Raw genomic sequence first — 56,120 nt, 5'->3', positions numbered from 1 at the left:
ATGCGGACTTCGGCCCGCTCGTGGGGACCGCGGATTTCGGAGCGGAACCGGGAGGGCCTGTTCTCCGGTGCGCGGCACCGACAAGCTGCTGCGATGACCTGTGACCCCGCGCAGGTTCAGGCGCGCTGGTAGGGCCAGCTCCAGTCCGCGACCTCAGGGATGTCCTCACCGTGTTCTCTGGTCCAAGCGCGTGCCGTCCAGCGCGCGTCGACCATCTCCTGCCGCAGCCCCGCGGCACGCTCCCGCAGGCTCGGCACGCGATCGATCACGTCCATCACCAGGTGGTAGCGGTCCAGATCGTTGAGCATCACCATGTCGAACGGCGTGGTCGTCGTGCCGCGTTCCTTGTAACCGCGCACATGGAGCCCGTCGTGGTTGGCGCGCCGATAGGTCAGCCGGTGGACCAGCCACGGGTAGCCGTGGAAGGCGAAGATCACCGGTCGGTCGCGGGTGAACAGCGTGTCGAACTCGCTGTCGGTCAGCCCGTGCGGATGCTCGCCCTGCGGCTGCAACCGCATCAGGTCGACCACGTTGACCACCCGGACGCGCAGGTCGGGCAGTCGTTCGCGCAGGATCGCGGCGGCGGCGAGCGTCTCCAGCGTCGGTACGTCGCCCGCGCAGGCGAGTACCACATCCGGTGTGGTGCCGACTTCGTCCCGGTGCCCGGCCCACGGCCAGATGCCGATTCCGCGGGCGCAGTGCTCGGCGGCCTCGGTCACCGGCAGCCAGTCGGCCTGGGGCTGCTTGCCCGCGACCACCACGTTCACGTAGTGCCGGGAGCGCAGGCAGTGGTCGTAGGTGGACAGCAGCGTGTTGGCGTCCGGCGGCAGATACACCCGCACGATGGAAGCCTTCTTGTTCAACACCACGTCGAGGAAGCCAGGGTCCTGGTGGGTGAAGCCGTTGTGGTCCTGCCGCCAGACATGCGAGGACAGCAGGTAGTTCAGGCTGGGAATCGGACGCCGCCACGGCACCGCGGCACTGGCGTCGAGCCATTTGGCGTGCTGGTTGAACATGGCGTCCACGATGTGGATGAACGCCTCGTAGCAGGTGAACACGCCGTGCCTGCCGGTCAGCAGGTACCCCTCCAGCAGCCCCTGGCACATGTGTTCGGACAGCACCTCGACCACCCGGCCCGTCCGGTCGAGCTTCTCGTCGCGGGCATCGATCTCGGCCTGCCAGTCCCGGCCGGTGACCTCGAGGATGTCCTGCAGCCGGTTGCTGGCCAGTTCGTCCGGCGCGAAGGTGAGGAAATTGTCCGGATTGTTCCTGGTGACCTCCCGCAGCCAGGCGCCGAGCACCCTGGTGGCCGAGTGCTGGGTCGCGCCGGGCGCGGACACCTCGACACCGAAGTCACGCCAGTCCGGCAGGCGCAGGTCGCGCAGCAGCGCGCCGCCGTTGGCGACCGGATTGGCGCTCATCCGCCGATCGCCGCCGGGTACCTGATCGGTCAGTGCCTGCACCGGTGCGCCGCTGTCGTCGAACAGGTCCTCCGGGCGGTAGGAGCGCAGCCACTGCTCCAGGACCGCGCGGTGTTCGGCGTCGGTGCGGGCGCCGGGCAACGGGACCTGGTGCGCGCGGAAGGTGCCCTCGACCTGGTCGCCGTCCACCACCGGCGGACAAGTCCAGCCCTTGGGGGTGCGCAGCACGATCATCGGCCATGCGGGCCGCGCCCCATCGCCGCCGCCGCCTCGTGCGGCGCGCTGGACCCGATCGATGCGTTCCATGCTCGTGTCCACCGCCGCGGCCATCGCCTGATGGACCGCCGCGGGGTCGTCGCCCGCGACGACGATCGGCTCGTAACCGTATCCGCGCAGCAGGGTGAGCAGTTCCGGTTCGGGGATGCGGGCCAGGATGGTCGGATTGGCGATCTTGTACTCGTTCAGCGCCAGAATCGGCAGCACGGCGCCGTCGCGTGCCGGGTTGAGGAACTTGTTCGCATGCCAGCTCGTGGCCAGCGGCCCCGTCTCCGCCTCGCCGTCGCCGACCACGCAGAACACGGTGAGATCGGGGTTGTCCAGGGCGGCGCCGAAGGCGTGCAGCAGCGAGTACCCGAGTTCGCCGCCCTCGTGGAAGGAGCCGGGTGTCTCCGGTGCGCAGTGACTCGGCACCCCGCCGGGAAAGGAGAACTGGCGGAACAGCGCGCCCATACCGGTGGCGTCCCGGGGGATGTGGCTGTAGAACTCGGAGTACGTGCCCTCCAGCCAGGCGCACGCGTTCGGGCCGGGACCGCCGTGCCCGGGACCCGCGACGAAGACGGCGTTCAGGCCGCGGGCGCGGATCGCGCGATTGGCATGCGCCCAGACCAGATTCAGGCCCGGCACCGTGCCGAAGTGCCCGAGCAGCCGGGGCTTGATGTGCTCGGATCGCAGGGGCGCACGCAGCAGCGGGTTGGCCATCAGATAGATCTGGCCCACCGCGAGATAGTTGGCGGCCCGCCACCACGCATCGATCGACGTCAGCTCGTCGCGTTCCAACGGGCCCGGTACGTCCGCGAGCCGGTAGGGACGCGGGGCGACGGTTCGCCCGCCGGTGCTGCCGACGTTGTCGGCCGAGGTATCGCCACCTGCACTTGCCATGTGTGTCATGCGCCGACTCTCCTCACGCTCGGGGCATCGGGGGGACAGTGGCGCCGCAAGGGACCACCGCTCCGGGTCGTGCACTGTTGCCGACCGGAATCGGCAACGCCGGATGGAGAATTCACCGCCAGCCTAGCCGGGCGCGATGCCCCGCGGCGGCCGGAGCGTGTCGCGGGAAGCCTGTCCCACCCCGCGGCCGCTCGTGGTCTAGGGTCCGCGGCATGCACATTCTCGGAAGGATCATCGGGATCGGCGCCCTCGCCGCGACGACCATCGCGCTGGCGGCTTGCGGCTCGGACGACGAGCCGTCCGCCACGACCGTCTCCGCGCCGAACACCACGGCGGCGGGGCCTTCCGTCGCGCAGCGCCCGGCCACGCAGAGCAAAGGCCGGGAGTGCACCGCCGAGGACATCCGCGTCACCGGCGACTTCGGTGCGGCGCCGGACATCGCCATTCCGGACGACTGCGACCCGCCGCGGCAGTTGATCGTCAAGGATCTGATCGAGGGCAGCGGGCCCGGCGCCGAACCGGGGCAGCCGCTGACCATGAACTACGCGCTGGTGACCTGGTCGGACAAGAAGACGCTGGACAGCTCCTTCAACCGCGGCAAGCCGTTCCAGCTCTCCCTCGGCGCCGGCGATGTCATCGACGGCTGGGACCAGGGACTCGTCGGCGTCCGGGAGGGCTCGCGCCGACTGTTGATCGTGCCGCCGGAGCTGGGCTACGGCGCGGGCGGGCGTGGCATCGCGCCGTACGAGACGCTGGTCTTCGTCACCGACGCGGTGTCGGTGGGGAAGTAGCCAGGCCGCTCATGGCCCGCGGCAGGCACCGCCGGGTGCAGGCCCGCTCGGCCGGTCAACTAACCTGGTCGGGATGCGTGGCGTACGCCGCACCCCTCGTCGTCCCGGCCGAGGCCGGGACTCCGGATCGCCGACCAGCGCCGGTGGGGGAGTGCGGCTGCCAGCGTAGGGCCGCCTCGCCTGCCGTTCCGGCTTTCGGAGGGCGGGCTCTGGCACCGCAAACCGAACGTCAACCAGTACGAACAACGAACAAGGAGCATGTCCGTGAAGAGCACCGTCGAGCAGCTGAGCCCGACCCGGGTCCGGATCAATGTCGAGGTGCCCTTCGAGGAGTTGAAGCCGGATTTCGACCGCGCGTACAAGGCGCTGGCCAAGCAGGTCCGTATCCCCGGCTTCCGTCCCGGCAAGGCGCCCGCGAAGCTGCTCGAGGCTCGCCTCGGCCGTGGCGCGATCCTGGAGCAGGTCGTCAACGACGCGCTGCCGGGCCGCTACAGCGAGGCCGTCACCACCTCCGAGGTGAAGGTCATCGGCCAGCCCGACATCGAGATCACCAAGATCGAGGACGGCCAGGAACTCGCCTTCACCGCCGAGGTCGACGTGCGGCCGGAGATCACGCTGCCGGACTACGAGAGCATCGCGGTCACCGTCGACGCGTTCACCGTCGGCGACGAGGACATCGAGGAGCAGCTGCAGTCGCTGCGCCAGCGCTTCGGCACCCTGACGGGCGTCGAGCGTCCCGTGCGCGACGGCGACTTCGTCTCCATCGATCTCTCCGCGACCGTGGACGGCGAGGAGGTGGCCGAGGCCGCCACCACCGGCCTGTCCCACGAGGTCGGCTCCGGTCAGCTCATCGAGGGCCTGGACGAGGCGCTGGCCGGGTTGTCCGCCGGTGAGTCGAAGGAGTTCACCTCCAAGCTGGTCGCGGGCGAGCACGCGGGCAAGGACGCGGTCATCACCGTGACGGTGCAGTCGGTCAAGGAGCGTGAGCTGCCCGAGGCCGACGACGAGTTCGCCCAGTTGGCCAGCGAATTCGACACGCTGGAGGAGCTGAAGGCCGATCTGCGCAGCCGCGTCGAGCGGGTCAAGAAGGTGCAGCAGGCCGGGGAGATCCGGGACAAGGTGCTGGAGACCCTGCTCGAGCAGGTCGAGGTGCCGCTGCCCGAGGCCGTGGTGAAGGCCGAGATCGACGCCGTCACCCACGACGCGGTGCACGGCTTCGACCACGACGAGGCCAAGTTCGCCGAGGCGCTCGCGGCGCAGGGCAGCACCCGCGAGGAGTTCGACGCCGACACCAAGGAGGCCGCTGAGAAGTCGGTGAAGACCCAGCTGCTGCTGGACGCCATCGCCGAGGCGGAGGGCACCCAGGTCGGTCAGGAGGAGCTCACCGAGCGGATCCTGTTCCAGGCGCAGCGCTACGGCATGGCGCCGGAGCAGTTCATCCAGCAGGTGCAGCAGGCGGGCCAGCTCGGCGCGGTGTTCGCCGACGTGCGCCGCGGCAAGGCGCTGGCGGGCGTGGTCGGCAAGGTGACCGTCACCGATTCCGCGGGCAACCCGGTGGACACCACCGAAATGTTCGGCACTCCCGCCGATTCCGCGGACGAGGACAAGGCCGAGGAGACGGCTGCGGCGGACGCCGAATAATTTCATGGAATGTCGGTGCGGTCGACGCCCGAGAGGTGCGCTGATTGCGCTGTGAGCGAAGAAAGGGCGGTACCGGGAGTTCGGTGCCGCCCTGCTTCGTTAATGTTTGTGACGGCAAGTTGGATACGCCCTGTCCGATCGGGCGCGGCGGGTCCAACCAGTGATGGCTATGGGGCAACCCACAACGAGCCGGCGAGAGAAGGCAGGTATCCGTGACAATCAACCAGGCAGGGGTCATGACAACCGCGACTGCTGGTCTCAACCTCAGTGATTCGGTGTACGAGCGCCTGCTGCGTGAGCGCATCATCTTCCTCGGCACGCAGGTCGACGACGACATCGCCAACAAGCTGTGCGCGCAGATCCTGTTGCTGTCGGCGGAGGACCCCACCAGGGACATCTCGCTCTACATCAACTCGCCGGGCGGCTCGGTGACCGCGGGCATGGCCATCTACGACACGATGCAGTTCGCCGAGTGCGACATCGCCACCTACGGAATGGGCCTGGCCGCGTCCATGGGGCAGTTCCTGCTCACCGCGGGCACCAAGGGCAAGCGCTACGCGCTGCCGCACGCGCGCATCATGATGCACCAGCCGTCCGCGGGCATCGGCGGCTCGGCGGCCGACATCGCGATCATGGCCGAGCAGTTCGCGCACACCAAGCGCGAGCTGAACGAGCTGCAGGCGATGCACACCGGCAAGTCGGTCGAGCAGGTCACCGCCGACGCCGACCGCGACCGCTGGTTCACCGCGACCGAAGCCCTGGAATACGGCTTCATCGACCACGTGATCAGCCACGCGAATCAGGCCAACGGCGCCAAGAAGTAACGCACCGGATCACCCACAGGCCCCCGGACACCTCGAACGTCCGGCCGCCGCACCGACTTTGGAGACTCAGATGGCCAATTCGATCGACCCGCGCGCCGGCCTGTCCGGCATCGCACCGCAGAGCCCGCAGGCGCGCTATATCCTGCCGTCGTTCATCGAGCACTCGAGCTTCGGCGTCAAGGAGTCCAACCCCTACAACAAGCTGTTCGAGGAGCGCATCATCTTCCTCGGCGTGCAGGTGGACGACGCCTCGGCGAACGACATCATGGCGCAGCTGCTGGTGCTGGAGTCGCTGGACCCCGACCGCGACATCACCATGTACATCAACTCGCCGGGCGGCTCGTTCACCTCGTTGATGGCCATCTACGACACCATGCAGTACGTGCGCGCCGACGTCGCCACGGTCTGCCTGGGCCAGGCCGCCTCGGCCGCCGCCGTGCTGCTGGCCGCGGGCACCCCGGGCAAGCGCGCCTGCCTGCCCAACGCCCGCGTGCTGATCCACCAGCCCTCGCTGGAGGGTGGCATCCAGGGGCAGGTGTCGGACCTGGAGATCCAGGCCGCCGAGATCGAGCGCATGCGCCGCCTGATGGAGACCACGCTCGCGCGGCACACCGGCAAGGACGCCGATACCATCCGCAAGGACACCGACCGTGACAAGATCCTGACGGCCGAGGAGGCCAGGGAGTACGGGATCATCGACACGGTGTTCGACTACCGCAAGCTGAGCGCGCAGAAGTAATCAGGCGCCGATCGTCGCTTCCGGCGGAGCCGGGACGACGGGGGTGAATCGCCGATCCCGGTGGCGGTTCGCTCGGAAATCGCTCTACAAAAGGGAATTTCCGGCCGGGAAGTATGCCAATCGGCGTGCCGCCCGGCCGGGACCGCATACGCGCCGCCGCGGATGAGAATCTGTTCGAATCCCGGCGCGGCGCGATAGGTGGCCGGAGGTCTCGGTTGCCGATCCGACGGGCGGATCGCCTGTCGGTGTCGTGACAACTCGCACAACCCGCGCGAGAAACATGCGCGAGTTGTCGACCTCCATCCCGAACACCGGGTACGGTCAACCTAGGGACCTTTGCTCCCGGTTGACAGCACTGCCCCACCGGCCACGGATCAGCCGATGCGTTTGCGGCTGCGAAAGTGGTGGACAGCTGGCAACCTGGACGGACGGTTGCACGCGGACAAGGAAGTAGGGACCCACGAGATGGCGCGCATCGGAGATGGCGGCGATCTGCTGAAGTGCTCTTTCTGCGGAAAGAGCCAGAAGCAGGTCAAGAAGCTCATTGCGGGACCAGGGGTGTACATCTGCGACGAGTGCATCGATCTCTGCAACGAGATCATCGAGGAGGAACTCGCCGAGTCCAGCGAGGTCAAGCTCGATGAGCTGCCGAAGCCGGCCGAGATCCGCGACTTCCTGGAGAACTACGTCATCGGACAGGACACCGCCAAGCGCACTCTCGCGGTGGCCGTCTACAACCATTACAAGCGCATCCAGGCCGGTGACAAGGGCCGGGACAGCCGCGGCGAGACCGTCGAGCTGGCCAAGTCCAACATCCTGATGCTGGGTCCCACCGGCTGCGGCAAGACGTATCTGGCCCAGACGTTGGCGAAGATGCTGAACGTGCCGTTCGCCATCGCCGACGCTACCGCGCTCACCGAGGCCGGATATGTCGGCGAGGACGTCGAGAACATCCTGCTGAAGCTGATCCAGGCCGCGGACTACGACGTCAAGCGCGCCGAGACCGGCATCATCTACATCGATGAGGTCGACAAGATCGCTCGCAAGAGCGAGAACCCCTCGATCACCCGCGACGTGTCCGGTGAGGGCGTGCAGCAGGCGCTGCTGAAGATCCTGGAGGGCACCCAGGCGAGCGTGCCGCCGCAGGGCGGGCGCAAGCACCCGCACCAGGAGTTCATCCAGATCGACACCACCAACGTGCTGTTCATCGTGGCGGGCGCCTTCGCCGGCCTGGAAAAGATCATCTCCGACCGCACCGGCCATCGCGGCATCGGTTTCGGCGCCGAGGTGCGTTCCAAGGCCGAGATCGACACCACCGACCACTTCGCGGACGTCATGCCGGAGGATCTGATCAAGTTCGGCTTGATCCCCGAGTTCATCGGTCGTCTGCCCGTGGTCGCCTCGGTGACCAACCTGGACAAGGAATCGCTGGTCAAGATCCTGTCCGAGCCGAAGAACGCGCTGGTCAAGCAGTACGTCCGGTTGTTCGAGATGGACGGGGTCGACCTCGAGTTCACCGACGACGCGCTGGAGGCCGTCGCCGACCAGGCGATCCTGCGCGGCACCGGCGCGCGTGGCCTGCGGGCGATCATGGAGGAAGTCCTCCAGCCCGCGATGTACGACATCCCCAGCCGCGACGACGTCGCGAAGGTGGTCGTCAACGCGGACACCGTCAACGACAACGTGCTGCCCACCATCGTGCCGCGCAAGCCGCAGCGGCCGGAGCGCCGGGAGAAGTCGGCGTAATCCGGGTGTGGCGGCTTACCCGCGGGGGTACACCTTCGTGAGGGTTGAGCAAACAGCCTAGTTCCGGCGGCTGCGTCTTCTGGAGCGCTACATCACCCGCGAGCACTCCCTCTCGCGAGAACGCTGCGGGCGCGACTGGACCGAGGTCCTCATGTCGGCAGGCTTGGCCAACCCCACGTACGTCCTCAACGCTGCTCGCAATGCCGATCACCCCGCCGAGCGGCTCAAGATTTCCGTCACCGCCCCGAGCGAGCTGGTCACCCTCTGCGCGCTCGCGGGCGAGGTCGACCATTACACCGTCGAAGTTTTCCGCCGCAGGCTGATCGGCTCGCTGGGCACAGCGGCGCCCCTGGTGGTCGTCGATCTGTCCAAAGTCAGGTTCTTCGGCGTCGCCGGACTACAAGTCCTGATCGACGCGCGGTCCATGCTGGAGGAGACCGGCCGCAGGTTGCGTCTGGTCACCGGCCAGCCGTGCGTGGACCGGCTGCTGCAGCTGGCTGGTGACCGTGCGCGGTTCGAGGTCATGGCGAGTCTGGCCGACGCCGTGCTCGTCGCCGCCTGAAGCGGGTGTCCGTCGTTACGATCGGTTCATGTTTGCCAACCGGCGCCTGGAGCGCAAGGTCGACGCGTTGCACGTCAAGCTCGATCTGATCATGGCCCATCTGGGCATCGAGGCGCCGGTCGCGCCGCGGCCTGCGGTGCGGTCGGTCCCGCGGGGCGAGGGCATGGCGGAGATCGACGCATTACTGGCGCAGGGCAAGAAGATTCACGCGATCAAGCGGTACCGCGAGCTCACCGGCTGCGGGTTGAAAGAGGCCAAAGACGCGGTCGAACGGCGGTACCCGTACTGAGGACGCCGGAGTGGCAGGCCAGGGGCGGGGTTCGGCTCGCTGACCGCATCCGCGCCGGTTCGGGCAGGGGGTCGGCGTACGGCTCCGTGCTGACTTCCGTTGCGCCGCCGCGCAGTAGGACTAGCCGTGCGCGCTGTGCACCAGCGGGGCGTGCAGACCCGTCCGGGGGTCGGCGTCCGTGCCGCTCATGTCCGCAAGGGCACGTTCCGGCAAGGGCTCGTGCCCGATCGGGTCGGGCAGGTTACGCACCTGTTCGGTGGCGTAGCTGATCGCGCGACCGTAGCGCGCGCTCGCGGCGTCGTGGATGAGCAGCGCGACGCCGATCATCACCGGAGCAACCCCGTGCACGGCGGCGTCGAACCACCGCCCCTCGCTCACGTACGGGTAGGTGTTCAAGGCGACAGTGAGGGCCAGCAAGGCGATCTCGGCCGCGGCCACCTGGCTGCGGTTGTCCAGCACGCCCCACTCGGTGACCTTGTTCGTGCCGATCATGATGATGATCAGCGACACGCTGATCATCGCCTCGAGCAGGTAGCTGAACCAGTACAGCGGGTCGGTCGGCCCGCCCGGCGCGATGTTGTGCTGGACGTTGACCGCCGACCACAGCATCCCCGCCGCGACGACGCCCGCCAGCGCGCCGAGCGACCAGGAACGGTGCCGGTACAGCGACGCCAGCCGGGCGTGCGGGCTGGAGGCTCGGCGCTGCGCCGCAATGGCTTTGCGCGCCAGCAACAGGTCCCTGATCTCGGCTTTCTCGATGGCCTCCGAGGTGTGCCGCGCCCGGTCGGATGCCGCGGAGGACGCTTCGGCATGCTTCCAGCGCTGGTCGCGGTTCTGGGTCCGGATCCGTTCGGCCAGTTCGCGTTCGGCGAGCAGTTCCTCTTCCGACAGTGCGCCGGTCAGCGCCGGGTCGAACTGGTAGGCGAGACGGCCGCGGGCCTTCTCGACCCGCCTCGCCAGCCGTTCGATGTCGTCGTCCGGGGTCTGTTCGTCGAGCATGCGGCTCCAAAACGGTCGGGCGGAGGGGAACTCGAGAAATCGAAGACGCCGGCACGGCTACCGTGCGGGGAAATTCGCAGCGGTAGCTCGCTGACCGGGGCACGGCCAGGCGACGTCGACACCCCTTATTCTTAGTGCATTCCAGGCCGCAGCGACAGTCCGGAGTGGATGCGGCGCCGAAGTGCCAGGTCGGCGGAGACCTTTTCCCAGCGCCGCAGCCCCTTTCACGCCCAGGGCACACGGCAGGAATCGGTGCTGAAACCCTGTGCGGTGATCCCGAGCGCGGAATTGAACCGGGCGCGCGAGTTTTCCAGCGCGATGTGATAGCCGAGCTCCACCACACCGGCCCGGCCGAAGCGCCGCTCGAGGTCGGCGACCTGCTCGTCGGTGACCGCGGTTGGCGTGGCGGTCATCGCGTCGGCGTAGGCGATGGCGGCGCGCTCGTCGTCGGAGTACAGCGGCGAGGTCGCGTAGTCGGCGATGTGTTCGAGCCGGGCGATGTCCAGCTCGCCCAGGCGCATGAGCATGGCGCCGAAGTCGACGCACCACGAACAGCCGATCGTCCACGCCGTGCGATAGACGGCGATCTCGCGGATAACGGCGGGCAGGACGGTGCTGGCCCGGTCCACCATGGTCTCGTGCACCGCGTTGGCGGTAAGCAGCTTCGGATGGTTGGCGGTGACGGCGAAGGGCTCCGGCACTTCGCGGAAGCGGCGCTTGGCCAGCCGGTACAGCAGTTTGGTCACCGGCCCCGCCTGCTGCGGGGTGACGGCGGCGATCCGAGTGGCGCCCATGTCGATCTCCTTCGATCAGCGGATGTGGTTCCTACTTCTCGGACGAGAGACCGGGCCGGAATGTGATGGGGCGACGGTGTGAGCCGGCACACGGCCGCCGGGCGGGTCACTCGGGGTCGACCCGCATGTCCTCCTGGCTCCAGTAGGCGCGCATTCCGGTGATCCGGCCTTCCTCGTCGAACTCCATCACGTCGATCGGCGACAGGACGAAGCGCTGCCCACCGACCTTGGTGACGATGGTGAACGCGAACGCGGCCTGGTTGCCCGCGACCCTGACATCCTCGGGCCGCAGCTCGGTCTCCCGGTCCAGGGCGGCGATCACCTCGTAGAACTCGCGGATGGCGTCGTGGCCGCGCTTGGGCGGGGTGCCGACCGGGTCCTCCACGACCGCGTCGGGCGTGTACAGATCGACGATGTCCTCGGTCGGGCCCGAGCCGACCAGCTTGACGTACTGCTCGACCACATCGCGGATCTGCTTGGCCATCGAGTCTCCTCTTGCAGTGAAACGTGTTCTAGTTTTGTAGCCTAGCAAGTTCGCGAGTCCGATTCGATCCCTTGCGCCGCGTCCAGCACGACAATCCGCACGCCGGTGGCCAACAGCGCGGTGGCCGACAACCCGAACAGTGTGCGGAAGGCGTCGCTGAAATGGGACGGACTGGCGAATCCTGCCTCGGCCGACGCGACCGTGAGATTCGCGCCTTCGGCGATCGCGCGGCCGACGCCGAGCATCCTGGCCCAGAGCCGATACCGCCGGAACGAGGTTCCTGCCTGCGCCGCGAACAAGCGCAGGAAGCGTGACTCGGACAGGTGCGCCGCCGCGGCGAACCGCCCTGCGGTGAATTCGCGCGCGGGATTGGCGAGCAGCGCCGCCATCGCCTCCGTCACGCGACCGTCCAACACCGGGACCGGCGCGGCGCCGACGAGGTCGGCCAGTTCGTGCGGATCGGGACACGGGCCGCTCGCGGCGGTCGTCAGCGCGCTCTCCGCTCGGTGACCGAGTCCGAAACCGCTGTCCCATAGGAGCATTCGGTCGTGACATGCCCGGGCGCTGCGCGAGCCCGGATCCAGATAGCAGAACATCATGTGATCGCCGCCCGCGACCACGCGATGTACCCGGCGTGGCGGGATCAGCGCGCTGCGTGCGGTACGCGCTATGCCGTCGGCCTCCAGCGTGAGCGTGGCGTCCACCCCGACGGCAAGGCAGTCGACCGCGGTGGAATGCGCCGCCAAGTGCAGCGACGGTCCGCGATAGATCGCCTGCCCGGGCCACAGCCACAATGCTGCGGGCGAGGGCGTCCCCGGCGGAATGCTCGGCCCCATGCCGTCATGCTGTCACGGGCCACGCTGCCACGGGCCGTGGATCCGACTGTGTGATGTTGTGGTCGGCGCGGTGACGGCGCCGCTCGGTGTGGGCCGATCGCGCCGGATGTGGGGGATCGTCGTTGATCCCCCTGGTTCGCCGTTGAACCATGAACCGCGCTGAGTGTTCGCTGAATTTGTCGGGAACGGGGCACCCCGTGTTACTGCGCAGCGATGGCCTCCTCGGAATAATCGCCGTAACGCGGCGCACCGGCGTTGCGGTAGGTGCCGATGACGATGCCGCTGCCGGTCACCCGCGATTCCGTGAGCTCGAGCCCGGTCGGCTGCACATCGGTGCTGAACAGGCGCTTACCGGTGCCGAGAAGTACCGGGAAGGTGAGCAGGTGAAGGGTGTCGATCAGGCCGTGGGCCAACAAGGTGCGGGCCAGGTTGCCGCTGCCGTGCGTCTGGAGTTCGCGGCCGGGCCGCTGCTTCAGCGCGGTCACTTCGGCGACGAGTTCGCCACGCAGTAGCTCGGTGCCCGGCCATGCGGCGCGCTCCAGGGTTCGGCTGGCGACGTGCTTGGGCAGGGCGTTGAGCTTGGTGGCCACCGGGTTGTCCGGATCGGTGATCTTCGGCCAGTAACCGGCGAAGATCTCGTAGGTACGCCGTCCGAGCAAGAACGCGTCCGCGCGATCGAAAACCGCGTCGATGAACGCGCCGAAATCCGCGTCGCCGAACGGCACCGACCAGCCTCCATGGGTGAATCCGCCGCTGGTGTCCTCCTGCGGGCCGCCGGGTGCTTGGCACACGCCGTCCAGGGTGACGAACTGGGTGAGGGACAGCTCCATGACGTGGTGTTCCTTTCGTCCTTTTCGCCCGTCGGGCGTCGGCCGTTCACCGATTCCGACGGCGTGGACCGGGGAAATTCATCGCTATTTCCGCTGCTCGTGCCCCGGTGTGTCGAGCTTGCGCTGCCGGTGCCGTGCTGTTTACTCGGTCCGGTCAACCAGAGGTTCGAGTGACGAGTGGAAAGCGGAGGAGACATGGCACTGCCTACCATGACCGCAGAGCAGCGCACCGAGGCATTGGCCAAGGCGGCTGCGGTCCGCAAGGCACGCTCCGAACTGATCGGCAAGGTGAAGGAAGGCAAGGTCTCGGTCGCGGACCTGCTGAAGAAGGCCGACTCCGACGAGCTGGTCAAGAAGACCAAGGTGGCCGCGGTGATCAAGGCCCTGCCCGGTGTCGGCCCGGTGAAGGCCGCGAAGCTGATGGACCAGGCGGAGATCCCCGAGGACCGCCGCATCGGCGGTCTCGGCGCACGTCAGCGCGCGGCGCTGCTCGAAGCGCTGAAGGACTGACCCGGGGAACTCGGCGTTATCCGCGGACGCACCGGATCACGCCCGTGGTGATCGCCCACGGGCGTCCCGGACTCGCCGACCGGGCCTCGATCATCGAGACGTGCGTGGACGGCGGCGCGGGAAACGCAGCGTGATCGGCTGCGGTTCCGACAGGGGCAGCTCGCCACGCGGCGGAACGAAGACACAGACGACTCCGCCGACCACGAGCAGGAACGCCGCGACGAGGCTGGCCGTGAAACTGGCCGCGCCCAGCTCGGCGGGCTTGTGGGAGACGTGGTACAGGAAATGGGGGATACCGAAGGTCAGCCAGCCGATGCCCGCGATCCGGGCCGCCGTGGTGCCGTCGACGACCAGCGCGGCGATCGTCACCGCGGTCAGCGCGAGGAAGAAGGACCCGACGTCGGCCGCGAGATGGTGGTTGTACGGGCCGTCGGCCGCCACCCAGCGTGCGCCGAATCCCGGGAAGCTGGTGTACCAGGAGTGCGGCGCCAGCGTGGCCCACAGACCGACGACGGCGCCTTGCACCGCCAAAACGGCCAGTACGATCCGGGTGAGCAGCAGGCGGCGGTACTGCTCGAACCGCATCCGCACCCGCAGGCCCCCGGAGTTTCCCTCCACCGAGATCCGCATCGGCCGCTCCGTTCTCACCGAATCCGTTTCGGCTCTGTGCAGCCACGGTAAGACGGGTGTCCGGCCGGAGCAATAGTGAGTCAGGCCAACAACGAGTCCGTGCCCGGATCGGTGCCGATCCGCTCGGGGGCGCTGTAGACGTTCATGGTGTCGCCGCGGAGGAAGCCGACCAGGCTGAGTCCGGCCTCGGCGGCGAGGTCGACCGCGAGGGAGCTGGGCGCGGAGACCGCGCCGAGCATCGGGATGCCGGCCATGACGGCTTTCTGCACCAGTTCGAACGAGGCGCGCCCACTGACGATGAGCACCAGATCGTGAGCGGGGACCCGGGTTTCGCGCAGCGCCCAGCCGATCACCTTGTCCACCGCGTTGTGCCTGCCGATGTCCTCGCGCACCGCCAGCGCTGAGCCTTCGGCGGTGAACAACCCCGCGGCATGCAAGCCGCCGGTGGCGTCGAACACCGATTGGCGGTCGCGCAGCATGCCGGGCATGGCGGCCAGCACACGGGAATCCACCACGAGGCCGCCGGCGGGCAGGGGGAATCGCGTGCGGGTGCGTACCTCCTCGAGGGCACTCTTGCCGCACAGGCCGCAGGCGCCGGTGGTGAGGAAATTCCGCTTCGTCACCGGGACGGGTGCGCGCAGGGTGACGTCGAGGACGTTGTAGGTGTTGCGACCCTGGTCGTCGGTGCCCGCGCAGTAGCGGGCCGCCACGATGTCCTCGGCGGAGCCGATCATGCCTTCGCTCAACAGGAATCCGTGCACGAGGTCGACGTCGTTGCCGGGGGTGCGCATGGTGACCGTCAGAGATTGCCCGCCGATGCGGATTTCCAGCGGTTCCTCGACGGCGAGGGTGTCCGGACGACGGATCTCCCCGGTGGGCGAGATCCGCAGCATCCGGCGGCGGGCGGTGACGCGACTCATGCTGTCTCCTTGTCTGCATGAGCGGGGCCCTGACTCCCGCCCTGACCGCTCACGCCGGTGCTCGCTTCGAATCGGATGGTGACCGCTTTGGAGACGGGTGTGTTGGACCGTTTCGCGACGTGGTCCAGTGGTACCAGAGGATTCGTTTCGGGGTAGTAGGCGGCGGCGTTGCCGCGTGGGGTGGGATAGGAGACCAGGCGGAAGCCTTCGACGCGGCGTTCGGTGCCGTCGGTCCACTCGGAGACGATGTCGACCAGGTCGCCGTCGGTGAAGCCGAACGCGGTGATGTCGTCGGGGTGGACCAGGACGACTTTGCGGCCGTGGTGGATGCCGCGGTAGCGGTCGTCGAGGCCGTAGATGGTGGTGTTGTACTGGTCGTGGCTGCGCAGCGTTTGCAGGATCAGCCTGCCCTCGGGGACCGGCAGCCAGGTCAGTTCGTTGACCGCGAAGTTGGCCTTGCCGGTGGCGGTACGGAATTCGCGGGCGTCGCGCGGCGGGTGGGGTAACTGGAAGCCGTTGCGCTGCCGAACTTTACGGTTGTAGTCGGTGCAGCCGGGTACGACGCGGGAGATGGCGTCGCGGATGGCGTCGTAGTCGCGGGCGAAACGCGCCCACCCCACCGCGTGATCGGCGCCGAAGAGTTCCGCGGCGAGTTCGCAGACGATGGCGACTTCGCTGCGCAGGTGTTCGCTGACGGGCTTCAGCCGACCGGTGGACAGGTGCACCATCGACATCGAGTCCTCCACCGAGACTTGATGTTTGGTGCCGTCCGGGGCGAGGTCGATGTCGGTGCGCCCGAGGGTGGGCAGGATGAGCGCGGTGCGGCCGTGCACGACGTGGCTGCGGTTGAGTTTGGTGGAGACCTGCACGGTGAGCGCGCAGCCGCGCAGCGCTGCCTCGGTCACGGCGGTGTCGGGGGTGGCGGAGACGAAGTTGCCGCCCATGCCGAAGAAGACTTTCGCGTGCCCGTCACGCATGGCGCGGATGGCCGCGACGGTGTCGAGGCCGTGCTCGCGCGGGCTGGTGATGCCGAACTCGCGATCGAGAGCGCCGAGGAAGGTCTCGGGCATCTTCTCCCAGATGCCCATGGTGCGGTCACCCTGGACGTTGGAGTGGCCCCGCACCGGGCACACACCCGCGCCCGGTTTCCCGATCATGCCGCGCAACAGCAGCAGGTTGGTGGCCTCCTCGATGGTGGCCACGGCATGGGCCTGCTGGGTCAGGCCCATCGCCCAGCACAGGATGATGTTGCGCGAGCGTGCGAACAGCTCGGCGGTGTGCTCGAGTTCGGCCGCGCTCAGGCCGGTCGCTTCTTCCACAGTGGCGAGATCGACGGCACGCGCGTGCTTTTCGTAGTCGGCATAGCCCGCGCAGTGGGCGTCGACGAACGCGCGGTCGACCACCGTGCCGGGCGCGCGGTCCTCGGCTTCCAGTAGCAGGCGGCCCAGCGCCTGGAACAGGGCCAGGTCACCGCCGAGGCGGATCTGCAGGAAGTCGTCGGCGATCGGCACACCGGTGGTGATCCCTTTCACCGTCTGCGGATCGCGGAAGCCGAGCAGCCCGGTCTCCGGCAGCGGGTTCACCGCGACGATCCGGGCGCCCTTCGCTTTGGCTGCGGCGAGCGCGCTGAGCATCCGCGGATGGTTGGTGCCCGGGTTCTGTCCCGCGACGACGATCAAGTCGGCCTTTTCGAAGTCATCGATGGAGATCGAGCCCTTGCCTATCCCGATCGAGCTCGACAGCGCCGTACCAGAGGACTCGTGACACATGTTGGAGCAGTCCGGCAGATTGTTGGTGCCGTAACTGCGTACCAGCAGCTGATAGAGAAACGCGGTCTCGTTGCTGGTGCGGCCTGAGGTGTAGAACACCGCCTCGTCGGGCGAGTCCAAGCCGCGCAGTGTATGTGCGATCAACCGGTAGGCCTCCTCCCAGGTGATGGGGGAGTAATGGGTGTCGCCGGGCCGCAGCACCATCGGGTGAGTCAGCCTGCCCTGCTGCCCGAGCCAGTAGCCGGACTTCTCGCTCAGCTCGGCGATCGAGTGCGCGGCGAAGAACTCCGGCGTGACCGTGCGCAGCGTGGCTTCCTCGGCGACGGCCTTCGCGCCGTTCTCGCAGAACTCCGCGGGCCTGCGATGACCGGTCGGCTCCGGCCAGGCGCAGCCGGGGCAGTCGAAGCCGTGCACCTGATTGACCCGCGCCAGGGTGCGGGCGGTGCGCACGACACCCATCTCCTCGACCGAGCGTTTCAGCGCCACCGCCACGGCGGTGACACCCGCGGCCTGCTCCTTCGGCGGGGTCACACTCAGCTCGGACTCATCGATGTCGCGGCTCGGTCCGTTTCGGTGCATGCCGCCATTGTCCCCTTCCCGTCGTCCGGACCGGGCGCGGACCGGCAGGCTCACGCCGCTGTTCAGGAACGGCGGCGAGCGCCCGCGGTGTCGGCCGCGCCGCCGGTGCGCTGATCCTGGCCGCGGTAGGTGAGGACGCGCTCGCTGACGCGGACGCGCCAGCCCGGAAGGAGTTCGGTCGGGGACGTGTTGATCCGGGTCCACTGGTCGGCGCCGGGAGCCGCGATGAAGGTGCCGGACGTGGCGGCGGCGTCCCGGACGTACACCTTGCCGCCGTCGACCGACACGTAGGCGTGAACGCGGGAGACGTGGCGATCGCGCTGGATGACGAGCGGTGCGGCGGTGGCGGCGCGCACCGATTCGTCCACCTGGGGACCGCGACCGATGACGTAGGCGCGATTCAACGGGTAAGCCGCGCCGTCTTCGGTCACCAGTGCGCCGATGCTGTCTCCTGCGGGGGCCGCCGGGCGAGGAACACCTGTTCCGCTGGTCTCGGGCGTTTTCCGCAGGGCTACCGCTTCATGCGCGGGATGCACTTGGGACCAAGCGAGCGGACGATCCGCGACTGGCCGTGGCGGACGCGGTTTGGCAAGGGGACGCACCGATTCGGTCGGCTGCGGGGCGGGCGCGACGGCTTCGGACGCGCCGGTCGGTTCGGGCATCGCGGTGAAACCCGCCGCGGCCGTCGGCTCGGGCTCGGGCCGCGAAGCGGGCTCGGCGGTGCGCGGCTCGACCGTTTTCCCGGCGCGCCGCACCGCCGCGTGCAAGACGAAGCCGCCACCGGGCACCACGCCCGCGCGCAGGTCCGTGCGTGGCAGCGCGGTCGGCGGCGCACCGGTGCCCGCCCCGATCGTGATGCGGCGCACCGGTTCGCGCACGATTTCGTCCACCCAGGTGAACGCACGTCCGCCGTCGAGGCGGCGGGTGCCCTCCGCGCCTTGGATCTCCGCGGTCACCGGTCCGCGCAACAGGATCAGCATGCCGTCGTCGGTCGGCGCGACCACGCCGAACGGCGGCGGTTGGACCGTGCTGCCGAAGATCACCGCGGCCAAGCGCTGAGCGAGCGCGGCGCCGGGGTGGTCCCCTTCGGCGACGGCTTCGATGGTGCCGAGTACGCGGTCGGTGGAGGCGGTTTCGGCACCGAGGTAGGCGACGACCGCCCCGAAGCGGGCGACCAGTCCGTCGCCCGGTGCGACACCCACGGTGGACGGTTTTCTGCGCACCCGCGCCCTCCTTCCCGGCGCACTACCGGCATACCGAAGCCAGCATAGAGCGTCGGCGGGACCGAACCGGGGTGTCGAGACATCGCGAGTGAAATGCGCCGAACGCTCCGTTGTGCCCCTCGGCCGCCGAATCTCGCGCTGCGGCGCGGGTTCTCGCGAGCGTGCCCGCCTGTCTTCGCAATGGCTGTGAGCTGCGCGTTGTGGCCTTTTCCGCAGCAGACGGTGGCCATGTGTGAAATTTATGTCTGTGCTGTGGATCACATGAAGTGTCGACGTGACCCGTGTGGCGGATGCGCGACCGCGACAGGCCGTTGCGCCCGTCCTCCCGCCGCATGCCGGGTCCGATGCCCCTCCTGAGCTCATCGCCGAGTGTGCGGACGAAGTCCGCGGGCGCGGACCTGCGCCGTTCGTCCGAACAGCGTTCGTACCTGGTTATGCTCGGCGCATGAGCGCAGCAGCCGTCAGCCGCCGGTCCCGCCCCGCCAAAGTTCCGCTGAGTCGTGAGGTGATCGTCGAGACCGGCCTGCGCGTGTTGGACCGGGATGGAGCGGCGGCGCTGACCATGCGCCGCGTGGCGCAGGAGTTGGATACCGGCGCCGCTTCGCTTTACGTGTACGTCGCCAATCGCGACGATCTGATGGCCGCCATGCTCGATCATGTCCTCGGCGCTGTCCCCGCGCCCGCCGGGGCGGATTGGCGCGAGCGGCTGACCGCGCTCGTCGATGGCATGGTCACGGCGATGAGCAGGCACGAAGGACTGGCGCTCGTCGCGCTGGGGGTGATCCCGAGCAGCCCGAACGCGCTGCGGCTGGTGGAACTGATGCTCGGATCGCTCACCGAGGCGGGGCTGGACGCCCGGACCGCGTCGTGGGCGGTGGACCTGCTCTTCCTGCACATCACCGCATCGGCGGCCGAACAGAGCGTGCACGATACCGGTGGCGGGACCGAGCAGGAGTACCTCGCCGCGATCGAGCGGCGCTTCGCCGAGTTGCCCGCCGACCGCTATCCGACCGTCGTGGCCATGCGGGACGCTCTGCTGGCAGGCGACGGCGACGCGCGCGCGGCCTGGGCTGTTCAGGTACTGCTGAACGGCATTCTCGCCACGCGGGCGAAGTGATATTCACTGGCTCACGCCACCCACGCCGATTCACAATGGGCGGGTGATCCGCCCCGCGACGACGCACGACCTACCCGCGCTCCAAGATATCGAACGCGCGGCGGGCAAGCCGTTCGCGGAGATCGGGATGACGGCGGTGGCCGACGACGAACCTCCTTCGGTGGCCACTCTGCGAGAGTTCCAGCAGGCCGGGCGCGCCTGGGTATGGATTGACGACGACGTGCCGATCGGCTACCTGATCGTGGGGATCGTCGACGGGAACGCCCATATCGAGCAGGTCTCCGTGCACCCCGACTACGCCGGACGCCGGATCGGCAAGCGCTTGCTCGACCGAGGCGCGCGCTGGGCCGCTGCCGCGGGGTTGCCCGCGATGACATTGACCACCTTCACCGAGGTCGCCTGGAACGGTCCGTACTACGAGCGGCTCGGCTTCCGGTACCTGTCGGCGGAGGAGCAGACGCCGGGACTGACCGCGCTGCGTGCGGCCGAACACGCGCACGGCCTCGACCGCTGGCCGCGCGCGTGCATGCGCGCCGAGCTGTCCGAATGGTCGATGGACTCCAGCCGCGAAAGGCGGTGCGCCGCTAGGTGAGGGCCAGTTCGGCGGCCGCAGACGCGGCGGCCCGGTCTTCGGCGACCAGGCCGATGCGCGTGCGCCGGTCCAGTAGATCATCGGCGTCGAGCGCGCACTCGTGGGACACCGCGAACACGAATTCCGCCCGCGACACGTCGATTCCGGGCGCCACCGGTTCGGCGAGCGCCGGATCGCGGCGCGCCGCGGCCAGCACCGTCGCCGCTTCGCTGCCGTAACGCTCGATCAGCACGGGCGGGGCGTCGATGCGGTCGCGCGCCGCGCCGGAGACCGCACCCACCAAGGGGAGCCGCCGGGTCCGGCACGGTCCCGCCCCGAGACCGCCCTGCGCGACCGCGGCGTCGATCACGTCCTCGGCCATCCGCCGGTAGGTGGTGAGCTTGCCTCCTACGATCGTGATGATCCCGTTCGGTGAACGCAGCACCGCGTGCTTGCGGGAGATGTCGGCCGTGCTGTCGTCGGCGGTCTGCAGCAGCGGGCGCAGTCCGGCGTAGGAGCCACGGACATCGTCGCGGGTCAACGGCTCACGCAGAGCTGGGTTGAGGGTGTCGAGCAGGAAGTCGATCTCGCCGTCGGTGGGCTTCGGCTCGTCGGGAACCGGGCCCGGCGCGTCTTCGTCGGTCAATCCCAGGTACACCCGGCCGTGTGCGGCGGGGAAGGCGAAGACGAAGCGACCGATGCTGCCGGGCACCGGCACGGTCAGTGCGGCGGTGAGGCCGCCGAAGGACGCCGCGGAGAACACCAGGTGGGTGCCGCGGCTCGGGCGCAGCTGGATACTCGGATCCAGCTGGTCGGCCCAGACGCCGGTGGCGTTCACCACGGTGCGCGGCCGCACCGTGAGTGTCTCGCCGGTGCGCGTGTCGCGCAGGATCGCCGAATTCCCGCTCGCCTCGAGTGCTTCGACGCGGGTCAGCACCCGAGCACCGTGGGCCGCCGCGGTGCGCGCCAGCGCGACGACCAGGCGCGCGTCGTCGACCAGCTGTCCGTCCCATGCCTGCAGGCCGCCGCGCAGGTCCGCGCGCCGCACGGTCGGTGCGAGGCGCACGGCTTCCGCGGCGGCGACGTGCCGGGACCGGGGCAGGATCGCCGCCGGTGTGCCCGCGCCGCGCCGCAGCAGGTCACCGGCCAGGAAACCGGCGCGCACGAGCGCCGCTCGGGTTGTGCCTATTCCGGGCAGCAGCGGCACCAGCTGGGGCAGCGGGCGCACCAGATGCGGCGCGGTGGTGCGCATCAGGATGCCGCGTTCCACCGCGCTCTCATGCGCGATGCCGATCCGTCCGCCGGCCAGATAGCGCAGGCCGCCGTGCACCAGCTTGGAACTCCAGCGGCTGGTGCCGAAGGCCAGATCGTGGCGTTCCACCAGCACGGTGCGCAGTCCACGGGCGGCGGCGTCCAGCGCCGCGCCCGCGCCGGTGACGCCGCCGCCGATCACCAGGACATCGATCTCGGCGCCGTCGCCGAGCCGGGACAGATCCGCGGCGCGGCGCGCGGCGTTCAACGCGGAGTCGCCCGCGGGCATCGAGTGCTCGGTCATCGCTATGCCTTTCGAGTCGGGCGGGAGGCGTACGAGCCCGTGGTCATCGCGGGTTCCTTCGATCGGAGTCCGCGGCCGCTTCGCGGGTGTTGTCGTCGAGGTACCCGTCGATGGCGTGACGGAGTTCGGTGTCGAGGTGCTCGCCCGCCAGCAGCGGCGCGACGGTGCCCGCCGACTGCACCGCGGACTGCGCGATCAGCAGCAGCATCGTGGCCATCCGCTCCGGGTCGCCGCCGCGTATGGAGCCGTCCTGCTGGCCTTCCCGTATACCGGCCGCGAACAGCTCGATCAGAGCGCGCTGGTTGCGCCCGAGCCTGCCGAAGACGTAGGTGAGCATCAGATCGGTGTCGGTGCGAAAAATCTTGCCGAACAGAGGATTCGCCCGAACGGTCGCCGCGCCCGTGACCATGCCCTCGACCAGCCTGGTGCGCGCGCTGCCCGCGGACGGCATGGCCGCCGCCACGATGCCGCGCAGCTCGCGGACCAGCAGCTCGGCCACCAGCGCGCCGGTATCCGGCCAGCGCCGGTAGACGGTCGGCCTGCTGACGCCCGCACGCCGTGCCACCTCGGTGAGCGTGGTGCGGCGCACGCCGAATTCCTGAACGCAGGCACGGGCCGCGTCGAGGATCGCCAGGTCGGTCGCCGAGAGCGGGTTCTCGGCGGAGGTGTCGGGAGCGGTCAACGGTTCACCACCGGTGGGTCGAGCGGTCGACGGGTCGCCGACCTGGAAGAACGAGCCGAACTTTCGTTACTGCTTGACAGTATATGTCAAACTGTAACGTATGGTGAGAACGCAGCAGCACACCGGCGGTGATCCGGCTCTCGCGGCAAAGGCCGGCTCGGGCGGGTCGCCGAGTATGGTCTGGGATGCTTGGGGTGTCCCGGCTGGACACCAGCCCCTTTCGGAGCGGATCCGTGGTCTGCTGTCGCAGGTGTTCGGGGTGTCGGGCAACCCGGTGGCGCGCCGCGATGAGGGCGACGTGCCACTGCGCGAATCGGCGTTGACGCCCGCGCTGCGAGCCGGGTTGATCGAGGTGGTCGGCTCCGCGAACGTGTCGGCCGACCACCGCGATCGGCTGCGGCACGCCGGGGGAAAGAGCACACCCGATCTGCTGCGCAGGCGGGCCGAGGGCCCGCAGGACGCGCCGGATGCCGTCGTCTTCCCCGCCGATCACGAGCAGGTCCTCGCCGTGCTCGCCTACTGCGCGGCGCACGCCGTCGCGGTGGTGCCCTTCGGCGGCGGCACCAGCGTGGTCGGCGGGGTCGACCCCGTGCGCGGTCGCTTCGGCGCCGTGATCGCGCTGGACCTGCGCAGGCTCGACGGCGTCACCGAGATCGATCCGATCAGTGGCACCGCCACGCTGGGCGCGGGCCTGACCGGTCCGCGGGCGGAGGAACTGCTCGGTGCGCACGGGCTCTCGCTCGGTCACTTCCCGCAGAGTTTCGAGTTCGCCACGATCGGCGGCTTCGCGGCGACGCGCTCGTCCGGCCAGGCGTCGGCGGGTTACGGCCGCTTCGACGACATGGTGCAGCGGCTGAAGATCGCCACGCCCACCGGCACGCTCGAACTCGGTCGCGCACCCGCCTCCGCCGCCGGGCCGGATCTACGCGAGTTGTTCGTCGGCTCGGAGGGGACGCTCGGTGTGATCACCGAGGTCACCCTGCGAGTGCACCCGGTTCCGGAAACCGTCGCTTACCAGGCGTGGTCGTTTCCCGACTTCCGGACCGGCGCCGCCGCATTGCGTTCGGTAGTGCAGGCGGGCGCGGCGCCGACCGTGCTCCGGCTCTCCGACGAGGCGGAGACCGGGATCAACCTCGCCCGCTCCGGCGATATCGGCGGCAACCCGGTAACCGGGTGCCTGGCCGTCACCACCTTCGAGGGCAGCGCGGCGCACGTCGCCGCCCGCAGTGCCGAAGCGAGTGCGCTGCTGGCCGCGGCGGGCGGCACGGCCCTGGGCGAGACACCGGCGCGGGAATGGGAGCACGGCCGTTTCGCCGCGCCGTACCTGCGTGACGCGCTCCTGGATGTCGGCGTGCTCTGCGAAACGCTGGAAACGGCCACCACCTGGTCGAACCTGAGTGCGCTGAAGGCCGAGGTGACCGCGGCGCTGACCGATTCGCTCGGCGGGCAGGGGACGCCGCCCCTGGTCATGTGCCACATCTCGCATACCTACCCGACTGGCGCGTCGCTGTATTTCACGGTCGTCGCCAAGCAGTTGGACGACCCGCTGGCCCAGTGGCAGGCCGCCAAGCGCGCGGCGGGCGACGCGATCGTCGCGGCGGGCAGCACCATCACCCATCACCACGCGGTGGGAACCGATCACCGTCCCTGGGTGCCGGACGAGGTGGGTGACCTCGGCGTGCGCGTCCTGCGCGCGGTGAAGGCAGAACTCGACCCGGCCGGCATCCTGAACCCCGGAAAGCTGCTGCCATGACCGAGTATTCGCCGGTGCGCAGAATCACCGTGGTGACCAACCCGCGGTCCGGGCACGGTAGAGGCGGCGACGCGGCGAGCGCCGCGATCGCCCGTTTCCGCGCGGGCGGGGCCGAGGTCACCGAGGTGTGCGCCCCTTCCGTCGCCGAAACGGTCCGGCAGGTGCGGGATTCCATCGCGGGCGTGGGCGGCGCGCCGCCGGACGCTGTGGTCTGCGTCGGCGGCGACGGCCTGATCAATGTGACCCTTCCGGCCGTCGCGGAGACCGGGGTCGCGCTCGGCATGATTCCCGCGGGCACCGGCAACGACCTGGCCAGGGAACTCGGGGTGCCGACCGACGATCCGCTCGCCGCCGCCGCTCTGGTGTTGCGCGGCCGGACCAGGACGATCGATCTCGGCCGGATCGATGCGCCGGGGCAGCCGATGTGGTTCGCCACGGTGATCGGCACCGGATTCGATGCGCGAGTCACCCTGCGCGCCAACGAGATGCGCTGGCCGAAAGGGAGACTGCGCTACACCGTCGCCGCGCTGGCCGAGATCTCCGGGCGCTTCACCGTGCCGTATCGGGTCGAGTTGGAGGGCGCGGTGACCGACGGGTTGACCAACCCGGGGGAGGGCGCCCTGCTGGAGACCGAGGCGGTCATGGTCGCGGTCGGTAACACCCGCACCTATGGCGGCGGCATGCTGATCTGCCCGGACGCGATCATGGACGACGGACTGCTCGACCTGACCGTGGTCGGCGCGTTGTCGCGCGTGGAGATGTTGCGCCTGCTGCCCGCGCTGTCGGCGGGTAAGCGCCGCGACCACCCGGAGGTCAAGCAGTTCCGCGCCGCGGCCGTCACGCTCACCGCCGCGGGCGCGCCCGCCACCGCCGACGGTGAACCGGCGGGCACCTTGCCGATCACCATTCGGGCGGTCCCCGGCGCGTTGACCGTCCTGGTGCCCTGACCACCCCGGCGGCAGCGCGAATCAGTCGAAACTCACGCACCGCAACCGGTCCACGGCCGCCCGGTCGACGATGACGACCGACCTCGACGCGCCGGTCGGCGACCGCTGCTCGGTCGCCACCGCTCGCATCAGTTGCCGCCAGCGCCGCACGTGCAGCCGGAAGCTCATGTGGTTGATCCGCCTGCCACGGCTGTGCTGGCCCGCGCGCGCGACCGCCGCGGGCACGTCGAGCATGAGCAGGTGCAGTTCACGATCCGCCGCCCAGCGCGCGATGAGGGCGCGGGCCCAGTGGAACGTGGCGCAATCGTGGATGACGACCGGACCGGTGGCAGAACGCAAGGCGGTGCGGATCGCCAGGAAATGCGCCGCGTGCACCAGCGGCCGCCACAGCAGGTAGGGCAGCCACCACAACCTGGGCCGCCAGCGATTGCGGGCCTGCATCGAGTCGAGCACCAGCACTCCGGTGGAGCTGCGCGACGGCGCGGTGGCGGCCGAATCGGCGCCGAAGAACTTCCGCAGCGCGGTGCTCTTGCCCGCACCGGGGACGCCCGCGACGATCAGCGCCGCCGCGGCCGGGTACCGGATCTCCTCGATCGCGCCACCGCGTAGGTCGTGCAGCGTATCCGGGAGCAGGATCGGAAGCCGGGGTTCCGGGGCGTAGGCCGGCACGGCGTCCAGCGGAGGGTTCACCTCTCCCAGCGTCCGCAAACGGCACGTGTTCGGCAACCGGGAAAACCCTGGTTTTTCGGGAAGATTCACCGCAGGAGGGACGCTCGGAGTGTTCACGCTCTCCAGAGTCCCGAGTTTTCGCGTTTTGGCAATATGGGACATTTCGAACATTTCGGATTATTCGCGTTTCCGGCCCGCCGACCTGGCGCGAAGATGCATACGTTCGCCCTGGGACCCGAAAAGGCTGAGGATTTCCACCGGGCCTCGGCCCGCGCTGCCGAACCAATGCGGCTGGCGGGTGTCGAATTCGGCCGCCTCGCCGGGGCCGAGCACCAGATCGTGCTCGCCGAGCACCAGTCGGAGCCGGCCGGACAGCACGTAGAGCCACTCGAAACCCTCGTGCACCTTGGGGTCGGGCTCGCCGCGATCAGGCGGAATGACGATCTTGAACGCCTGCAACGGGCCCGGTTGCCGGGTGAGTGGAACAATGGTGAGCCCGTTGATCTTCCGCGCCGTCGAGTGGACCCGGGGATCGGCGATCCGGGGCGCGGCCACCAGTTCGTCCAGCGGCACCTGGTGGGCCATCGCGATCGGCAGCAGTAGCTCCAGGCTGGCTTTTCGCTGTCCGGACTCCAGGCGTGAGAGCGTGCTCTTGGAGATCCCGGTGCTTTCCGCCAGCGCGGTAAGTGTGACGTTGCGGCGGGTGCGCAGCGCTTTGAGCCGCGGGCCGATGTCGGCCAGGGCCGCGGTGACAGCCGGTGGTGTGGACATGTCACCAGTGCACCGCATTTTCCCGGATTCGGCAACATTAGTTGCTGCATGGGCGAGGTCGACGGCACTGTGTCGGTGGAGGTGATCGCGAATGAGCGAGATATACGACGTGGTGGTCGTAGGTGGCGGCGCGGCGGGACTGTCCGGGGCGTTGGTCCTGGCCCGGGCGCGGCGACGGGTGGCGGTGATCAGAGGCGGTGCGCCGCGCAACGCGCCCGCCGAGCACATGCACGGGTTCCTGTCCCGGGACGGGATGCCACCGGCGGACCTGCTGGCCGGCGGAGCCGCCGAGGTCGCGAGCTACGGTGCGGAACTGATCGATGACGTCGTCGTCGACGCGGAGGGGACCGGGGGCTCGGCGTACATGCTGCGCCTGGGCGGCGGCGCGACTCTGCGGGCGCGCCGCGTGCTCGTCGCCACCGGGCTGCGCGACGAACTGCCGGACCTGCCGGGAGTGCGGGAGCGATGGGGTCGCGATGTGCTGCACTGCCCGTACTGCCACGGCTACGAGGTCCGTGACCAGCCGATCGGTGTGCTCGGCGGGCTGGAACCAGGAGCCCTGGCCCGCGCGGTGCACTTGGCCCTGCTGCTGCCGCAGTGGTCGCGGGACGTCATCTTCTTCCCGAACACGATGCCCCTGTCCGACGGTGACCGCGCCCACCTGGACGCGCGCCGGGTGCGGGTACTCGAAGGCCCGGTGGCCCGGTTGATCGTGGACGACCGGCTGCGCGGCGTGGAACTGGCCGATGGACGGGCGGTGCCGAGAACGGCGATGTTCGTCGCGCCGACCTTCCGCGCCAACGACGACGTGCTGGTCGCGTTGGGCTGCGCGTTCGACGACAACGGCTGGGTGGTCACCGACGCGACCGGGCGTACCAGCGCGGCGGGAGTCTGGGCCGCGGGCAATGTCGCCGATCCGGCTGCCCAGGTGATCTCCGCGGCGGGTGCGGGCTCGACCGCCGCGATGGCGATCAACGGTGACCTGGTGCTGGCCGACGCCACCGTACCCGCCCGATAAGGGGAATTCCCGAGGTGTGAAAATGCCGGAAGCTGAGAATTACTTATGGATTTCGCGCCGCGCCTCGGATCGCCGGTAAGCTTCTGACGTGGGCGGAGTGTTCGGTGTCCCTCATCCACCGAAGACTCCGCCTCTCTTTGTCCGCAGCACGGATTGTCTCCGGTGCGGGTCGTCTCCAGCGCGGAATTCGCTATCGCACGGTTTGTGCCGAGCGCCGTGGCCGCCGCCCTGCCGCCTCTTCATTTCCGGCGCGGCGTCGACCGGCGGATCCGCGGGCAAGGTGACCGGGGGTCGACCGACCCGAAGTCGGCGGATGGACGCGCTCTAGAATCGCGGGGTGACCAGCGCAGCCCCTGACAACACGCGTAATCGTGCCGATGCCCTCCCCAAAAGCTGGACCCCCGGCGAGGTGGAGGCCGAGATGTACGAGCGCTGGGTAGCCGCCGGCTATTTCACCGCCGATCCCGCCAGCGGGAAGCCGCCGTACTCGATCGTGCTGCCGCCGCCGAACGTCACCGGCACCCTGCACATGGGCCACGCGCTCGACCACACCTTGATGGACACGCTGTCGCGCCGCAAGCGCATGCAGGGCTACGAGGTGCTCTGGCTGCCCGGCATGGACCACGCGGGCATCGCCACCCAGACCGTGGTGGAAAAGCAGCTCGCGGTGGACGGCAAGACGAAGGAAGACTTCGGCCGCGAACTGTTCGTGCAGAAGGTTTGGGACTGGAAGCGCGAGTCCGGCGGCGCCATCCAGTGGCAGATGCGCGCGCTCGGCGACGGCGTGGACTGGAGCCGGGACCGCTTCACCATGGACGAGGGCCTCTCGCGCGCCGTGCAGACCATGTTCAAGCGGCTCTACGACGCGGGACTGATCTACCGCGCGGAGCGGCTGGTGAACTGGTCGCCGGAGCTGCGTACCGCGATCTCCGACATCGAGGTCAAATACGAGGACGTCGAAGGCGAGCTGGTCTCGCTGCGCTACGGCGCCCTGAACGACGACGAGCCGCACGTCGTCGTGGCCACCACCCGGGTGGAGACCATGCTCGGCGACACCGCGGTGGCCGTGCATCCGGAGGATCCGCGCTACCGGGCGTTGATCGGCACCACCCTGGAGCATCCGATCACCGGACGGCAGATCCCGATCATCGCCGACGACTACGTCGATCCCGAATTCGGCTCGGGCGCGGTGAAGATCACACCGGCGCATGATCCCAACGACTTCGAGATGGGTCTGCGGCACGGCCTGCCGATGCCGACCATCATGGACGAGCGCGGCCGGATCACCGGCACCGGAACCGAGTTCGACGGCATGGACCGCTTCGAGGCGCGCGTCAAGGTGCGCGAGCGGCTCGTCAGGGAGGGCCGGGTGGTCGCCGAGAAGCGGCCGTACCTGCACAGCGTGGGGCACTCCGAGCGCACCGGCGAGCCGATCGAGCCGCGCCTGTCCATGCAGTGGTGGGTGAAGGTCGAGTCACTGGCCAAGGCCGCCGGTGACGCCGTGCGGTCCGGTGACACCGTGATCCACCCGAAGAGCCAGGAGCCGCGCTGGTTCGGCTGGGTCGACGACATGCACGACTGGTGCATCTCGCGTCAGCTGTGGTGGGGCCACCGCATCCCGATCTGGTACGGCCCCGAGGGCGAAGTGGTGTGCGTCGGGCCCGACGAACAGGCGCCCGAGGGCTGGGTCCAGGACCCGGACGTGCTCGACACCTGGTTCTCCTCCGGCCTGTGGCCGTTCTCCACGATGGGCTGGCCGCACGCCACCGCCGAGCTGGAGAAGTTCTATCCGACAAGCGTTCTCGTCACCGGCTACGACATCCTGTTCTTCTGGGTGGCGCGGATGATGATGTTCGGCACCTACGTCGCCGAGGACGCCGCGCTGACCGTCGGCAAGAGCGGCGAGCGGCAGGTGCCGTTCAAGGACGTCTTCCTGCACGGCCTGATCCGCGACCAGTACGGCAAGAAGATGTCCAAGTCGCGCGGCAACGGCATCGACCCGCTGGACTGGATCAACGGCTTCGGAGCCGACGCCACGCGGTTCACCCTCGCGCGCGGCGCGCAGCCCGGCGGTGACCTCTCGGTCGGCGAGCCGCACGTGCTCGCCTCGCGCAGCTTCGTGACGAAGCTGTTCAACGCGGTCAAGTTCGCGCTGATGAACGGTGTGCGAGTCGGCGATCTGCCCGACCGCGCCCAGCTCACCGACGCCGACCGCTGGATCCTGGACCGGCTGGACGCGGTGCGCGCCGAGGCCGACGCCGCGTTCGACGCCTACGAGTTCGGCAAGGCGTGCGAGGCGCTCTATCACTTCGCCTGGGACGAGCTGTGCGATTGGTACCTGGAGCTGACCAAGGTGCAGTTCGCCGCCGACGGTACGCGCGCCGAGGCGACCGAGCTGGTGCTCGGTTCCGTGCTCGACGCGGTGCTGCGCCTGCTGCATCCGGTCATCCCGTTCGTCACCGAGGCGTTGTGGCAGGCGCTGACCGGCGGCGAATCGGTGGTGATCGCGCCGTGGCCGCAGCCCTCCGGTGTGCCCGCGGACCAGGGGGCGGCGCAACGCATCTCGGACACCCAGCGGTTGATCACGGAGATCCGTCGGTTCCGCAGCGACCAGGGCTTGGCGGACAAGCAGAAGGTGGCGGCCAAGCTCATCGGTGTGGACGAGGCGGGGCTCGGCGAGCAGGCCGCCTCGGTCGCGAATCTGGCGCGGCTCACCGAGCCCGGCGCCGACTTCGCCGCGACCGCGTCGGTGGAGGTCCGCCTGAGCACCGGGACGGTCACCGTGGAGCTGGACACCTCCGGCGCGGTCGACCTGGACGCCGAACGCCGCAGGCTGGAGAAGGATCTGGCCGCTGCGGAGAAGGAGCTCCAGAACACCACCGCCAAGCTCGGCAACGAGGCGTTCCTGGCCAAGGCACCCGAGCACGTGGTCGACAAGATCCGCGGCAGGCAGCAGGTCGCCTCCGACGAGGTGGCGCGCATCGGCACGCGACTGGCGGAGTTGAGCGGCAAGTGAACCACGAGCCGGAACCGCAATACGGCGACGACGAGCGCCGTGGCGGCGGGGCGCGGCTCGGTTCCGGGCCCTCCCCGGTGGAGCTGGCCGAGATGGCGCTGGTCGAGGCGGAACTCGACCGGCGCTGGCCGGAAACCAAGATCGAGCCCTCGCTCGCCAGGATCGCGACGTTGATGGACCTGCTCGGCTCGCCGCAGCAGAACTACCCGGCCATCCACATCGCGGGCACCAACGGCAAGACCTCGGTGACCAGGATGATCGACGCGCTGCTCACCGCGCTGCACCGGCGCACCGGCCGGATCACCAGTCCCCACCTGCAACTGGCCTCCGAGCGGATCAGCATCGACAACGCGCCGATCACCCCCGGCCGGTACGTGGAGATCTACCGCGAACTGCTGCCCTACGTCGAGATGATCGACAAGCAGTCGCAGTCCGCGGGCGGGCCCGCCATGAGCAAATTCGAGGTGCTCACCGGCATGGCCTTCGCCGCCTTCGCCGAGGCGCCGATCGATGTCGCGGTCGTCGAGACGGGTTTGGGCGGCACCTGGGACGCCACCAACGTCGTCGACGGGCAGGTCGCGGTGATCACGCCGATCGGCCTGGACCACACCGACTACCTCGGTCCGGACCTGGCCTCGATCGCGGGCGAGAAGGCCGGGATCATCAAGCGCGCCCCGGAAAGCCTGGTGCCGCGCGACAACGTCGCCGTGATCGCGCAGCAGGAACCGGAGGCGATGGAGGTGCTGCTGCGCCGCGCCGTCGAAGTGGACGCCGCGGTGGCGCGCGAGGGCTCCGAGTTCCGCGTGCTCGCCCGGCAGATCGCGGTCGGCGGGCAGCAACTCGAGTTGCAGGGTCTCGGCGGGGTGTACGACGAGATCTTCCTGCCGCTGCACGGCGAGCACCAAGCGCGCAACGCGGTGCTCGCGCTGGCGGCGGTGGAGGCGTTCTTCGGCGCGGGCGCGCAGCGCAGGCTCGACATCGACGCCGTGCGCGCCGGTTTCGCGAGCGTGACCAGTCCCGGACGGCTCGAGCGTATGCGCAGCGCGCCGACCATCTTCATCGACGCCGCGCACAACCCCGCGGGCGCGCGGGCGCTGGCCGCGACGCTGACCGAGGAGTTCGACTTCCGCAAGCTGGTCGGCGTGGTCGCGGTGCTCGGCGACAAGGACGCCGCCGGCATCCTGACCGCGCTGGAGCCGGTGTTCGACGAGATCGTCGTCACCAGCAACGGCTCGCCGCGCGCGCTGGACGTGGAGACCTTGACCGACCTCGCGGTACAGCGATTCGGCGACGAGCGGGTGGTCACCGCCGCCACGCTGCCCGACGCGCTGGAGACCGCGATCGCGATCGCCGAAGAGGTGGGCGAACCGGGGGAGACGGTGTCGGGCGCGGGCGTGGTGATCACCGGGTCGGTGGTCACGGCAGGCGCGGCTCGCGCGCTGTTCGGGAAGGACCCGGCATGAGCGTCCAGCCCTCGGCCGGCAGTCCGCCCACCCACGGCGGGCCCGCGTCCGTCCCGAACGTCACAGCATGAGCGTCAGGCGCCACAGCGGCCCGGCGAACGCCGAGGAGGGCACAGCATGAGCGATCCGGCCGACCAGGGCGAGCAGTCGGTACCCGCCCCCGCGACGGACCCGTGGAGAGGTTTCCGCGGCGTGATGGCGGGGACCTTGGTGCTCGAGGCGATCGTGGTGCTGCTCGCGCTGCCGGTGGTCGCCGACGTCGGCGGCGGGGTGACCTGGGTCTCGGGCACCTACCTCGTGGCGCTGGCGGTGGTGATGGTCCTCGGAGCCGGGGTGCAGCGGCGGTCCTGGGCGCTGCCGTTCAACCTCGGGTTACAGGTGTTCGTCCTGCTGGGTGCGTTCATCCACCTGTCCATCGGCGTCATCGGCGTGATCTTCGGGGTGGTCTGGGGCTTCATCCTGGTGCTGCGCGCCGATGTGCGCAGCCGGATGGAGAAAGGCCTGCTGCCCAGCCAGCGCATCCAGCGTCGGTAGCCCGCTCGATGCGGTGGCGACCGGCCGACGGGGCTGTCGTCGGCGGCCAGTCCGGGCCACGGAACGGACACCGCCGCCGAGCAGCCCTACCGCTGCTGTCGCGCCCGGAAGCGTGCCGGATAGGCTGTGCGCCGTGACTGAGCAGACGTTGGTACTCATCAAGCCGGACGGTGTGGCCCGTGGCCTTGTCGGCGAGGTGCTGGCACGCATCGAGCGTAAGGGCCTGAAGATCGTCGCCCTCGAGCTGAAGCACGTGTCCGAGGAACTGGCCGAGGGCCACTACGCCGAGCACGCCGAGAAGCCGTTCTTCGGGTCCTTGATCGAATTCATCACCTCGGGCCCGGTTGTCGCGGCCATCCTGGAGGGCCCGCGCGCGATCGCCGCGTTCCGCCAGATCGCGGGCGGCACCGATCCGGTCGAGAAAGCCGTGCCTGGCAGCATTCGCGGAGACTTCGCTCTCGAGACGCAGGAGAACCTGGTCCACGGGTCCGATTCGCCCGAATCGGCCAAGCGTGAGATCGCGCTCTGGTTCCCCGAGCGGCCCGCCTGACCGAGCCTCGATGGTCGTGCCCGCGCTGCTGCGACGTGCGCGTTCGCGCCGCGGGCCGGACCGAGTGGAGCGCCGATGGCGAACGCCCGGCGCGCGGTGTGGGATACTGGCATCGGCTGCTATCGACGCAGACTGTTCGTGCAGGTGCGCGAACGAGACGTGACGAGCGCAGCCGGATGACACCACGGTTCGATGCCGATCATCGCTGCTGTGGACAAACGGCCTGGTCACAGGGTCGCCTGTCCGCTAGGCACGCTGGATGAGCGCTCGATCCGCGGAGTTCAGCCATACAGCCAGGCGCCGCGTGACCAGTTAGCCCGAACGACGAACAACCGAGGAAATAACCGGGCACGCGGGGCGAGACCACTTGACCTCGCGCCCACCGGGTGTGAGTCGAACGGACAGTGCCCCCGCGTCGGCCGCGTCACTCCCGCAGGGAGGGACGCGCCCGGGGGTCCGAGGAGACTTCGTGGCCGATCAAGAGCCGCTGGAAACAACATCACAGGATGCCGAACAATTGCCGGAGCGAATCCGAGTTCACGCACTCGCCAAGCTGCTGGGAGTAACGAGCAAGCGCATCCTGGCCAAGCTCACCGAGATGGGGGCCGACGCGCGCAGCGCCCAGTCCAACGTCGACCGAGCCGTCGCGGAATCGGTGCGCGACGCCTTGGTGACGGTCGAGGCGGATGCCGCGGCCGAACAGCCGAGCCCCGGGCAGGCGGATGCCCCCGCACCGGCGCGGACCGCCGAACCAGGGGAAGACGCCGCCACGCGGGCGACGGCCGCCCCATCGGCGGCCGAACAGCCGCAACCAGCGCGAGAAACGCGGACCGACACGCCCTTCACCGGGGCGGGCGTCCTCTTCTCCGCGCCGGACGTGCCGAGCGCCACGCAGGCGCCGACCGGTGACGCGGCAGCTCAGCCCACGCAGCTGTTCACCCACCCGGTGCGGCCCGAGCCGGAGCCGGTGGCCCCGGCGGTGTTCGAGTCCGCCGCCGTCGTGCAGGCGCCGCTGTTCCTGCCCCCGGACGCCACGGCCGCCGAGGCAGCGCGCAGACAGCGTCGCGCCGAGCGCGATACCCGGCGCACCGAAGAACCGGCGCCCGAGCCCGCCGAGGACGAGACCGAGGTCGCCGAGGACGAGCGCGAGGCCGCCGACCAGCAGGGTGACGCCGAAGGTCAGCCGCGTCGCAGGCGTCGTGGGCGCCGCGGGCGTGGCCGTGGCCGGGGCGAGCAGCAGTCCGAAACCGACGGCGACGAGGAAAACGAAGCCGACGACGAGAACGACGACGAGTCGGCTCCCGAGACCGCCGAGACGGTGGAGTCCGCGGAGGCTTCGGAGTCGGCGGAGTCTTCCGAGTCTTCCGAGTCCGCCGAGGGCGAGGACGAGGACGAGGCGCCGGAAGGCTCCAGCCGTCGCCGCCGTCGTCGTCGCCGCCGCAAGGTCGCGGGCGAGGCCGGGGAGAGCGAGTCCTCCGACGACGACCCGCCGAACACGGTCGTGCACGAGCGCGAGCCGCGCAACAAGAGCCGCAGCCGTGTCGCGGTCGACGAGGTCCAGGGCATCACCGGCTCCACCCGGCTGGAGGCCAAGCGGCAGCGCCGTCGCGACGGACGCGAGGCCGGCCGCCGCCGCCCGCCGATCCTGACCGAGTCGGAGTTCCTGGCCCGCCGCGAAGCCGTCGACCGCGTGATGGTCGTGCGCGAGAAGTCTTTCCCGGATCACCCCACCGCCACGCAGGTGGCCGTGCTCGAAGACAACATCCTGGTCGAGCACTTCGTCACGAGCACCGGCTCCGCGTCCATGGTCGGCAACGTCTACCTGGGCAAGGTGCAGAACGTGCTGCCCAGCATGGAGGCGGCGTTCGTCGATATCGGCCGCGGCCGCAACGGTGTGCTCTACGCGGGCGAGGTCAACTGGGAGGCCGCCGGGCTCGGCGGCAGGGAGCGCAAGATCGAGCAGGCGCTCAAGCCGGGCGACCAGGTGCTGGTCCAGGTGAGCAAGGACCCGGTCGGTCACAAGGGCGCCCGCCTGACCACCCAGATCAGCCTGGCCGGGCGCTTCCTGGTGTACGTGCCGGGCGGTACCTCCACCGGGATCAGCCGCAAGCTGCCGGACACCGAGCGCAAGCGTCTGAAGGAGATCCTGCGCGACATCGTGCCCGCCGACGCCGGTGTGATCATCCGCACCGCCTCCGAAGGCGTCAGCGAGACGGAACTGGCCCGCGACGTGGAGCGGCTGCAGAAGACCTGGCGCACGATCCAGCAGCAGACGGGCAAGGACAACAACGGGCCCAAGACGCTGTACGAGGAGCCCGATCTCCTGGTCAAGGTCATCCGAGACTTGTTCAACGAGGACTTCTCCAAGCTGGTCATCGAGGGTGACCGCGCCTGGAGCACGGTCGAGAAGTACATCGGCACGGTCGCGCCGGACCTGCTCGCCCGGGTCTCCCGACACGAGAACAACGGTGTCGACGTGTTCGAGACCTATCGGATCGACGAGCAGCTGGCCAAGGCGCTGGATCGCAAGGTGTGGCTGCCCTCGGGCGGCACCCTGGTGATCGACCGCACCGAGGCCATGACGGTGATCGACGTCAACACCGGAAAGTTCACCGGCTCCGGCGGCAGCAACTTGGAGGAGACGGTCACCAGGAACAATCTGGAGGCGGCCGAGGAGATCGTGCGCCAGATGCGGCTGCGCGACATCGGCGGCATGATCGTCGTCGACTTCATCGACATGGTGCTCGAGTCCAACCGCGACCTGGTGCTGCGCCGCCTGACCGAGGCGCTGGGCCGGGACCGCACCCGCCACCAGGTGTCCGAGGTCACCTCGCTGGGCTTGGTCCAGATGACCCGCAAGAAGCTGGGCACCGGACTGGTCGAGGCGTTCTCGACCACCTGCGAGCACTGCCACGGTCGCGGCATCCTTGTGCACGCCTACCCGGTGGAGCCCGGCTCCGGTGAGGAGGCCGCGGCGCGCACCCGGGAGAGCGGTTCGCGCAGGCGCCGTGGCCGGGACAAGGGCGCGGCCGCGCAGGCTCCCCAGCCGGCGAACGGCTCGGGTCCGGCAGCCGAGCAACCCGAGGAGGAAGCGGCCGTCAAACGGGCGCATCCGGTGGCGCTGGCCATGGCCGCGCACCACTCCGATGAGGGCGAGCAGGAGCCGGAACGGTCCGAGGCCGCCGCGGAGCCGACCGGAACCGCGGTCGCCGACGAGCAAGTGGTCACGGAGGTCGTCGAGGCCGCGGTGGCGGTGCCCGCCGAGGAGCCGGAGACCGAGCCCGCCGAAGTGGTCGAGGTCATCGAGGAAGTCGAGAAGGTCGAGTCCGCGCCGGTCGCCGAGCCTGCCGCCATCGCCGAACCGGAGCCGGTCGCCGCGGCCGAGCCGGTCGCTCGACCCGTCTCGGCTGCCGAGCCGGTCCCGAGGGGCGAGAACGGTGCTGCCGCCAACGGTGCTGCCGCAGAAGCGTCGGTCCGTCCGGCTCGTCGCCGACGGGTGGCCCGTTCGGCTGCCGCGCCTGCCGCGGACAGTTCGGGGGCGGTGTTCGTGCTACCCACCGGGGAGCAGACGCCCGCGCCCGCGGTCGACTACTCCCAGCCGGCACCGGCCGAACTGCCGCAGCGCAACCGGCCGCGCAGGCGTGCGGTCGGCCGCCCGGCAGGCGCGCCGGACGCGTCGAACTGAGTTGTAGCTCACCTCACGTGGCCCCCGCTGGTCCATCCGGTGGGGGCCACGTGCGTCCCGGCAGCGAACCGACGGCATGGCGCGGTGGCAGCGTGGACGCCGGTTTGGTCGTCGCGGTAGCCGTCCTGTAATCTTGGACAGTCGCTGCCCGGTGACAACATGTTTTGTCTTCGTGGCCCGGTTCTCGACAGTTCGATACCGAGAGCCACCAGGCGCCGAGGCGGTGGCGATTACCAGACCAGTCGTGTGGCGGTTTCCGGTGGAATCAGACCGGAGGAGTCGCCGCGTGAGCAAGTGCCGAGCACTACAGGAAGAAGGGCAGCCGACCGATGGCAACGTACGCGATCGTCAAGACCGGCGGAAAGCAGTACAAGGTCGCGGTCGGTGACCTGGTGAAGGTGGAGAAGATCGAGGGTGCGCCGGGCACCGCCGTGGCGCTGGCCCCGGTCCTCGTCGTCGATGGCGCCGAGCTGACCACCGACGCCGCGAAGCTGGCCGAGGTCTCCGTGGCCGCCGAGGTGGTCGAGCAGACCAAGGGCCCGAAGATCCGCATCCACAAGTTCAAGAACAAGACCGGCTACCACAAGCGCCAGGGTCACCGTCAGCCGCTGACGGTCCTGAAGGTCACCGGCATCAAGTAAGACATCCCGAGGAGAACCAGCTATGGCACACAAGAAGGGTGCGTCCAGCTCCCGGAACGGGCGCGATTCCAACGCCCAGCGACTCGGCGTCAAGCGCTTCGGCGGCCAGACGGTCAAGGCCGGCGAGATCCTGGTGCGTCAGCGTGGCACCCACTTCCACCCCGGCGTGAACGTCGGCCGTGGCGGTGACGACACTCTGTTCGCCCTGGCGGCGGGCGCGGTGACGTTCGGCACCAAGCGTGGACGCAAGACCGTCAACATCGTGGCCCCGGAGCCGGTTCAGGCCTGACCGCCGAACCACTTCCGGACTACAGCGAGCGGGTCAGGGTCTCGAAACCCTGGCCCGTTTTTCGTGTTCGAGAACGAACTGCCCCGAGTACGACCAGTCCCGAAGGAGGATGATTCGGCGTATGTCCAAGTTCATCGACCGTGTCGTACTACATGTGCGTGCGGGTAAAGGCGGCCACGGTTGCGCCTCGGTGCACCGTGAGAAGTTCAAGCCGCTCGGCGGGCCCGACGGCGGCAACGGTGGCAACGGCGGAGACGTCATCCTCGAGGTCGACCCCAACGTGCACACGCTCTTGGACTTCCACTTCCACCCGCACGCCAAGGCAGGCAACGGCAAGCCGGGCGAGGGCGGCAACCGCGACGGCAAACAGGGCGCCGATCTGATGCTGAAGGTGCCGGACGGCACCGTGGTGCTCGACGACGACGGCAAGGTGCTCGTCGACCTGGTCGGTGCGGGCAACCGCTTCATCGTCGCCCGCGGCGGCCGCGGCGGTCTCGGCAATGCCGCGCTGGCTTCGAAGGCCCGCAAGGCTCCGGGTTTCGCGCTGCTCGGCGAGGACGGCGAAGAGCTCGACCTGGTGCTGGAGCTGAAATCCGTAGCCGACGTCGGGCTCGTCGGCTTCCCGTCGGCGGGCAAGTCCTCACTGGTCTCGGTGCTGTCGGCGGCCAAGCCGAAGATCGCCGACTACCCGTTCACCACGCTGGTGCCCAATCTCGGCGTCGTCGCCAGCGGTGACACCACCTTCACCGTCGCCGACGTGCCCGGTTTGATCCCGGGCGCGAGTGAGGGCCGGGGACTGGGGTTGGACTTCCTGCGGCATCTCGAGCGGTGCGCGGTGCTCGCCCACGTGGTGGACTGCGCGACGCTGGAGCCGGGCCGCGACCCGGTGTCCGACGTCGACGCGCTCGAAGCCGAACTGGCCGCGTACAAGCCCGCGCTGAGCGCGGACGCCGGGCTCGGCGACCTCGCCGACCGGCCGCGCGTGGTGATCCTGAACAAGATCGACGTGCCCGACGCGGCCGAACTCGCGGAAATGGTGACCCCGGAGTTCACCGAACGCGGCTGGCCGGTGTTCGAGATCTCCGCGGTGAGCCGGGCGGGTCTGCGTCCCTTGACTTTCGCCCTCGCCGACCTGGTGCGCCAGTACCGCGAGGATCATCCGAAGGCCGCGCCCAAGCGGCCGGTCATCCGTCCGATCGCGGTGGACGAAACCGGATTCAGTGTGATCGCCGACCCGGAGGAGCCGGGCGGTTTCATCGTGCGCGGCACCCGGCCGGAGCGCTGGGTGCGCCAGACCCAGTTCGACAACGACGAGGCCGTCGGCTACCTGGCCGACCGTCTGGCCCGCCTCGGCGTCGAGGACGAGCTGGTGAAGCTGGGCGCGGAACCGGGTGCGCCGGTGACCATCGGCGACGTGACGTTCGAGTGGGAGCCCCAGATCTCCGCGGGCGTCGACATGGTGCCCACCGGGCGCGGCACCGACATCCGGCTCGAGCATTCCGACCGGGTCAGCGCGGCTGAGCGCAAGCACGCGTCCCGGGTGCGACGCGGTCTGGTGCAGGAAGAGCAGGAGTAGGGCGACCGCCCTGACTACCGTGGATTCGATTGTGGCGCAGGGAGTTGGGTGGCGATGCGGGTGAATTCGGCGACCGCCGAAGCGGATTCGCCGGGCCTCAGCGAGGCCCGTCTGGCGATCGCGTCGGCGCGACGGGTCGTGGTGAAGATCGGTTCGTCGGCGCTGACCAGCTTGAAGGGCGGCCTGGACACCGCGCGACTGGATCGGCTCGCCGACGCGGTGGAGGCGCGGATGCGCGCCGGATCCGATGTGGTGGTCGTGTCTTCGGGCGCGATCGGCGCCGGCATCGCGCCACTCGGCCTGACCAGCCGTCCGCGTGATCTGGCGACCAAGCAGGCCGCGGCGAGCGTCGGACAGCTGGCGCTCGCGCATGCCTGGGGCACCTCGTTCGCCCGTTACGGCCGTACGGTCGGGCAGGTGCTGCTGAGCGCCGACGACTTCGCCCGCCGCGAGCACCACCGCAACGCGCAGCGCACCCTCGATCGCCTGCGTTCGCTCGGCGCTGTTGCCGTGGTGAACGAAAACGACACGGTAGCGACGGAAGAGATCCGATTCGGCGACAACGACCGGCTCGCGGCGCTGGTCGCCCACCTGATCGGCGCCGACGCGCTGGTGCTGCTGTCGGACGTGGACGGCCTCTACGACGGCGACCCCCGTAAGGGCGCGGCCACGCTGATTCCGGAGGTACGCAGCAGCGCCGACCTCGACGGCGTCATCGCGGGCAGCGGCGGCGCGCTCGGCACCGGAGGCATGGCGTCGAAGTTGTCGGCGGCGCGCCTGGCCGCGGATGCGGGTGTGCCGGTCCTGCTGGCCGCCGCCTCGTCGGCCGCCACCGCGCTGACCACCGGCACGGTCGGCACCGCGTTCGCCGCCCGCCCGGTGCGGTTGTCCGCCCGCAAGTTCTGGGTCCGGCACGCCGCCGACAGCCGCGGCGCGCTGCTCATCGACGAGGGCGCGGTCCAAGCGGTGGCGCACCGGCGGCGGTCGCTGCTCGCGGCGGGAATAGTCGGCGTGCGTGGGCGCTTCTACGGCGGGGACGTGGTGGATCTGGTGGCCCCCGACAGCCGTGTCGTCGCCAGGGGCGTCGTCGAATACGACAGCACCGAACTGGCGGGCATGCTCGGCCGCTCCACCGCCGAGCTTCCCGAGACCATGCAACGCCCCGTCATCCACGCCGACGACCTGGTCAAGGTCTGATCGCACACCAGCCGATCGGCAGCGGGGACACCGAGCGAGTCATGAGCACGCTCCGGTCGCGGTTCGCCTCGGCGCGGGCTGGTGCGGGACGCCGAAGCGCTGTGGCCGATCGCGCGAGCGGTGCGTCGGTAGCATGATGCCGGTCGTTCGGCCGCCTCCGCCGCGAACCGGATGCCCGTGGCAACGCTCCCGTTCGGTGGTTCGCGGCGCGCGTATTGCGGTGGCGGCTCGGAAGGTGGATACCTGCTACGTCACCGGATCCATCCGTTCGCCGACGGTCTGGCTTGCCCGTTCGTGTGATCGGCTGAGCGACGTCCAGCCGGACGTGGATCGGGACGGCTTGGATGCCGTATCGGTCGGTTGATGTACCGGCCGATCGGCGAGCGCGTTGTGACGATTTCCGAGGTCGAGGATCAGACCTGGCCTCGTACCCATCGGCTGCCGGACCGTCAGGATGGGACGACGCCGGGCTGGTTGGTGGTCGGAATCTGCTCCTGATTGCCTTCCACCGGGCCGGTGACACCGGGTTGGCCGCCTGGGTCGGGCAGCGGGACCGCGGGATCGGCAGGGCCGGGCACAGGGGGTGGTGCGGGCTGCGGGCTCGGCTGTGTTTGGGGTGGGCTCGGTGGTTGTGCCGGCTCCGGGATGGGCGGCGCGGGCGGGGGCGCGGGGAGCGGCGCCGGTGCCGACGAACTCGGCGGTGGTGCGGGCTCCGGGCTCGGCGGCGCTGGTGAAGGACTCGGTGGTGCGGAGGAAGGGCTCGGGCTCGGTGGCACGGGGGGAGCACTCGGCGGCGCCGGTGTGGTGGTCGGCGCCTGCTGCGTCGGCGGAGCCGGTTCAGGTGCGAGTGACGGCGGCGCGGGCTCTGGTGACGACGGCGCGGGCTCTGGTGACGGCGGCGCGGGCTGTGGCGATGGCGTGGGCGTCGGTGTCTGAGTGGTCGGGGCTTGCTGCGTCTGCGGAGCGGGCTCGGGTGACGGTGACGGCGTGGGTTGCGGCGTCGGCGCGGTCGGGGCCTGCTGCGTATCCGGTTCCGGCGGGGCGGGTGGCACCGGATTGTGGGAAGCGTCAGGCGATTCCGGCGCGGCAGGTGCGGGTTGCGCTGTGCCCGGCGACCATTGCTCATTGGGCAGCGCCTGCTCGGGCGTCGAGTATCTCGGTGTGCCGGGAGGGACCGCCTGCGGCGCGGACGGCGCCGTCACAGCGGGCGGTGCGGGCAGCGCGGGGACGCCGGTTCCCGCCGCGGAATAGGCGGGCTTGTAGACCATGTTCATCGCCAGCACGGCTTCCTGACGCAGTGCCTCCTGCGCCATCTGCGCGTCGATGACGTGCGCGGCCTCCAGCAGTTGCGCGATCGCGCCGACCGGTCCCGAAGCGCCGGGCGGCACCACCGCGAGTTTCACCGCCTCGGCGGCCGCGGCGACCCCGCCGAGCCGGGCTCCCACTTGGCCCAGCACCGCGGCAAGCTCATCCGCCGACGCCGCGAAACTGCGTGCGCATGCCTGGGCGGCGTCGGCGGCGGCGCCTTTCCATTCGGCCGAGTCCATCACGCGGTCCACACCGCCGCGAGTGAGTGGAAGCGACGTGGTGAGCGCCCCTGCGGCCTCGATCCAGATCGTCGACGCGCGCAGCACCTGCGCGGCGTCGATCTGCTGCGCCTTCGCGTAGATCTCTTCGTGCCGCAGCGACTCGAAATGTTCCATCGAGCTGATGTAGGTGGGATCGGAGCCGCTCATCGGGGCAACCTCGCCTCAACCGCGCGCAGGGCGGCGGCGCCCGCGGCATCGGCTTCTTCGAACAGCCCTCCGCTGATCAGGAATGCTTCCTTCATGCGGTAGGCCGCTTCGATGTAGTGGTCGAGCAGAGCCGCCGCGTCCCGCGCCTTGCGGCCGAATCCGGCCTGCAACTGCTGCGCGGAGACGAATCCGCCGAAACCGCCGAGTTCCGCGGCGGATTCGAGGCGTTGCTGTAGATGGATCAGCCGATCGGCCTGCCGGTCGTACATCTCGGCGCACTGCCGAGCCGCTGCCGGATCGAACTGGACGGTCCCGGCCTGCGCGGCGTCCATGAATCGGGCGATATCGGCTCGGCTGGTCTCGATCGTCATCGCTCACCCCTGAGATCGGTCGGTCCGCCTCAGACTAACCGGAAGCCCGGCGCCGGGTCAGCAATAGTCGGCGGTCACGCTCGCGGGAGCGGGCTATACCGGTATGCGCTTTTGCAATTGGGTCGCGATCTGTTCCGAGGAGGCAGGCGCGATGCGCACTTCGACACCCGCCTTGATCAGGTATCTTCCGTCGTTCCGCACGTCGATCCAGGTGTAGTGGACCGGCGGGGGCGGGGTCGGACGATCCAGTCGCGGTTCGATTCTGATGTGGCCCTCGGCGGTATGCGGCTCGAGCAGCAGCTTGCGGATGCGCGGCGCCGCCTGGTGTCGCGCGGGCGCTGTTTCCTTGTCGCGCACCGCGTCGCCGGTGGCGACCCGAGCGGGTTCGCGGCCCGCGGGGGTCTTCGGCAGCAGCGCCGCTATCCGCCGCCCCAGTTTCGAGCTGTGCCCGATCGAGATATGCACGCGGCCACCGAAATCCGGGCTCGTGCCGGGTTCCTGCACCGCGAGCACGGCGCGGTCGTAGATGGCGGCGGCCAGCAGCCGCAGTTCACCGCCCGGCTGGTGGGTGCCGCCGATGGCCACGATCCTGGTGTGCGGCGCGGCCAGAATACGCAGGCAGGCCGATAGATCGGGGTCGGAGCCGAGCGGCAACCGCTCGGCGAGGGTGATGCGCAGCTTCTCGGCCTCGTCCTCGGTGCGGGGAGTCTCCAGGATGCGCAGCGGGTACGGGTGACGATCCAGATCGGTCTCCCGCCAGATATAGGCGAACTCGTCCGGAGTGAAGGTCCATTCCACGGCCGACTCACATCCTTACCGAACCACCAATACTGTTCGTAGCCTAGCGGTCCCGACGCCGAGATCGCAGATGACTTCACGGTACGGGTGCGTCCGGTGTCAGCTCGGCCGGGCCTCCAGCACGTTGTCCGGCGAGGCCGTCGGCACCCGCTTGGTCAGCGTGAATCCGTGCCGGGCGAGGAAAGCGCGGTACTCGGCCTCGGTCCGTTCCCGGCCGCCTGCGTTGACCAGCATCTCCAGGTCGATGAACTTGCTCGGGTGCGGCGCGCTGTGTTCGGGTACGACCAGCTCGACGATCAGCAGCCGGGCGTCGGGGTCCATAGCCGCACGGACCGTTCGCAGAATGCGCCCCGCCTCCGGTTCCGCCCAGTCGTGCAGGATGTGCTTGAGGATGTAGGCGTCGCCACCCTTGGGGACGCTGTCGAAGAACGATCCGCTTTCCACGGCGCAGCGATCGGCGAGACCGAGTTCGGCCAGCCGCGTGGGCGCCGCCGCCACCACTTCGGGCAGGTCGAACAGGACGCCGCGCGACCGCGGGGCACGGCGCAGGATCTCGGTGAGCAGGGTTCCTTCACCGCCGCCGACGTCGACCAGGGTCTCGTAGCGGCCGAAATCGTAGGCCGCGAACAGCGGTTCCAGCGCGAGGCTGCCGATGCTGGTCATCGCGCGATCGAACAGTTCGCCGAGTTCGCGGTCGTGCTGGATGTAGTCGAAGAACGGCATCCCGTTCAGTTTCTCGCCGACCGGCTCGCCGGTACGCACGGCGTCGACCAGGTGCGACCAGTGGTTGCGGTGCGCGGGCGACCCGAAGAACAGCACCGCGTCGCGCAGCGACACGTTCGCGTCCTTGCGCAGCGCCCGCGCCATCGGCGTCAGCGCGTACCGTCCGTCGTGCCGTTGGGTGAAAATGCCGTAACTGATCAGCAGCCGCAGCAACCGCCGCAGCGCGTCCTCGTCGGCGCCGACCGCCGCCGCCAGTTGTGCGCCCGACCGCGGTCCCGCCGCGAGTTCGTCGGCCACGCCGAGCGCCGCGGCGGCATGGATGGCCTGCGTGATCCATCCGGCGGCGATCAGCTCCATCAGCGCGACGTGCCCCGGCACCAGCTTGCGGAACGCGACGGCCAGCGCGCAGCGAACTGATTCGACGGCCCGTATCAGCGGCAGCGGAGGGATTCTCGGTCGGTCGGACCCCACAGCGACTCCATCCGTCGAAGGTCGGCAGCACTCTGCGCTTGTCTAGGAGGGTACGTCGCGCCCGGGTTCGCTGCGCTGTTTCTCCCGCTCGGCCGCCGTGGCGAGATAGTCGCCGAGTTCGCGCCGGAGCGTGACGTCCATCGACCGGGCGAGCGTCGCGTGCACCGAGGCGACCGCCAGCTCGCGCATCTTGTTGAGCATCGTTGTGGTCTCGGCGATTTCGTTGCTGGTGTCCGGCAGCCAGCCGGGGCCGTGCTCGTCGATGATGTGCTGCTTGGCGGCGGTGATCATGATGTGGGTGATGTCATCGATCCGATCGGCCACCTTGGCGTAGATCTCGATGAGCGTGCGCAGTTCGAGCCCGTACTCGTGCAGCTCGGCGAACGAGGTGAGCAACTGGGTTTCGGTGAACACCACCGTGTCGCCTTCGAGCCGCACCAGCTTCATCTCGCGCAGCCGGTCGACCAGCTCGTCGGCCTCCGCGCCGAGGATGGTGCCGATCAGCTCGCGGGGCACCTCGAACGTCTCGTCCTTGGCCCAGGACGCCGTCACGGCGTGTTGCAGGCCGAGCACCTCGGTCAGGTCCTTGCCGGTCTCCCAGCTGGTGATGAAGTCGGCGATGTGCGCGGTGGTGAAGCCGCGCTGCAGCAGCGCATCGATCAGGCGCAGCCGCTCCAGGTGCGCGTCGTCGTAGATGCTGGCCCGGCCGTCCTTGCCGACCGGCGGCGGCAGCAACCCGCGTTCCTGGTAGGCGCGCACGTTGCGGGTGGTGGTGCCCGCGGCGCGCGCGAGGTCATCGATCCGGTACTCCGGCGTCGACCTCACCTCCCTCGCTGACCACGGCGCCGACGGACCGGCGGCACGCTTTGCACTCGCTGCGGACCGAGTCTATCGTCCGCGCCGCCGGTCCCGCGGCACTCAGGAAACCGGTGCCACCCGCTGTCGCCGCTGGTCGGCGGTCTGTTCGACCATGAGGTAGTCGTCGAGATCGACCGCGCGCAGCTGATGGACATACTGGGTGGCGAACCCCGGATACATGGTCGCGTTGAAGCCGTCCTCGGTGAGATACCAGCTGCGGCATCCCGAGTTCCAGGTGGTGGCGGCGAGCTTGCGCTGGATGGCGGCGTTGTAGCGATCCTGCCGATCGCGCCGTACGTCCAGCATGCGCAGATCCCGGTCCAGGATGAGGCCGATCGCGCCGACGAGGTAGTCGATCTGGGCTTCCATGTAGACCAGCGCGGAATTGTGCCCCGGCCCCGAATTCGGTCCGAACGTGAGATACAGGTTGGGATATCCGGAGACCGCGACGCTCTTGTAGGCGTAGGCCCCGCGCGACCATTCGTCGGCGAGAACCCGGCCGTCGCGCCCGACCACCGGAATGGGGGTCCCGGTCTTGGAGACGTCGAATCCGGTCGCGAAGACGATGCAGTCCGCCTGGTGTTCGATACCCTCCGCGGTGCGGATGCCGTGCTCGGAGATCCGGGCGATCGGCCAGGTGATCAATTTGCAGTTGTCCCGTTGCAGGGCGGGGTAGTAGTCGTCGGTCATCAGCAGGCGCTTGCAGCCCGCGCGGAAGTCCGGGGTGAGCTGACGGCGCAGCCACGGGTCCTTCACCTGTCTGCGCAGCTGTGCCTTGCCGACCAGCTCGACCACCCTGGTCAGCGGCGTGTTCCAGACCACGCCCAGTGCCACCGACTCGTGTCCGTAGAACCAGGCGCGCCGAGCCAGCTGTTCGGCGGCGGGCACCCGGCGGTAGAGCTCCTTGGTCAGGCCGTTGGTCCGTCGGTCGACCCGGGGCAGCACCCAGCCGGGCGTGCGCTGGAACACCTTCACCGAGTCGGCTTTGTCCACCAGCTCCGGGATGATCTGGACCGCGCTGGCCCCGGTGCCGACGACCGCGACCCGTTTGCCGGTGAAGTCGTAGTCGTGATCCCACCGGGCGCTGTGGATCTTGTGGCCGCGATAGGTCTCGATGCCCCGGATATCCGGAAGACTGGCGTTGGCCAGCGGCCCGGAGGCCAGCACCACGGTGCGGGCGAGGATCGGGTGCGCGTGGCCCTCGACGGCGATCTCCCAGGTCCCGGCCTGCTCGTCGAACGCGATGCCGGTGACGTTGTGCCCGAACCGCAGGTGCGGACCGAGCCGGAATTCCGCGGCCATCGCTTCGATGTAGCCGAGGATCTCGTTGCTTCCGGAGTAGGTGCGTGACCAGTTCGGATTCGGCGCGAAACTGTAGGAGTACAACCGCGACGGAATGTCGCACGCCGCACCCGGATAGGTGTTGTCGCGCCAGGTGCCGCCGATCGCGGTGCCGCGCTCGAAGATCGCGAAGTCGTGGATTCCGCGCTGTTTCAGGCGGATGGCGGTGCCGATTCCGGCGAACCCGCCGCCGATGACGGCGACGTCGAGGGTGTGCGTACTCATCGTATTCCCTGTCATGCGGCGGGCTCGTAGGTCAGTTCCTTCGACCACGTCGGGTTGTTGCGCAGCAGTGCCCTCGGCAGCAACCCCGTGACCTTCACCAGCGCGTCGGCCACCAGGTGGTAGGGATGCCCGCGGTCGATCACCCAACCGCCGTGCGTCTTCACGATCTGGTACATCGGAAGCCTGCGGGCGAATTCGCTGCGCTCGCCGACGTTCGCGTACCGCTTGAGCGCGCCGTAGAGCTTCTCCTCGTCGACGCCCATCGCGACGATGTTGTCGCGCATCTTGTTCAGCAGCGGCACGTAGCTCAGCACGCCGATGATCAGCGAGGGCTTGGCCCAGCCGCCGACCAGGTCGATGAGCAGCTTGCGCATCTCGGCGTGCCCGAGCAGGTCCATCACGGCGAAATCGACGGCCAGGTGGCGGGATTCGTCGGAGTTGATCCTCTTGAACGCCGCCTGGCAGACCGGGTCCTCGATCTCGTCCATGATGAACTTGATCAGGGCGCCGTCCAGCGCGACCTCCAGCATGGGGATCACGGTGCCGAGGAACGACAGCGACATGTCGTCGGAGTATTTGTCCAGGAAGTCGATCACCAGCTTGACGTTGACGTTCGGCTGCGGGATCTCGTCACCGTCGAGCATGCCCCACCGGCGCATCAGCGCCAGCTCGGCGTTGGCGTGCTTCTGTTCCTCGGCGTGGAAGTAGCGGTAGATCTCGCGCAGCGTCTCCGTCGGCGCCTTCTTGGCCATTGCCGCGAAGCCGCGCGCGCCGACGTTCTCGATCCACATCAGATCGGCCATGAACGGCTTGAGCTTGGCGTGCAGTTCGGGCGTGATCGTCTCGGCGCCCGGTGCGTCCCAATCGATGTCGGCCAGCGCCCACTGGCGGTCCTTGATCTTGCGGAGCATGTCGTCGAAGTCCATCGCGATGGCCATGTCAGACTCCTGTCTTGTCGGTGACCGAGGTGCGGTCGGTGGTGGTCGAGTCGTCCTGTGGCAGCAGCCGCTCCAGGAGTCCGAGGACGTAGGTGTATTGGGCGGGGAAGTGCCGCTTGAGCAGCCATACGACGTGCGCGTCCAGCTGGGGCAGCACGTAGAGCTGCCCGCGGTCGTGCGCGTCCAGGGCGGTGCGTGCGACGCGTTCGGGGGAGAATCCGGTCCAGCGCATGAGGAAGTCGGCCAGCTGCGCGGATTCCTTGGTGATCCGGCCGTCCCTGGCGACGTTCGTACGAACGAACGTCGGGCACAGGACCGTGACCGCGACGCCGGTGCCGCTCAGTTCGGCGGCCATGGTCTCCGACAGCGACAGCACGCCCGCCTTGGACACGTTGTAGGCGGCCATCGAGGGGGCGGCGGCGAATCCGGCCGCCGAGGCGACGTTGATGATGCCGCCGGTCCCGGCGGCGCGCAGGCGTGGGGCGAAGATCTCGCAGCCGTGCACCACGCCCCACAGATTGATGCCCAGCGCCCACTGCCAGTCCTGGAAGCCGATGCGTCCGACGGGTTTTCCGCCGATCCCGACGCCCGCGTTGTTGATCACCAGACTGACCGGGCGCTCGAACAGCGTCTCGGCGAAGCGGGCGAGCAACTCCACGTCCTCGCGTTGCGCCACGTCGCAGCGGAATGCGTGCGCCGCGCCCGGATGGGCGCGTTCGATCAGGGCGACCGTTTCGTCGGCGCGCGCCTCATCGATGTCGGCGCAGATCACGCGGCCGCCGCGGGCCGCGATCTCCATCGCGAACGCCCGGCCGATGCCGCTGCCCGCGCCGGTGACCACGGCTCGCGCGCCGTGGGTGCGCCGGGTGCGGCCCAGGGCCACCAGTTTCTCGAGTCCGAACATCTCAGCTCACCTTTTTCGTGCCGGAGGTAGCGACCAGCGCCGCGCGCAGGAAGTCGGCGGCGCGGGCGAGGGCTTGGTCGGCCTCGGGCACCACCATGGGAAGGGCTTGGAAGACGTGCAGTTGCCCCGGCCAGATCTCCAGCTCGCAGGTGCCGCCCGCCCGCCGGACCATCTCGCACAGCGCCTGCGCGTCGGCGCCGAGCATCTCGGTGCCGCCGACTTGCACGAGGATCGGCGGCAGCGCGAGACCGTGCGGGATGGTCAGCCGCAGGCGCGCCGCGTCGGCGGGATGGCCGCTGGTGTAGGCCGCGGGCAGCCTGCGCGCGGCCGCGGCGGAGATCAACGGATCGGACCGGACACGTTCCCGCTCGGCCGCCAAGCCGAGGGTCAGATCCAGCAGCGGGGAGAACATCGCGACGGCGGCGGGCTGGGAGCGGCCGTTCCGCCCGTTCTCGACCAGCAGGTCCAGCGCCAGGTGCCCACCCGCGGAATCGCAGGCGATCACCATGTCCTCCGGGGCGATGCCACGGCCGAGCAGCCAGCGGTAGCCGGCCTCGATGTCGTCGGCCGCGGCTGGGAACCGGTGCTCGGGCGCGAGCCGGTAGTCGGTGAGGAACACCGGAAGCCCGGTCTTCTTCGAAAGCCGGGCCGCGAGACCACGATGTGTGCGAGCCGAGCAGATCACGTACCCGCTGCCGTGGATGTAGTAGACGGCCCGTGTACCGAACGGCACGCCGGCCGCCCGGACCCACTCGCCGCGCACCGCGCCCGACCGGACCTGGGTGACGGAAGTACCGGGTGGAACGGGACCGCCGACGGCCATCAGTGTGGCGATGAGCTTGCGTGCGAACCAGACACCGGGGGCATTCATCGGAACCGCGCAGTTCACCGGCCGCAATCCGAGCCGGGTCGCCGCGGCGGCGACGGTGGCGCGGGGCGAGGGCACGGCGGGAACGCCGGGGACCGAGGTCCTCGTTGACCTTGTCATGCGTCCAGAATCAGTGATGAATGTGCCAGTTGTCAATGGCACATTCCAAGAAGGCTGATTGGTGGTGCGCGGCCCGCCTTAAGGTGACATGTGGCCACAATGGACGACGACGACATCGCGGCGGTGACCATCGGCGAGTTGGAGCCCTACGCGGTCGAGGTCGTGCTGGAGGATTACAACCCCGCCTGGCCGAGTTGGTACGCCGAAGAGAAAGCCGCGATAGGCGCGGCGCTCGGCGGCGTGGCCCTCCGAATCGAGCACACCGGCTCCACGTCGGTGCCAGGTCTCGCGGCGAAGCCGTTGATCGACATTCTGCTGGTCGTTCCCGACACCGCCGACGAAGCCGCCTATATTCCGGCGCTCGAGGCCGCCGGGTATTCATTGCGGATACGGCAGGTGGACTGGTACCAGCATCGCTGTCTCGTCCGGCGGGTGGAAAGCGGTGCGCCGCGCAATGTGAACCTGCACGTGCTCTCGCCGGAGTCGGGCGCGGTGGAGATCGAGCGAATCCTCGCCTTCCGGGATCGGTTACGCGCGAACGACGACGACCGACGTTACTACGAGCGGACCAAACGTCAACTGGCCCTTCGCGAGTGGAAGTTCGTGCAGCACTACGCGAACGCCAAGAGCGCGGTCATCGAGGAGATTCTCGGACGTGCGCTGTCCGGTTGACGATTGCCTGCCGGGACGTGATCGGGCTGATGCCCGAAGGATTTTTGTCAGTACCCGCGCGCCGGATCGACCGGCGCCAGCAGGGGGCGGCCTTGGACGAATCGCTCGACGTTCTCCTCGACGTGATCGGCGAACGCCGCCAACCGCAGCTGGGGTGGGTTCGAATCATGCGGCGTGATGATGGCATTGGGCAGCGACCAGAGCGGATGACCCGCGGGCAGGGGCTCGGGATCGGTGACGTCGAGCCCGGCGCCGCCGATCGCGCCGCAGGCCAGCGCCGCCACCAGCGCGTCGGTGTCGATGAGGCTGCCGCGCGCGACGTTGATGATCCACGAGGACGGCTTCAACCGAGCGAGTTCGTCCGCGCCGATGAGATGCCGGGTAGCGGGAGTCGCGGGAGCGGCGACCACCACGTGATCGGTGTGCGGCCAGATCCGGCCCAGATGGTCGGCGGAAATCGTCTCGACCGACGGCGGAATGCCGGGGCCGGTGACCGGCCGCCCACTCCGGTTCACCGCGATGACGTGCGCGCCGAGCGGAATCAGCATCGGGATCAGCGCGCGGCCGATGCCGCCGGCGCCGACGATCGTCACCGTCTTGCCGCGCAGCGTGCCTACATGCGGAAAGAAGTCCTGTTGCCGCCAGTCCGCGGCGCGCAGATGCTCGGGCAGGTACCGCACGCCCGCGAGCAGCAGCATGAGCGCGTGCTCGGCCACGCTCGCCGCGAAAGCCCCTGCGGCCGAGGTGAATCGGACGCCGGGATGCCTGGCGATGACGCCCGCGGTGAACCAGTCCTCGATGCCCGCGGCCGGAAGCTGCACCCACTCCACACCGGCAGGCAGGTCCTGCGGGAACTCGTCGGGTTCACCGACCCAGACCAGCCCCTGCGCCTCGTCGAGGTCGGAGACGGTGGCGCCCGCCTCCACCACGGCTTTCTCCACCAGAGTGGGAGGAGGGTCGGTGGGGCCGATCGCGATGGTTACTGCCGGTCGGTTCATGGACGGACCTCCTTCGGAGCAGTAGGACGTGGTCGCGGGGGGTGAACGTTGCGACCGTAGCACCGCCCGGCATGCACCGGCCGGTGTGCTCGTTCCAGGCGCCCGGTCAGCTCTAGGCCCCGCTCTGCTCGTCGTCGAGCTCCACGTCCACCTTGTCCCGCTCGGCCCAGTCCAGGAGAGGATCCAGGTGGAACACCGCGTCGTCCATGCCCGCGTGCAGATCGCCGAGTTCGGCGAAACGCGGGGGAACGGAGGACATGGTGAAGTCGCGCGGGTCGATGTCGGGAATTTCGTCCCAGCGTACCGGGGTGGAGACCGTCGCGGCGGGGACGCCGCGCACCGAGTAGGCGGCGGCGATGGTGTGGTCGCGAGCGTTCTGGTTGTAGTCGACGAACAGCGTCTGCGGGTCGCGGTCGCGCCGCCACCAGGTGGTGGTCACGTCGTCGGGTGCGCGGCGCTCGACCTCACGGGCGAACGCGAGCGCCGCCCGGCGCACGTCCTGGAATCCCCAGTGCGGCGCGATCCGGACGTACACGTGCAGGCCCCTGCCGCCGGAGGTCTTCGGCCACCCGACGGCGCCGATCTCGTCGAGCACCTCGTGCACCACCCCGGCGACGCGCCGCACCCGCGACCAGGGGCATTCCGGCATCGGGTCGAGGTCGATGCGCCACTCGTCCGGACGCTCGGTGTCGGCGGCGCGGGAATTCCACGGATGGAACTCGACCGTCGACATCTGCACCGCCCAGATGACGTCGGCGAGTTTGTCGACGCACAGCTCGTCGGCGTGCCTGCCGTAGCGCGGAAAGAACACCCGCACAGTCGGAATCCAGTCCGGCGCGCCTGCGGGAAGCCGCTTCTGATGAACCTTGTCGCCCGCCAGGCCCTTGGGGAACCGGTGCAGCATGCAGGGCCGGTCACGCAGCGCGTTGACGATGCCGTCCCCGACACTCAGGTAGTACTGCACCAGATCGAGCTTGGTCGCGCCGGTCTCCGGGAAGTACACGCGGTCGGGGTTGGAAATACGGACTGTGTGGTCGCCGACTTCGAGCTCGATCGCCGACCCGGTGGATTTGGAGGCCACGGGTCGACCTTAGTGGGAGATCCGTAGGAAGTCCGTCCACAACCCGGAGCGAAGACGATGCGGCCGCACAACCGTGCTCGGGCTGGGTTCCCGGCATCGCACCGCTCTGGTATGCATACCGGTATGAGCAAGGCGACGCGTGTGACCGTCACACTGGACCCCCAGGTGGCCGAATGGGCCAGGGAAGCCGCCGATCGCCAGAACCGCAGCCTGTCGTCGGTGATCAACGCCGCGCTGCGCACCACGCTCGTGCACGACAGCCTGACCGCGCTGGTCATCGACGAGGAAGCCGAACTGGCCGCCGCATACGACGAAGTGGCGCTCACCGAGGCCGCCGAGGACGACGCCAGCGGCTCCGCATGAAACGCGGTGAGGTCTGGCGCTACGCCCCGACGCTCAGTGACGGCACACCTTTTCCCCGGCGCATGACGGTCGTATTGGTGTCCGATTCGGCGGTGATCACCTCGCGCTATCGCTGGCTGCACGTGGTCCCGCTGCGCGCCGCCGACCCCGGCCACGTGCTGGCCACCCACACCGAGCACGGCTGGGCAGACACCCTCGAACTGCACCGCGCGTATCGCCCGTGGCTCACCGAATACCTCGGTGTGCTCACCGCGTCCGAAACGGAATCCCTCGACGCGCGCCTGCGGGCGACGCTGAGTCTGTGAATCCAGCGCCTGCGGCGGCGCATGCTCAGCTGTACGGCGCCGTTACGTCGGGGTGGCCAGGGCGAAGGGCAGGATGGCGTCGGCTCCCGCGGCTCGGAGCGCGTGGGCGGCGACGGTGAAAGTCCAGCCGGTGTCGGTGATGGCGTCCACGAGCAGGATCGGGCCCGGCACGTCGGTCAGGTCGGGGATCTCCCAGGAATCGAACAGTCCGGCCACGCGATGTGCGGAGTTGGCCGCGGAGACCGGCGGCCTGCCCGGCCGGGTGCGCAGGGTGCCGAGGTCGCGCAGGCGGCCGACTTCGGCGAGCCGGGCGGCGAGAGTGGCGGTGAGAACCGGGTAGCGCGGGGACTCCATCGCGAGCACCGAGGTGGGGCGAGCTGCCCAATCCCACTCGCGTAGAACGGCGACGCAGGCGTCGAAGACCGCGTCGGGGACCGGGTCGTCCGGGCCGTCGAGCAGCGCTCGCAGCCGCTGCCCCCAGCCGAGGTCGGTCAGCCTGCCCAGTACGCGGCCGGTCTCGGCGCCGCCGCTGATCTTGCCGGACAAGGGAATTCCCAGCTTGGTCATGCCGGTGGGCCACTGCTTGCGCGGCGCGAGATCCAGGCCGGGGCGGTCGAGGCGAGCCTTGGTCTCGGCGACCGCGTCGGCAGCCACAGTGCGGTCGGGACGGCTGCCGGTGCAGTTGTCGCAGCGGCCGCAGCCTGGCGAATCCGCCGGTTCCGCGGACAGTCCCGGGTCGTCGAGCTGGCGGCGCAGGAACTCCATGCGGCAACCGGCGGTCGACTGATAGTCGATCATGGCCTGCTGCTCGGCCTCCCTGGCGATGGACAAGCGCTCGTAGCGCTCGGTGTCGTAGGTCCAGGGGCGGCCGGTGGCGATCCAACCGCCGCGCACGCGGCGCACCGCACCGTCGACGTCGAGCACCTTCAACACCATCTCCAGCCGGGAGCGGTTCAACTCCACCAGCGGCTCCAACGCCGCGGTGGACATCGCTCGTTCGGAATCGAGCGCCGCGAGGACGGCGCGCACGATGTGCTCGCGCGGGAAGGCGACGGAGGCGAAGTAGCTCCAGATCCGCGCGTCCTCGGGGCCGGGAAGCAAGACCACCTCGGCCCGGTCGGTGCCGCGTCCGGCCCGTCCCGCCTGCTGGTAGTAGGCGATGGGGGAGGAGGGCGCACCGACGTGCACCACGAACCCGAGGTCGGGCTTGTCGAACCCCATGCCGAGCGCTGAGGTGGCGATGAGTGCCTTGACCTCGTTGTTCAGCAGCGCCGCCTCCAGCGCCTCGCGTTCTGCGGGGTCGGTCTGGCCGGTGTAGGCGGCGACGGTGTGGCCGTGGGAGTTCAGCACATCGGCCAGGTCGTGCGCGGCGGCGACGGTGAGCGTGTAGACGATGCCGGAGCCGGACAGCCGGTGCAGGTGACCGCTGAGCCAAGCGGTGCGTTCCACGGCGTCGTCGAAGCGCACCACCGACAGGTGCAGCGACTCGCGATCCAGCGTGCCGCGCAGCACCAGGGTGTCGATGCCGATCTGGGTGGCGACGTCGGTGACCACCCGGTCGTTGGCGGTCGCCGTGGTCGCGAGCACCGGGACATCCGAGCCGAGATCGGCGATCAGCGTCCGGATGCGCCGGTAGTCCGGCCGGAAGTCGTGGCCCCAGTCCGAGACGCAGTGCGCTTCGTCGATCACCACCAGCCCGGCGTCGGCCGCGAGCCGGGGCAGCACCTGATCCCGGAAGTCCGGGTTGTTCAACCGCTCCGGGCTGACCAGCAGCACGTCGACCGCTCCGGCGGCGACCTGAGCGTGGATCTCGTCCCACTCGGTGACATTGCCGGAGTTGATCGTGGCGGCGACCACCCCGGCGCGCTGCGCCGCCGCGACCTGGTTGCGCATCAGCGCCAGCAGCGGCGACACGATCACCGTCGGCCCGCGTCCGGCCCTGCGCAGCAGCTTGGCGGCGATGAAGTACACCGCCGATTTTCCCCAGCCGGTGCGCTGCACGACCAGCGCCCTGCGCCGCCTGACGACGAGCGCCTCGATGGCGGTCCACTGGTCCTCCCGCAGCCGAGCGCCGGTCCCGGCCAGCTCGCGCAACAGCTGTTCGGCGTGCTCGCGCAGGTCGGGGGTGGTGAGGTCGATCGAAGACGCATCGGTCGCCTGGGTCATGCGCTCCATCGTGCCCCACGACTCCGACAGGCGGCGGCCCGGCCGACCGCCGCCGCGATCGACCGGGCCGACGCCACACGGCCCCGTCTGTCGCGGCTGTCCACCGGCACGGGGTCCTCGGCCACGCGAGCGGCGTTGTCCGGCTCGTCATGGAAATCTCCGGCGACTCGGAGCGCCGACGAGGCGGCGACCGTGTTCAGGCGGGCCGCGCGGTCGCCGCGGCCAACTCGATCAGCCGGGTCCGGACCAGGTCCGGACGCTCTTCCACGATGAAGTGGCCGCAGTCCTGGACCAGTTCCAGGCGGTAGTCCTCGGCGCGCGCGGTCTCCTCGGACGCGAGGGAAGGATGCACCGCCGCGTCCTCGACTCCGAACAGGGTGCGAATCGGGATCCG

The 56,120-nt window shown here is 69.5% G+C and carries 52 protein-coding genes (1 of these 52 only partly in view); 25 read left to right on the top strand and 27 right to left on the bottom strand.

What is annotated here, in order from left to right; translation table 11 throughout:
* Positions 1-116: 116 nt before the first annotated feature.
* Positions 117-2,588 (bottom strand): phosphoketolase, encoded by a 2,472-nt coding sequence (locus tag GVY39_RS23585; protein WP_195070014.1) that lies wholly within the window; start codon positions 2,586-2,588, stop codon positions 117-119.
* 212 nt (positions 2,589-2,800) lie between these two features.
* On the opposite strand from GVY39_RS23585, the gene GVY39_RS23580 reads away from it, so the two are divergent.
* The 7 genes from GVY39_RS23580 (at position 2,801) to GVY39_RS23550 (ending at position 9,180) form a co-directional block, all read left to right on the top strand.
* The gene (locus tag GVY39_RS23580) at positions 2,801-3,379 is read left to right on the top strand and encodes an FKBP-type peptidyl-prolyl cis-trans isomerase (protein WP_159928006.1); all 579 of its coding nucleotides are present in this window, start codon (positions 2,801-2,803) and stop codon (positions 3,377-3,379) included.
* A 264-nt stretch (positions 3,380-3,643) separates the two neighbouring features.
* Positions 3,644-5,020: a trigger factor gene (gene tig, locus GVY39_RS23575; protein ID WP_159928008.1), complete on the top strand. Its 1,377-nt coding sequence runs from the start codon at positions 3,644-3,646 to the stop codon at positions 5,018-5,020.
* Positions 5,021-5,256: 236 nt separating this feature from the next.
* Complete coding sequence (locus tag GVY39_RS23570; RefSeq protein ID WP_159928019.1) at positions 5,257-5,844, top strand: ATP-dependent Clp protease proteolytic subunit; 588 nt, start codon at positions 5,257-5,259, stop codon at positions 5,842-5,844.
* Between the two features lie 70 nt (positions 5,845-5,914).
* On the top strand, positions 5,915-6,583 hold the full coding sequence (locus GVY39_RS23565; protein WP_159928028.1) for an ATP-dependent Clp protease proteolytic subunit: 669 nt from the start codon (positions 5,915-5,917) through the stop codon (positions 6,581-6,583).
* Between the two features lie 465 nt (positions 6,584-7,048).
* On the top strand, positions 7,049-8,329 hold the full coding sequence (gene clpX / locus GVY39_RS23560; RefSeq protein ID WP_043721547.1) for an ATP-dependent Clp protease ATP-binding subunit ClpX: 1,281 nt from the start codon (positions 7,049-7,051) through the stop codon (positions 8,327-8,329).
* A gap of 151 nt (positions 8,330-8,480) precedes the next feature.
* Positions 8,481-8,891, top strand: coding sequence for an STAS domain-containing protein (locus tag GVY39_RS23555; protein WP_159928030.1), 411 nt, complete (start codon positions 8,481-8,483; stop codon positions 8,889-8,891).
* A 28-nt stretch (positions 8,892-8,919) separates the two neighbouring features.
* Complete coding sequence (locus tag GVY39_RS23550) at positions 8,920-9,180, top strand: 50S ribosomal protein L7/L12 (protein WP_159928032.1); 261 nt, start codon at positions 8,920-8,922, stop codon at positions 9,178-9,180.
* A gap of 120 nt (positions 9,181-9,300) precedes the next feature.
* On the opposite strand, the gene GVY39_RS23545 is transcribed toward GVY39_RS23550, so the two are convergent.
* From GVY39_RS23545 to GVY39_RS23525, 5 genes are all read right to left on the bottom strand, one after another.
* Complete coding sequence (locus GVY39_RS23545; RefSeq protein ID WP_236565619.1) at positions 9,301-10,179, bottom strand: hypothetical protein; 879 nt, start codon at positions 10,177-10,179, stop codon at positions 9,301-9,303.
* Between the two features lie 224 nt (positions 10,180-10,403).
* The gene (locus tag GVY39_RS23540; RefSeq protein ID WP_159928034.1) at positions 10,404-10,973 is read right to left on the bottom strand and encodes a carboxymuconolactone decarboxylase family protein; all 570 of its coding nucleotides are present in this window, start codon (positions 10,971-10,973) and stop codon (positions 10,404-10,406) included.
* Between the two features lie 106 nt (positions 10,974-11,079).
* A complete protein-coding gene (locus GVY39_RS23535) occupies positions 11,080-11,457 on the bottom strand; it encodes a nuclear transport factor 2 family protein (RefSeq protein WP_159928036.1) in 378 nt (125 codons plus the stop codon).
* 41 nt (positions 11,458-11,498) lie between these two features.
* Positions 11,499-12,293, bottom strand: a complete 795-nt coding sequence (locus GVY39_RS23530; protein ID WP_201295315.1) for an AraC family transcriptional regulator — start codon at positions 12,291-12,293, stop codon at positions 11,499-11,501.
* A 200-nt stretch (positions 12,294-12,493) separates the two neighbouring features.
* A complete protein-coding gene (locus tag GVY39_RS23525; protein ID WP_159928038.1) occupies positions 12,494-13,123 on the bottom strand; it encodes a dihydrofolate reductase family protein in 630 nt (209 codons plus the stop codon).
* A gap of 195 nt (positions 13,124-13,318) precedes the next feature.
* On the opposite strand from GVY39_RS23525, the gene mihF reads away from it, so the two are divergent.
* Entirely contained in the window at positions 13,319-13,633 is a 315-nt protein-coding gene (gene mihF, locus GVY39_RS23520) for an integration host factor, actinobacterial type (RefSeq protein WP_040865486.1), read from the top strand.
* Positions 13,634-13,723: 90 nt separating this feature from the next.
* On the opposite strand, the gene GVY39_RS23515 is transcribed toward mihF, so the two are convergent.
* From GVY39_RS23515 to GVY39_RS23500, 4 genes are all read right to left on the bottom strand, one after another.
* Entirely contained in the window at positions 13,724-14,263 is a 540-nt protein-coding gene (locus GVY39_RS23515; protein ID WP_159928040.1) for a hypothetical protein, read from the bottom strand.
* Positions 14,264-14,343: 80 nt separating this feature from the next.
* The gene (gene fdhD / locus GVY39_RS23510) at positions 14,344-15,183 is read right to left on the bottom strand and encodes a formate dehydrogenase accessory sulfurtransferase FdhD (RefSeq protein WP_159928042.1); all 840 of its coding nucleotides are present in this window, start codon (positions 15,181-15,183) and stop codon (positions 14,344-14,346) included.
* On the bottom strand, positions 15,180-17,531 hold the full coding sequence (locus tag GVY39_RS23505; RefSeq protein WP_159928044.1) for an FdhF/YdeP family oxidoreductase: 2,352 nt from the start codon (positions 17,529-17,531) through the stop codon (positions 15,180-15,182). Before GVY39_RS23505 ends, fdhD begins: the two co-directional genes overlap by 4 nt.
* 62 nt (positions 17,532-17,593) lie before the next feature.
* Positions 17,594-18,754 (bottom strand): FHA domain-containing protein, encoded by a 1,161-nt coding sequence (locus tag GVY39_RS23500; protein ID WP_159928046.1) that lies wholly within the window; start codon positions 18,752-18,754, stop codon positions 17,594-17,596.
* Between the two features lie 445 nt (positions 18,755-19,199).
* On the opposite strand from GVY39_RS23500, the gene GVY39_RS23495 reads away from it, so the two are divergent.
* Positions 19,200-19,871 carry a TetR/AcrR family transcriptional regulator gene (locus GVY39_RS23495; RefSeq protein ID WP_159928048.1) on the top strand — a complete coding sequence of 224 codons (672 nt, stop codon included), beginning with the start codon at positions 19,200-19,202 and terminating at the stop codon, positions 19,869-19,871.
* Between the two features lie 43 nt (positions 19,872-19,914).
* Positions 19,915-20,463, top strand: a complete 549-nt coding sequence (locus GVY39_RS23490) for a GNAT family N-acetyltransferase (RefSeq protein ID WP_236565620.1) — start codon at positions 19,915-19,917, stop codon at positions 20,461-20,463.
* Here GVY39_RS23490 and GVY39_RS23485 read toward each other — a convergent pair.
* Both GVY39_RS23485 and GVY39_RS23480 read right to left on the bottom strand, forming a co-directional pair.
* On the bottom strand, positions 20,456-21,997 hold the full coding sequence (locus tag GVY39_RS23485; protein WP_159928050.1) for a glycerol-3-phosphate dehydrogenase/oxidase: 1,542 nt from the start codon (positions 21,995-21,997) through the stop codon (positions 20,456-20,458). The genes GVY39_RS23490 and GVY39_RS23485 overlap by 8 nt on opposite strands.
* Positions 21,998-22,040: 43 nt before the next feature.
* Entirely contained in the window at positions 22,041-22,679 is a 639-nt protein-coding gene (locus tag GVY39_RS23480) for a TetR/AcrR family transcriptional regulator (protein WP_159928052.1), read from the bottom strand.
* A gap of 175 nt (positions 22,680-22,854) precedes the next feature.
* Between GVY39_RS23480 and GVY39_RS23475 the strand changes: the two genes are divergently transcribed.
* Together GVY39_RS23475 and GVY39_RS23470 are read left to right on the top strand one after the other, a co-directional pair.
* A complete protein-coding gene (locus GVY39_RS23475) occupies positions 22,855-24,432 on the top strand; it encodes an FAD-binding oxidoreductase (RefSeq protein WP_159928189.1) in 1,578 nt (525 codons plus the stop codon).
* Positions 24,429-25,379 (top strand): YegS/Rv2252/BmrU family lipid kinase, encoded by a 951-nt coding sequence (locus GVY39_RS23470; protein WP_159928054.1) that lies wholly within the window; start codon positions 24,429-24,431, stop codon positions 25,377-25,379. Before GVY39_RS23475 ends, GVY39_RS23470 begins: the two co-directional genes overlap by 4 nt.
* A gap of 21 nt (positions 25,380-25,400) precedes the next feature.
* On the opposite strand, the gene GVY39_RS23465 is transcribed toward GVY39_RS23470, so the two are convergent.
* Both GVY39_RS23465 and GVY39_RS23460 read right to left on the bottom strand, forming a co-directional pair.
* Entirely contained in the window at positions 25,401-26,069 is a 669-nt protein-coding gene (locus GVY39_RS23465) for an ATP-binding protein (protein WP_236565621.1), read from the bottom strand.
* 156 nt (positions 26,070-26,225) lie between these two features.
* Positions 26,226-26,819, bottom strand: a complete 594-nt coding sequence (locus tag GVY39_RS23460) for a helix-turn-helix domain-containing protein (RefSeq protein WP_159928056.1) — start codon at positions 26,817-26,819, stop codon at positions 26,226-26,228.
* Between the two features lie 91 nt (positions 26,820-26,910).
* Between GVY39_RS23460 and GVY39_RS23455 the strand changes: the two genes are divergently transcribed.
* The 10 genes from GVY39_RS23455 to proB all read left to right on the top strand — a co-directional run bounded on the left by GVY39_RS23455 (position 26,911) and on the right by proB (position 40,788).
* Complete coding sequence (locus GVY39_RS23455; protein WP_159928058.1) at positions 26,911-27,837, top strand: NAD(P)/FAD-dependent oxidoreductase; 927 nt, start codon at positions 26,911-26,913, stop codon at positions 27,835-27,837.
* 337 nt (positions 27,838-28,174) lie between these two features.
* Positions 28,175-30,853: a valine--tRNA ligase gene (locus GVY39_RS23450; RefSeq protein ID WP_159928069.1), complete on the top strand. Its 2,679-nt coding sequence runs from the start codon at positions 28,175-28,177 to the stop codon at positions 30,851-30,853.
* Positions 30,854-30,945: 92 nt separating this feature from the next.
* Positions 30,946-32,316, top strand: coding sequence for a folylpolyglutamate synthase/dihydrofolate synthase family protein (locus GVY39_RS23445; RefSeq protein WP_159928191.1), 1,371 nt, complete (start codon positions 30,946-30,948; stop codon positions 32,314-32,316).
* 117 nt (positions 32,317-32,433) lie between these two features.
* Entirely contained in the window at positions 32,434-32,850 is a 417-nt protein-coding gene (locus GVY39_RS23440) for a DUF4233 domain-containing protein (RefSeq protein WP_159928071.1), read from the top strand.
* 133 nt (positions 32,851-32,983) lie between these two features.
* The gene (ndk, locus tag GVY39_RS23435) at positions 32,984-33,400 is read left to right on the top strand and encodes a nucleoside-diphosphate kinase (RefSeq protein WP_043688631.1); all 417 of its coding nucleotides are present in this window, start codon (positions 32,984-32,986) and stop codon (positions 33,398-33,400) included.
* Positions 33,401-33,869: 469 nt separating this feature from the next.
* Positions 33,870-37,085: a translation initiation factor IF-2 N-terminal domain-containing protein gene (locus GVY39_RS23430; protein ID WP_236565622.1), complete on the top strand. Its 3,216-nt coding sequence runs from the start codon at positions 33,870-33,872 to the stop codon at positions 37,083-37,085.
* Between the two features lie 329 nt (positions 37,086-37,414).
* On the top strand, positions 37,415-37,726 hold the full coding sequence (gene rplU, locus GVY39_RS23425) for a 50S ribosomal protein L21 (protein ID WP_159928073.1): 312 nt from the start codon (positions 37,415-37,417) through the stop codon (positions 37,724-37,726).
* Positions 37,727-37,748: 22 nt separating this feature from the next.
* A complete protein-coding gene (rpmA, locus tag GVY39_RS23420) occupies positions 37,749-38,015 on the top strand; it encodes a 50S ribosomal protein L27 (RefSeq protein WP_159928075.1) in 267 nt (88 codons plus the stop codon).
* 121 nt (positions 38,016-38,136) lie between these two features.
* On the top strand, positions 38,137-39,591 hold the full coding sequence (obgE, locus tag GVY39_RS23415; RefSeq protein ID WP_159928077.1) for a GTPase ObgE: 1,455 nt from the start codon (positions 38,137-38,139) through the stop codon (positions 39,589-39,591).
* Between the two features lie 54 nt (positions 39,592-39,645).
* Positions 39,646-40,788: a glutamate 5-kinase gene (gene proB, locus GVY39_RS23410; protein ID WP_159928079.1), complete on the top strand. Its 1,143-nt coding sequence runs from the start codon at positions 39,646-39,648 to the stop codon at positions 40,786-40,788.
* A gap of 449 nt (positions 40,789-41,237) precedes the next feature.
* Here proB and GVY39_RS23405 read toward each other — a convergent pair whose 3' ends face one another.
* The 9 genes from GVY39_RS23405 to GVY39_RS23365 form a co-directional block, all read right to left on the bottom strand.
* Entirely contained in the window at positions 41,238-42,524 is a 1,287-nt protein-coding gene (locus tag GVY39_RS23405) for a hypothetical protein (protein ID WP_159928081.1), read from the bottom strand.
* A complete protein-coding gene (locus GVY39_RS23400; protein ID WP_159928083.1) occupies positions 42,521-42,895 on the bottom strand; it encodes a hypothetical protein in 375 nt (124 codons plus the stop codon). The genes GVY39_RS23405 and GVY39_RS23400 overlap by 4 nt, the downstream gene beginning before the upstream one ends.
* Positions 42,896-42,988: 93 nt before the next feature.
* A complete protein-coding gene (locus GVY39_RS23395; protein ID WP_159928085.1) occupies positions 42,989-43,693 on the bottom strand; it encodes an ESX secretion-associated protein EspG in 705 nt (234 codons plus the stop codon).
* Positions 43,694-43,792: 99 nt separating this feature from the next.
* Positions 43,793-44,887 carry a methyltransferase gene (locus tag GVY39_RS23390; protein WP_159928087.1) on the bottom strand — a complete coding sequence of 365 codons (1,095 nt, stop codon included), beginning with the start codon at positions 44,885-44,887 and terminating at the stop codon, positions 43,793-43,795.
* A gap of 42 nt (positions 44,888-44,929) precedes the next feature.
* On the bottom strand, positions 44,930-45,712 hold the full coding sequence (locus GVY39_RS23385) for a MerR family transcriptional regulator (RefSeq protein WP_159928089.1): 783 nt from the start codon (positions 45,710-45,712) through the stop codon (positions 44,930-44,932).
* A gap of 93 nt (positions 45,713-45,805) precedes the next feature.
* Positions 45,806-47,311 carry an NAD(P)/FAD-dependent oxidoreductase gene (locus GVY39_RS23380; protein WP_159928091.1) on the bottom strand — a complete coding sequence of 502 codons (1,506 nt, stop codon included), beginning with the start codon at positions 47,309-47,311 and terminating at the stop codon, positions 45,806-45,808.
* An 11-nt stretch (positions 47,312-47,322) separates the two neighbouring features.
* Entirely contained in the window at positions 47,323-48,243 is a 921-nt protein-coding gene (locus tag GVY39_RS23375) for a ferritin-like domain-containing protein (protein WP_159928193.1), read from the bottom strand.
* A 7-nt stretch (positions 48,244-48,250) separates the two neighbouring features.
* Positions 48,251-49,153: an SDR family oxidoreductase gene (locus GVY39_RS23370; RefSeq protein WP_159928093.1), complete on the bottom strand. Its 903-nt coding sequence runs from the start codon at positions 49,151-49,153 to the stop codon at positions 48,251-48,253.
* A gap of 1 nt (position 49,154) precedes the next feature.
* On the bottom strand, positions 49,155-50,141 hold the full coding sequence (locus GVY39_RS23365; RefSeq protein WP_159928095.1) for an alpha/beta hydrolase: 987 nt from the start codon (positions 50,139-50,141) through the stop codon (positions 49,155-49,157).
* Positions 50,142-50,240: 99 nt separating this feature from the next.
* On the opposite strand from GVY39_RS23365, the gene GVY39_RS23360 reads away from it, so the two are divergent.
* Positions 50,241-50,813, top strand: a complete 573-nt coding sequence (locus GVY39_RS23360) for a GrpB family protein (protein ID WP_159928194.1) — start codon at positions 50,241-50,243, stop codon at positions 50,811-50,813.
* Between the two features lie 47 nt (positions 50,814-50,860).
* Here the strand turns inward: GVY39_RS23360 and GVY39_RS23355 are convergent, their stop codons facing one another.
* Both GVY39_RS23355 and ligD read right to left on the bottom strand, forming a co-directional pair.
* Positions 50,861-51,811, bottom strand: coding sequence for a D-isomer specific 2-hydroxyacid dehydrogenase family protein (locus GVY39_RS23355; RefSeq protein ID WP_159928097.1), 951 nt, complete (start codon positions 51,809-51,811; stop codon positions 50,861-50,863).
* A 112-nt stretch (positions 51,812-51,923) separates the two neighbouring features.
* Positions 51,924-52,892, bottom strand: coding sequence for a non-homologous end-joining DNA ligase (gene ligD / locus GVY39_RS23350; protein WP_159928099.1), 969 nt, complete (start codon positions 52,890-52,892; stop codon positions 51,924-51,926).
* Positions 52,893-53,015: 123 nt separating this feature from the next.
* Here ligD and GVY39_RS23345 point away from each other — a divergent pair, with 123 nt between their 5' ends.
* Positions 53,016-53,255, top strand: a complete 240-nt coding sequence (locus GVY39_RS23345) for a DUF6364 family protein (RefSeq protein ID WP_159928101.1) — start codon at positions 53,016-53,018, stop codon at positions 53,253-53,255.
* A complete protein-coding gene (locus GVY39_RS23340; protein ID WP_223517727.1) occupies positions 53,252-53,560 on the top strand; it encodes a hypothetical protein in 309 nt (102 codons plus the stop codon). The genes GVY39_RS23345 and GVY39_RS23340 overlap by 4 nt, the downstream gene beginning before the upstream one ends.
* Positions 53,561-53,602: 42 nt before the next feature.
* Here the strand turns inward: GVY39_RS23340 and GVY39_RS23335 are convergent, their stop codons facing one another.
* Together GVY39_RS23335 and GVY39_RS23330 are read right to left on the bottom strand one after the other, a co-directional pair.
* Entirely contained in the window at positions 53,603-55,735 is a 2,133-nt protein-coding gene (locus GVY39_RS23335; RefSeq protein WP_159928103.1) for an ATP-dependent DNA helicase RecQ, read from the bottom strand.
* A 187-nt stretch (positions 55,736-55,922) separates the two neighbouring features.
* On the bottom strand, positions 55,923-56,120 hold the end of the coding sequence (locus GVY39_RS23330; RefSeq protein WP_159928105.1) for an alpha/beta fold hydrolase. It continues 732 nt past the right edge of the window; 198 of the gene's 930 nt are visible here — the last part of the coding sequence; the start codon falls outside the window, past its right edge; the stop codon is at positions 55,923-55,925.

The organism is Nocardia sp. CY15 (assembly GCF_009829295.1).
In the GTDB taxonomy this organism is placed as follows: Bacteria; Actinomycetota; Actinomycetes; order Mycobacteriales; family Mycobacteriaceae; genus Nocardia; species Nocardia sputi.
This window is presented reverse-complemented; position numbering and strand designations above follow the sequence as displayed.

Excerpts from the sequence above, each read along its gene's own strand:
- GVY39_RS23585 (WP_195070014.1), bottom strand. The coding sequence starts at position 2,588 with ATGACACACATGGCAAGTGCAGGTGGCGATACCTCGGCCGACAACGTC.
- GVY39_RS23580 (WP_159928006.1), top strand. The coding sequence starts at position 2,801 with ATGCACATTCTCGGAAGGATCATCGGGATCGGCGCCCTCGCCGCGACG.
- GVY39_RS23570 (WP_159928019.1), top strand. The coding sequence starts at position 5,257 with ATGACAACCGCGACTGCTGGTCTCAACCTCAGTGATTCGGTGTACGAG.
- GVY39_RS23565 (WP_159928028.1), top strand. The coding sequence starts at position 5,915 with ATGGCCAATTCGATCGACCCGCGCGCCGGCCTGTCCGGCATCGCACCG.
- clpX (WP_043721547.1), top strand. The coding sequence starts at position 7,049 with ATGGCGCGCATCGGAGATGGCGGCGATCTGCTGAAGTGCTCTTTCTGC.
- GVY39_RS23555 (WP_159928030.1), top strand. The coding sequence starts at position 8,481 with ATGTCGGCAGGCTTGGCCAACCCCACGTACGTCCTCAACGCTGCTCGC.
- GVY39_RS23550 (WP_159928032.1), top strand. The coding sequence starts at position 8,920 with ATGTTTGCCAACCGGCGCCTGGAGCGCAAGGTCGACGCGTTGCACGTC.
- GVY39_RS23545 (WP_236565619.1), bottom strand. The coding sequence starts at position 10,179 with ATGCTCGACGAACAGACCCCGGACGACGACATCGAACGGCTGGCGAGG.
- GVY39_RS23540 (WP_159928034.1), bottom strand. The coding sequence starts at position 10,973 with ATGGGCGCCACTCGGATCGCCGCCGTCACCCCGCAGCAGGCGGGGCCG.
- GVY39_RS23535 (WP_159928036.1), bottom strand. The coding sequence starts at position 11,457 with ATGGCCAAGCAGATCCGCGATGTGGTCGAGCAGTACGTCAAGCTGGTC.
- GVY39_RS23530 (WP_201295315.1), bottom strand. The coding sequence starts at position 12,293 with ATGGGGCCGAGCATTCCGCCGGGGACGCCCTCGCCCGCAGCATTGTGG.
- GVY39_RS23525 (WP_159928038.1), bottom strand. The coding sequence starts at position 13,123 with ATGGAGCTGTCCCTCACCCAGTTCGTCACCCTGGACGGCGTGTGCCAA.
- mihF (WP_040865486.1), top strand. The coding sequence starts at position 13,319 with ATGGCACTGCCTACCATGACCGCAGAGCAGCGCACCGAGGCATTGGCC.
- GVY39_RS23515 (WP_159928040.1), bottom strand. The coding sequence starts at position 14,263 with ATGCGGATCTCGGTGGAGGGAAACTCCGGGGGCCTGCGGGTGCGGATG.
- fdhD (WP_159928042.1), bottom strand. The coding sequence starts at position 15,183 with ATGAGTCGCGTCACCGCCCGCCGCCGGATGCTGCGGATCTCGCCCACC.
- GVY39_RS23505 (WP_159928044.1), bottom strand. The coding sequence starts at position 17,531 with ATGCACCGAAACGGACCGAGCCGCGACATCGATGAGTCCGAGCTGAGT.
- GVY39_RS23495 (WP_159928048.1), top strand. The coding sequence starts at position 19,200 with ATGAGCGCAGCAGCCGTCAGCCGCCGGTCCCGCCCCGCCAAAGTTCCG.
- GVY39_RS23485 (WP_159928050.1), bottom strand. The coding sequence starts at position 21,997 with ATGACCGAGCACTCGATGCCCGCGGGCGACTCCGCGTTGAACGCCGCG.
- GVY39_RS23475 (WP_159928189.1), top strand. The coding sequence starts at position 22,855 with ATGGTCTGGGATGCTTGGGGTGTCCCGGCTGGACACCAGCCCCTTTCG.
- GVY39_RS23470 (WP_159928054.1), top strand. The coding sequence starts at position 24,429 with ATGACCGAGTATTCGCCGGTGCGCAGAATCACCGTGGTGACCAACCCG.
- GVY39_RS23460 (WP_159928056.1), bottom strand. The coding sequence starts at position 26,819 with ATGTCCACACCACCGGCTGTCACCGCGGCCCTGGCCGACATCGGCCCG.
- GVY39_RS23455 (WP_159928058.1), top strand. The coding sequence starts at position 26,911 with ATGAGCGAGATATACGACGTGGTGGTCGTAGGTGGCGGCGCGGCGGGA.
- GVY39_RS23445 (WP_159928191.1), top strand. The coding sequence starts at position 30,946 with ATGGCGCTGGTCGAGGCGGAACTCGACCGGCGCTGGCCGGAAACCAAG.
- GVY39_RS23440 (WP_159928071.1), top strand. The coding sequence starts at position 32,434 with ATGAGCGATCCGGCCGACCAGGGCGAGCAGTCGGTACCCGCCCCCGCG.
- rplU (WP_159928073.1), top strand. The coding sequence starts at position 37,415 with ATGGCAACGTACGCGATCGTCAAGACCGGCGGAAAGCAGTACAAGGTC.
- rpmA (WP_159928075.1), top strand. The coding sequence starts at position 37,749 with ATGGCACACAAGAAGGGTGCGTCCAGCTCCCGGAACGGGCGCGATTCC.
- obgE (WP_159928077.1), top strand. The coding sequence starts at position 38,137 with ATGTCCAAGTTCATCGACCGTGTCGTACTACATGTGCGTGCGGGTAAA.
- proB (WP_159928079.1), top strand. The coding sequence starts at position 39,646 with ATGCGGGTGAATTCGGCGACCGCCGAAGCGGATTCGCCGGGCCTCAGC.
- GVY39_RS23405 (WP_159928081.1), bottom strand. The coding sequence starts at position 42,524 with ATGAGCGGCTCCGATCCCACCTACATCAGCTCGATGGAACATTTCGAG.
- GVY39_RS23400 (WP_159928083.1), bottom strand. The coding sequence starts at position 42,895 with ATGACGATCGAGACCAGCCGAGCCGATATCGCCCGATTCATGGACGCC.
- GVY39_RS23380 (WP_159928091.1), bottom strand. The coding sequence starts at position 47,311 with ATGAGTACGCACACCCTCGACGTCGCCGTCATCGGCGGCGGGTTCGCC.
- GVY39_RS23370 (WP_159928093.1), bottom strand. The coding sequence starts at position 49,153 with ATGTTCGGACTCGAGAAACTGGTGGCCCTGGGCCGCACCCGGCGCACC.
- GVY39_RS23365 (WP_159928095.1), bottom strand. The coding sequence starts at position 50,141 with ATGACAAGGTCAACGAGGACCTCGGTCCCCGGCGTTCCCGCCGTGCCC.
- GVY39_RS23360 (WP_159928194.1), top strand. The coding sequence starts at position 50,241 with ATGGACGACGACGACATCGCGGCGGTGACCATCGGCGAGTTGGAGCCC.
- GVY39_RS23355 (WP_159928097.1), bottom strand. The coding sequence starts at position 51,811 with ATGAACCGACCGGCAGTAACCATCGCGATCGGCCCCACCGACCCTCCT.
- GVY39_RS23345 (WP_159928101.1), top strand. The coding sequence starts at position 53,016 with ATGAGCAAGGCGACGCGTGTGACCGTCACACTGGACCCCCAGGTGGCC.
- GVY39_RS23340 (WP_223517727.1), top strand. The coding sequence starts at position 53,252 with ATGAAACGCGGTGAGGTCTGGCGCTACGCCCCGACGCTCAGTGACGGC.
- GVY39_RS23335 (WP_159928103.1), bottom strand. The coding sequence starts at position 55,735 with ATGGAGCGCATGACCCAGGCGACCGATGCGTCTTCGATCGACCTCACC.